Origin of the sequence: Variovorax sp. ZS18.2.2, assembly GCF_024701975.1 — a bacterium.
Lineage (GTDB): Bacteria > Pseudomonadota > Gammaproteobacteria > Burkholderiales > Burkholderiaceae_C > Variovorax.
Genome location: NZ_JANLNM010000002.1, coordinates 456,507 through 512,998, shown reverse-complemented (window position 1 = coordinate 512,998; position 56,492 = coordinate 456,507). Strand labels below are relative to the sequence as shown.

General features: G+C 67.1%; 52 protein-coding genes (2 of these 52 cut by a window edge). 36 read left to right on the top strand and 16 right to left on the bottom strand.

Features of this window, described 5'->3' with window-relative positions; genetic code table 11:
• The 6 genes from NU688_RS12855 to NU688_RS12830 all read right to left on the bottom strand — a co-directional run.
• Positions 1 to 467 carry the 5' portion of an NAD(P)H-quinone oxidoreductase gene (locus tag NU688_RS12855; protein ID WP_257861009.1) on the bottom strand. 532 nt of this gene lie to the left of the window's left edge, so the window shows 467 of its 999 coding nt (coding positions 1-467); it begins with the start codon at positions 465 to 467; the stop codon falls past the left edge of the window.
• 88 nt (positions 468 to 555) lie between these two features.
• Positions 556 to 2,883, bottom strand: a complete 2,328-nt coding sequence (gene pnp / locus NU688_RS12850) for a polyribonucleotide nucleotidyltransferase (protein WP_257861008.1) — start codon at positions 2,881 to 2,883, stop codon at positions 556 to 558.
• Between the two features lie 206 nt (positions 2,884 to 3,089).
• Positions 3,090 to 3,356: a 30S ribosomal protein S15 gene (rpsO, locus tag NU688_RS12845; RefSeq protein ID WP_007837783.1), complete on the bottom strand. Its 267-nt coding sequence runs from the start codon at positions 3,354 to 3,356 to the stop codon at positions 3,090 to 3,092.
• 198 nt (positions 3,357 to 3,554) lie between these two features.
• Positions 3,555 to 4,478, bottom strand: a complete 924-nt coding sequence (locus tag NU688_RS12840; RefSeq protein WP_257861006.1) for a DMT family transporter — start codon at positions 4,476 to 4,478, stop codon at positions 3,555 to 3,557.
• An 83-nt stretch (positions 4,479 to 4,561) separates the two neighbouring features.
• On the bottom strand, positions 4,562 to 5,734 hold the full coding sequence (locus tag NU688_RS12835) for a pyridoxal phosphate-dependent aminotransferase (protein WP_257861005.1): 1,173 nt from the start codon (positions 5,732 to 5,734) through the stop codon (positions 4,562 to 4,564).
• Positions 5,735 to 5,758: 24 nt separating this feature from the next.
• On the bottom strand, positions 5,759 to 6,916 hold the full coding sequence (locus tag NU688_RS12830; RefSeq protein WP_257861004.1) for a branched-chain amino acid ABC transporter substrate-binding protein: 1,158 nt from the start codon (positions 6,914 to 6,916) through the stop codon (positions 5,759 to 5,761).
• Here NU688_RS12830 and NU688_RS12825 point away from each other — a divergent pair.
• Positions 6,915 to 7,109 (top strand): hypothetical protein, encoded by a 195-nt coding sequence (locus NU688_RS12825; RefSeq protein ID WP_257861003.1) that lies wholly within the window; start codon positions 6,915 to 6,917, stop codon positions 7,107 to 7,109. The two genes, NU688_RS12830 and NU688_RS12825, sit on opposite strands and share 2 nt — an antisense overlap.
• Positions 7,110 to 7,175: 66 nt before the next feature.
• Positions 7,176 to 7,547 carry an Hsp20/alpha crystallin family protein gene (locus tag NU688_RS12820; RefSeq protein WP_257861002.1) on the top strand — a complete coding sequence of 124 codons (372 nt, stop codon included), beginning with the start codon at positions 7,176 to 7,178 and terminating at the stop codon, positions 7,545 to 7,547.
• A gap of 91 nt (positions 7,548 to 7,638) precedes the next feature.
• Here the strand turns inward: NU688_RS12820 and tsaD are convergent, their stop codons facing one another.
• A complete protein-coding gene (tsaD, locus tag NU688_RS12815) occupies positions 7,639 to 8,694 on the bottom strand; it encodes a tRNA (adenosine(37)-N6)-threonylcarbamoyltransferase complex transferase subunit TsaD (protein WP_257861001.1) in 1,056 nt (351 codons plus the stop codon).
• Between the two features lie 93 nt (positions 8,695 to 8,787).
• Here tsaD and NU688_RS12810 point away from each other — a divergent pair, with 93 nt between their 5' ends.
• The 4 genes from NU688_RS12810 to NU688_RS12795 all read left to right on the top strand — a co-directional run bounded on the left by NU688_RS12810 (position 8,788) and on the right by NU688_RS12795 (position 13,416).
• Entirely contained in the window at positions 8,788 to 10,074 is a 1,287-nt protein-coding gene (locus NU688_RS12810) for a nitrate regulatory protein (RefSeq protein ID WP_257861000.1), read from the top strand.
• A gap of 339 nt (positions 10,075 to 10,413) precedes the next feature.
• Positions 10,414 to 11,658: a CmpA/NrtA family ABC transporter substrate-binding protein gene (locus NU688_RS12805; protein ID WP_257860999.1), complete on the top strand. Its 1,245-nt coding sequence runs from the start codon at positions 10,414 to 10,416 to the stop codon at positions 11,656 to 11,658.
• 13 nt (positions 11,659 to 11,671) lie between these two features.
• Complete coding sequence (gene ntrB / locus NU688_RS12800; protein ID WP_257860998.1) at positions 11,672 to 12,610, top strand: nitrate ABC transporter permease; 939 nt, start codon at positions 11,672 to 11,674, stop codon at positions 12,608 to 12,610.
• A complete protein-coding gene (locus tag NU688_RS12795; RefSeq protein ID WP_257860996.1) occupies positions 12,607 to 13,416 on the top strand; it encodes an ABC transporter ATP-binding protein in 810 nt (269 codons plus the stop codon). The genes ntrB and NU688_RS12795 overlap by 4 nt, the downstream gene beginning before the upstream one ends.
• 25 nt (positions 13,417 to 13,441) lie before the next feature.
• On the opposite strand, the gene NU688_RS12790 is transcribed toward NU688_RS12795, so the two are convergent.
• Complete coding sequence (locus tag NU688_RS12790; RefSeq protein WP_257860995.1) at positions 13,442 to 14,722, bottom strand: ANTAR domain-containing protein; 1,281 nt, start codon at positions 14,720 to 14,722, stop codon at positions 13,442 to 13,444.
• 257 nt (positions 14,723 to 14,979) lie between these two features.
• Between NU688_RS12790 and NU688_RS12785 the strand changes: the two genes are divergently transcribed.
• Positions 14,980 to 16,242, top strand: coding sequence for a nitrate/nitrite transporter (locus tag NU688_RS12785; RefSeq protein WP_257860994.1), 1,263 nt, complete (start codon positions 14,980 to 14,982; stop codon positions 16,240 to 16,242).
• A 17-nt stretch (positions 16,243 to 16,259) separates the two neighbouring features.
• On the opposite strand, the gene NU688_RS12780 is transcribed toward NU688_RS12785, so the two are convergent.
• A complete protein-coding gene (locus tag NU688_RS12780; protein ID WP_257860993.1) occupies positions 16,260 to 17,966 on the bottom strand; it encodes a bifunctional protein-serine/threonine kinase/phosphatase in 1,707 nt (568 codons plus the stop codon).
• Between the two features lie 67 nt (positions 17,967 to 18,033).
• Here NU688_RS12780 and nirB point away from each other — a divergent pair, with 67 nt between their 5' ends.
• From nirB to cobA, 6 genes are all read left to right on the top strand, one after another.
• Positions 18,034 to 20,469, top strand: a complete 2,436-nt coding sequence (gene nirB, locus NU688_RS12775; RefSeq protein WP_257860992.1) for a nitrite reductase large subunit NirB — start codon at positions 18,034 to 18,036, stop codon at positions 20,467 to 20,469.
• 26 nt (positions 20,470 to 20,495) lie between these two features.
• Positions 20,496 to 21,275, top strand: a complete 780-nt coding sequence (locus NU688_RS12770) for a type IV pili methyl-accepting chemotaxis transducer N-terminal domain-containing protein (protein ID WP_257860991.1) — start codon at positions 20,496 to 20,498, stop codon at positions 21,273 to 21,275.
• 180 nt (positions 21,276 to 21,455) lie between these two features.
• On the top strand, positions 21,456 to 21,860 hold the full coding sequence (gene nirD, locus NU688_RS12765) for a nitrite reductase small subunit NirD (protein ID WP_257860990.1): 405 nt from the start codon (positions 21,456 to 21,458) through the stop codon (positions 21,858 to 21,860).
• Positions 21,861 to 21,871: 11 nt separating this feature from the next.
• Positions 21,872 to 24,676: a nitrate reductase gene (locus NU688_RS12760; protein ID WP_257861205.1), complete on the top strand. Its 2,805-nt coding sequence runs from the start codon at positions 21,872 to 21,874 to the stop codon at positions 24,674 to 24,676.
• A 177-nt stretch (positions 24,677 to 24,853) separates the two neighbouring features.
• Complete coding sequence (gene ybiB, locus NU688_RS12755; RefSeq protein WP_257860989.1) at positions 24,854 to 25,759, top strand: DNA-binding protein YbiB; 906 nt, start codon at positions 24,854 to 24,856, stop codon at positions 25,757 to 25,759.
• On the top strand, positions 25,756 to 26,556 hold the full coding sequence (gene cobA, locus NU688_RS12750; RefSeq protein WP_257860988.1) for a uroporphyrinogen-III C-methyltransferase: 801 nt from the start codon (positions 25,756 to 25,758) through the stop codon (positions 26,554 to 26,556). Before ybiB ends, cobA begins: the two co-directional genes overlap by 4 nt.
• A gap of 3 nt (positions 26,557 to 26,559) precedes the next feature.
• On the opposite strand, the gene NU688_RS12745 is transcribed toward cobA, so the two are convergent.
• On the bottom strand, positions 26,560 to 27,624 hold the full coding sequence (locus NU688_RS12745) for a hypothetical protein (RefSeq protein ID WP_257860987.1): 1,065 nt from the start codon (positions 27,622 to 27,624) through the stop codon (positions 26,560 to 26,562).
• A 240-nt stretch (positions 27,625 to 27,864) separates the two neighbouring features.
• On the opposite strand from NU688_RS12745, the gene pilQ reads away from it, so the two are divergent.
• From pilQ to NU688_RS12690, 11 genes are all read left to right on the top strand, one after another.
• Positions 27,865 to 29,973, top strand: coding sequence for a type IV pilus secretin family protein (pilQ, locus tag NU688_RS12740; protein WP_257860986.1), 2,109 nt, complete (start codon positions 27,865 to 27,867; stop codon positions 29,971 to 29,973).
• Between the two features lie 96 nt (positions 29,974 to 30,069).
• Positions 30,070 to 31,095: an ABC transporter ATP-binding protein gene (locus NU688_RS12735; protein WP_257860984.1), complete on the top strand. Its 1,026-nt coding sequence runs from the start codon at positions 30,070 to 30,072 to the stop codon at positions 31,093 to 31,095.
• Between the two features lie 49 nt (positions 31,096 to 31,144).
• A complete protein-coding gene (locus NU688_RS12730; protein WP_257860982.1) occupies positions 31,145 to 32,413 on the top strand; it encodes a PotD/PotF family extracellular solute-binding protein in 1,269 nt (422 codons plus the stop codon).
• 115 nt (positions 32,414 to 32,528) lie between these two features.
• Entirely contained in the window at positions 32,529 to 33,401 is an 873-nt protein-coding gene (locus NU688_RS12725) for an ABC transporter permease (RefSeq protein WP_257860981.1), read from the top strand.
• Between the two features lie 2 nt (positions 33,402 to 33,403).
• The gene (locus NU688_RS12720; protein WP_257860980.1) at positions 33,404 to 34,294 is read left to right on the top strand and encodes an ABC transporter permease; all 891 of its coding nucleotides are present in this window, start codon (positions 33,404 to 33,406) and stop codon (positions 34,292 to 34,294) included.
• Between the two features lie 62 nt (positions 34,295 to 34,356).
• Positions 34,357 to 35,481: a sterol desaturase family protein gene (locus NU688_RS12715; RefSeq protein WP_257860979.1), complete on the top strand. Its 1,125-nt coding sequence runs from the start codon at positions 34,357 to 34,359 to the stop codon at positions 35,479 to 35,481.
• On the top strand, positions 35,478 to 36,269 hold the full coding sequence (locus tag NU688_RS12710) for a YaeF family permuted papain-like enzyme (protein ID WP_257860978.1): 792 nt from the start codon (positions 35,478 to 35,480) through the stop codon (positions 36,267 to 36,269). Before NU688_RS12715 ends, NU688_RS12710 begins: the two co-directional genes overlap by 4 nt.
• A 5-nt stretch (positions 36,270 to 36,274) precedes the next feature.
• Positions 36,275 to 37,510, top strand: coding sequence for an NAD(P)/FAD-dependent oxidoreductase (locus NU688_RS12705; protein ID WP_257860977.1), 1,236 nt, complete (start codon positions 36,275 to 36,277; stop codon positions 37,508 to 37,510).
• A gap of 236 nt (positions 37,511 to 37,746) precedes the next feature.
• Positions 37,747 to 37,959: a 30S ribosomal protein S21 gene (gene rpsU / locus NU688_RS12700; RefSeq protein ID WP_007833691.1), complete on the top strand. Its 213-nt coding sequence runs from the start codon at positions 37,747 to 37,749 to the stop codon at positions 37,957 to 37,959.
• A gap of 108 nt (positions 37,960 to 38,067) precedes the next feature.
• Positions 38,068 to 38,517, top strand: a complete 450-nt coding sequence (locus NU688_RS12695; RefSeq protein WP_257860964.1) for a GatB/YqeY domain-containing protein — start codon at positions 38,068 to 38,070, stop codon at positions 38,515 to 38,517.
• Positions 38,517 to 38,990: an NUDIX domain-containing protein gene (locus NU688_RS12690; protein WP_257860963.1), complete on the top strand. Its 474-nt coding sequence runs from the start codon at positions 38,517 to 38,519 to the stop codon at positions 38,988 to 38,990. Before NU688_RS12695 ends, NU688_RS12690 begins: the two co-directional genes overlap by 1 nt.
• A 23-nt stretch (positions 38,991 to 39,013) precedes the next feature.
• Here NU688_RS12690 and NU688_RS12685 read toward each other — a convergent pair whose 3' ends face one another.
• Positions 39,014 to 39,775, bottom strand: coding sequence for a sulfite exporter TauE/SafE family protein (locus tag NU688_RS12685; RefSeq protein WP_257860962.1), 762 nt, complete (start codon positions 39,773 to 39,775; stop codon positions 39,014 to 39,016).
• A 101-nt stretch (positions 39,776 to 39,876) separates the two neighbouring features.
• Here NU688_RS12685 and NU688_RS12680 point away from each other — a divergent pair, with 101 nt between their 5' ends.
• Both NU688_RS12680 and NU688_RS12675 read left to right on the top strand, forming a co-directional pair.
• A complete protein-coding gene (locus NU688_RS12680) occupies positions 39,877 to 40,764 on the top strand; it encodes a LysR family transcriptional regulator (protein WP_257860961.1) in 888 nt (295 codons plus the stop codon).
• A gap of 87 nt (positions 40,765 to 40,851) precedes the next feature.
• Entirely contained in the window at positions 40,852 to 41,682 is an 831-nt protein-coding gene (locus tag NU688_RS12675; protein ID WP_257860960.1) for a DMP19 family protein, read from the top strand.
• Between the two features lie 64 nt (positions 41,683 to 41,746).
• On the opposite strand, the gene NU688_RS12670 is transcribed toward NU688_RS12675, so the two are convergent.
• The 5 genes from NU688_RS12670 to NU688_RS12650 form a co-directional block, all read right to left on the bottom strand.
• Positions 41,747 to 42,745, bottom strand: coding sequence for an SDR family oxidoreductase (locus NU688_RS12670; RefSeq protein ID WP_257860959.1), 999 nt, complete (start codon positions 42,743 to 42,745; stop codon positions 41,747 to 41,749).
• Entirely contained in the window at positions 42,742 to 43,644 is a 903-nt protein-coding gene (locus NU688_RS12665; RefSeq protein WP_257860958.1) for a bile acid:sodium symporter family protein, read from the bottom strand. Before NU688_RS12665 ends, NU688_RS12670 begins: the two co-directional genes overlap by 4 nt.
• 17 nt (positions 43,645 to 43,661) lie before the next feature.
• Positions 43,662 to 44,990: an NAD(P)/FAD-dependent oxidoreductase gene (locus tag NU688_RS12660; RefSeq protein ID WP_257860957.1), complete on the bottom strand. Its 1,329-nt coding sequence runs from the start codon at positions 44,988 to 44,990 to the stop codon at positions 43,662 to 43,664.
• The gene (locus NU688_RS12655; RefSeq protein WP_257860956.1) at positions 44,990 to 45,811 is read right to left on the bottom strand and encodes an SDR family oxidoreductase; all 822 of its coding nucleotides are present in this window, start codon (positions 45,809 to 45,811) and stop codon (positions 44,990 to 44,992) included. Before NU688_RS12655 ends, NU688_RS12660 begins: the two co-directional genes overlap by 1 nt.
• A 99-nt stretch (positions 45,812 to 45,910) precedes the next feature.
• The gene (locus NU688_RS12650; protein WP_257860955.1) at positions 45,911 to 46,297 is read right to left on the bottom strand and encodes a DUF4280 domain-containing protein; all 387 of its coding nucleotides are present in this window, start codon (positions 46,295 to 46,297) and stop codon (positions 45,911 to 45,913) included.
• A 222-nt stretch (positions 46,298 to 46,519) separates the two neighbouring features.
• On the opposite strand from NU688_RS12650, the gene NU688_RS12645 reads away from it, so the two are divergent.
• The 10 genes from NU688_RS12645 to NU688_RS12600 all read left to right on the top strand — a co-directional run.
• Positions 46,520 to 47,089, top strand: coding sequence for a DUF4255 domain-containing protein (locus NU688_RS12645; RefSeq protein WP_257860954.1), 570 nt, complete (start codon positions 46,520 to 46,522; stop codon positions 47,087 to 47,089).
• A 5-nt stretch (positions 47,090 to 47,094) separates the two neighbouring features.
• Positions 47,095 to 48,102 carry a hypothetical protein gene (locus tag NU688_RS12640; RefSeq protein WP_257860953.1) on the top strand — a complete coding sequence of 336 codons (1,008 nt, stop codon included), beginning with the start codon at positions 47,095 to 47,097 and terminating at the stop codon, positions 48,100 to 48,102.
• A 38-nt stretch (positions 48,103 to 48,140) separates the two neighbouring features.
• A complete protein-coding gene (locus tag NU688_RS12635; RefSeq protein ID WP_257860952.1) occupies positions 48,141 to 49,508 on the top strand; it encodes a phage tail sheath C-terminal domain-containing protein in 1,368 nt (455 codons plus the stop codon).
• Positions 49,509 to 49,546: 38 nt separating this feature from the next.
• Positions 49,547 to 49,981, top strand: coding sequence for a phage tail protein (locus tag NU688_RS12630; protein ID WP_093431235.1), 435 nt, complete (start codon positions 49,547 to 49,549; stop codon positions 49,979 to 49,981).
• A 22-nt stretch (positions 49,982 to 50,003) separates the two neighbouring features.
• Positions 50,004 to 50,444, top strand: a complete 441-nt coding sequence (locus tag NU688_RS12625; RefSeq protein WP_257860951.1) for a phage tail protein — start codon at positions 50,004 to 50,006, stop codon at positions 50,442 to 50,444.
• A 14-nt stretch (positions 50,445 to 50,458) separates the two neighbouring features.
• Positions 50,459 to 50,620 carry a DUF5908 family protein gene (locus NU688_RS12620; protein ID WP_172672138.1) on the top strand — a complete coding sequence of 54 codons (162 nt, stop codon included), beginning with the start codon at positions 50,459 to 50,461 and terminating at the stop codon, positions 50,618 to 50,620.
• Between the two features lie 206 nt (positions 50,621 to 50,826).
• Complete coding sequence (locus tag NU688_RS12615; protein ID WP_257860950.1) at positions 50,827 to 51,495, top strand: hypothetical protein; 669 nt, start codon at positions 50,827 to 50,829, stop codon at positions 51,493 to 51,495.
• Between the two features lie 19 nt (positions 51,496 to 51,514).
• Positions 51,515 to 53,245 (top strand): type VI secretion system tip protein VgrG, encoded by a 1,731-nt coding sequence (vgrG, locus tag NU688_RS12610; protein ID WP_257860949.1) that lies wholly within the window; start codon positions 51,515 to 51,517, stop codon positions 53,243 to 53,245.
• A gap of 11 nt (positions 53,246 to 53,256) precedes the next feature.
• Positions 53,257 to 53,697 (top strand): GPW/gp25 family protein, encoded by a 441-nt coding sequence (locus NU688_RS12605; RefSeq protein ID WP_257860948.1) that lies wholly within the window; start codon positions 53,257 to 53,259, stop codon positions 53,695 to 53,697.
• Between the two features lies 1 nt (position 53,698).
• Positions 53,699 to 56,492, top strand: the 5' portion of a protein-coding gene (locus NU688_RS12600; RefSeq protein WP_257860947.1) for a baseplate J/gp47 family protein. The gene runs 347 nt beyond the window's last position; only the first 2,794 of its 3,141 coding nucleotides appear in the window; its start codon is at positions 53,699 to 53,701; its stop codon lies beyond the right edge, outside the window.

The window sequence follows — 56,492 nt, the reverse complement described above, 5'->3', positions numbered from 1 at the left end:
CCAATGCCGCTCGAGCCGCCCTGGATCAGCAGCGTCTCGCCCTTCTGCAGGCGTCCGCGCTCGAACACATTGCTCCAGACGGTGAAGAAGGTCTCGGGCAGCGAAGCCGCATCGATATCGCTCCAGCCCTTGGGCACCGGCAGGCATTGCGCCACGGGCGCCACGCACAGCTCGGCATAGCCGCCACCCGCAATCAGCGCGCAGACACGATCACCGACCTTGAAGCCCGCTTCGGCCAACGCCGCGGCGTCGCCCGACACGATCTCGCCGGCCACCTCGAGGCCCGGCAGGTCGGACGCGCCCGGCGGCACCGGATAGTGACCCATCCGCTGCAGCACATCGGGCCGGTTGACGCCACTGGCCGCGACGCGAATCAGCAGCTCGCCCGCACCCGCCACCGGATCGGGACGATCGGCCACGCGCAGCACCTCAGGGGCGCCGTACGAAGTGATTTCAATGGCTTTCATGGTCTTTCGGCCTCCAACGCCCGCAGGTGGGGCGCAGCTAGCTGTTCAAAAGATAGCAACGGCAGCGCAAACTGCCGCTGCGCCCTTCTTACTCCTGAGGCTCGCGCGGCGCTTGCGACTGTTGCTCGCCGGCCGGAGCCTGCTGCTGGTCGTTGCGCGGTTGCTGTTGCTGGTCGTTGAAGCGCGGTGCGCGCTCGCCACGATCACCACCACGGTCGCCGCCGCGATCGCCACGGTCCGAACGCTCGCGGCGGTCGCCGCCACGGTCGCCGCGATCGCCACGGTCTTCGCGCGGCGGGCGCTCGCTGTATTCCATGCCGGCCGGACGCTCGGTCAGGGCCTTCATGGACAGCTTGACGCGGCCCTTTTCGTCCGTTTCGAGAACCTTGACCTTCACGATCTGGCCTTCGCTCAGATAGTCGGTCACCTTCTCGACGCGCTCGTGGGCGATCTGGCTGATGTGCAGCAGGCCGTCCTTGCCGGGCAGCAGGTTGATGAGCGCGCCGAAGTCCAGGATCTTGGTGACCGGGCCTTCGTAGACCTTGCCGATTTCGACTTCGGCCGTGATCTGCTCGATGCGACGCTTGGCGAACTCGGCCTTTTCCGGATCGGTCGAGGCGATGGTGATGGTGCCGTCTTCGTCGATGTTGATCGTCGTGCCGGTTTCTTCCTGCAGGCCACGGATGACCGAACCGCCCTTGCCGATCACGTCGCGGATCTTCTCGGGGTTGATCTTCAGCGTGGTCAGGCGCGGTGCGAAGCTGGAGACTTCGGCCTTGGCCTCGCCCATGGCTTCCTGCATCTTGCCCAGGATGTGCATGCGCGCTTCCTTGGCTTGCGCCAGTGCGACTTGCATGATTTCCTTGGTGATGCCCTGGATCTTGATGTCCATCTGCAGCGCGGTGATGCCATTGGTCGTGCCGGCCACCTTGAAGTCCATGTCACCCAGGTGATCTTCGTCGCCCAGGATGTCGGTCAGCACCGCGAAGCGGTTGTCTTCCTTGATCAGGCCCATGGCGATACCGGCCACGTGCGCCTTCATCGGCACGCCCGCGTCCATCATCGAGAGGCAGCCGCCGCAGACCGAAGCCATCGACGAAGAGCCGTTCGACTCGGTGATTTCCGAGACCACGCGCACGGTGTACGGGAATTCTTCCTTGGTCGGCAGCACGGCGACGAGTGCGCGCTTGGCCAGGCGGCCGTGGCCGATTTCGCGGCGCTTGGTCGAGCCCATGCGGCCCACTTCGCCGGTGGCAAAGGGAGGCATGTTGTAGTGGAACAGGAAGCGGTCTTCGTACTCGCCGGCCAGCGCGTCGATGCGCTGTGCGTCGCGTTCGGTGCCGAGCGTGGTGATGACCAACGCCTGGGTTTCACCGCGCGTGAACAGGGCCGAGCCGTGGGTGCGCGGCAGCACCGAATTGCGGATCTCGATGGGGCGCACGGTGCGCGTGTCGCGGCCGTCGATGCGGGGTTCGCCCGACAGGATCTGGCTGCGCACGATCTTCGATTCGATCGAGAACAGCAGGTCGTTGACCTTGCCGGCATCGAAAGGCTCGCCGCTTTCCTTCAGCGCGCTCATCACGCTGGCGTTGGCTTCGCGCAGGGCTTGCGTACGGGCTTGCTTGCTGCGGATCTGGTACACAGCGCGCAGCTTTTCTTCGGCCAGGCCCTTGACCTTGGCGACGAAGGCTTCGTCTTCAGCGGGCGCCTGCCAGTCCCACACCGGCTTGCCGGCGTCGCGCACGAGGTCATGGATCGCGTTGATCGCGATGCCGGCCTGTTCGTGGCCGAACACCACGCCGCCGAGCATGATTTCTTCGCTCAGTTGCTGGGCTTCGGACTCGACCATCAGCACGGCGGCTTGCGTGCCGGCGACGACGAGGTCCATCTGCGAGTCCTTCCGAGCCGCCTGGCCCGGATTCAGCACGTACTGGCCGTTGATGTAGCCCACGCGGGCGGCGCCGATCGGGCCGCTGAACGGGATGCCGGAGATCGACAGAGCGGCGCTCACGCCGATCATGGCGGCGATGTCGGCGTCGACTTCGGGGTTGAGCGACACGGTGTGGATGACCACGTGCACTTCGTTCAGGAAGCCTTCGGGGAACAGCGGGCGGATCGGACGGTCGATCAGGCGGCTGGTCAGCGTTTCGTGTTCGCTGGGCTTGGCTTCGCGCTTGAAGAAGCTGCCGGGGATCTTGCCCGCGGCGTAGGTCTTCTCGATGTAGTCGACGGTCAGCGGGAAGAAGTCCTGGCCCGGCTTGGCGGACTTGGAGGCGACCACGGTCGCGAGGATCACGGTGCCGTCGATGTCGACCAGCACGGCGCCATTGGCCTGACGCGCGACTTCGCCCGTTTCCATGACGACAGTCTTGTCGCCCCATTGGAAGGACTTGGTGACTTTGTTGAAGAGGCTCATGTTTGCTCCTGTTTTAGTAGCGAACCACACAGGGTTCGCAGAGGGCGGAGGCTGTCTCAGAACACGATGCCATTCCAGCGAAGCTCGGGGAGAACTTCATTGGAATGACACAGCTTCGCTCTGTTTTGGCACTCCGAAAGTGGATCGCGAAGTAAAAAACGCCTGAGCTAGCGGACTAACCCAGGCGTTTTTTCATGCGATTCGGTTTACTTGCGCAGACCCAGCTTGGCGATCAGCGCGGTGTAACGGTCGGCATCCTTGGACTTGAGGTAGTCCAGGAGCTTGCGGCGGCGGCTCACCATGCGCAGCAGACCGCGACGACCGTGGTGGTCCTTGGCGTGGGTCTTGAAGTGGGGGGTGAGCTCGTTGATACGGGCGGTCAGCAGTGCGACTTGCACTTCTGGGCTGCCAGTGTCGTTGGCGGCGCGGGCGTTGTCTTTGACGACTTCGGCCTTGATGGAGGCTGCGATCATGTTGAATTTCCTTGTTCCGGGATGTTTGACTTGCGGTGAGCGCTGGAACTGCCCTCACCGTGCGCCTTGCGGCATGCAAAGCCTCGGGATTATAGCCTGCACGAGGCTCGCCCCCAGGCTACGCGCACTTCGTGTCGCTTCTCCCACCCCCTACCGGGGGCAACACCTGCGGCCCGGCAAAGCCGGTTCCGCGGTGTTTCACGAAGGGGCCCCCACTTCGTCGGGCCGCATGGCAGGCCGCCCAGCCAAGGACGCCAGCCCCACGGCACCCAGCACGCAAGCAGCCCCGCCGATCTGCGCCAGACTGATACTTTCCCCCAGCCAGAGCGCCGCCAGTATCAATGCCGAAACCGGCAACAGCGCCGTGAAGAGCGCCGCTTCCGCCCCCTTCAGCCGAGCCGATCCGGCAAACCAGAGGACGAAACCCAGCACCGTCGGCACCAGCGCGTAGTAGGCGACGCCAGCCAGGGCATCACCGGGCAATGGGTGCTCCCAAGCCCGCTCGAACAGCGCAGGCACCATCGACAGCAGAAGCCCGAAGGCCGTCATCACCGTCGACAGCGCCAGCGGACGCACCGGCACCCGCAGGCGTTTGTTGAGCAGGATGAACATCGCCTCGCAGACGACCGCGCCCAGCACCAGCAGGTTGCCAGCCATCGCCGCAGGAGATTTGGAGTCCCCTGTGGAGCCCTCCCCCGGCCAGCTGATCGCCAGCACCCCCGCCGTCGCCAGCACGATGCTGCCGATCAGGTAGCGTCCCGGTCGCTCGCGCAGCGCCAGCACCGCCACCAGCGCCGCAACGGCCGGCAGCGTCCCGGCCACCACGCCCGCACTGGCAGCCGGCGCCCAGCGCACGCCCAGGATCAGCAGCACCGTGTAGCCGACGCTGCCCAGCCCGGCCTGGCACAAGAGCAGCGCGAGGTCACGCCGATCAGGACGAGGCCACGGCGTGCGCGTCACCCGCAACAGCAAAAGAAACCCCGGCAGCGCCATCGCAAACCGCAGCGCCGTCGCGGTGAACGGGGGCAGGCCGCCCGCGATCACCTTGCTGGCGACCACCGTGCTGCCCACGGTGACCATCGCCAGCGCGCACAGCACCATTCCCTTGATTCGTTCCGACATGCATGACCTTTCGCTCTCGAAGAAAGGCCGAGCTTCGCGGGCCGCAAGCCGCGCGTATTGAACGAAATTGCAGACGGGCCGGATCAGCCCTTGCGCTGCGGCTGTTTCGCCAGCCAGTTGCGCAGGCGATCCACGCCCTGCACCAGCCGCTGCGGGTCTTTCGACGCAAAGCACCAGCGCAGCCAGCCCTGGGCCTCCGGCGCAAAGGCATTGCCCGGTGCAAGCCCCAGACCCGCTTCGACCACCAGCCGCTTGGCCACGTCGAGCGAATCGCCGAAACCTTCGAGCCGGAAGAACGCGTACATGCCGCCCTTGGCCGGCGCCACCTGCACGCCGGGCACTGCGGCCAGCAGCGGCACCAGCGTGTCGCGGCACAGCTTCAGGTGCGCGACCACGCGCGGCGTGATCTCCGCCGTGTGCTCGATCGCTGCGACAGCTGCGCGCTGCGTGAACACGCTCGCGCAGGAGGTGTTGAACTCGATCAGCTTGCCGATGCCCTCGACCATCGCGGGCGGCAGCACCAGCCAGCCGAGGCGCCATCCGGTCATCAGGAAGCTCTTCGAAAAACTGTGCGTCACGACGAGCCGGTCATCGGGCTTCGAGATGTCGAGAAAGCTCGGCGCGCAGCCGTTCGGCGAAGGCTCGAAGTACAGCCGCTCGTACACCTCGTCGGCCAGGATCCAGGTCCCGGTCTGGCGGCAATGGTCGAGCACGGCCTGTTGCTCGTCGCGCGTCATCGTCCAGCCCGTGGGATTGTTCGGCGCGTTGACGATCAGGAGCTTCGTCTTCGGCGTGACCGCCGCACGCAGCGCAGGCAAGTCGAGCGTCCACTGCCCTTCGACCGGCACCAGCGGCACCGAGCGCATATGCGCGCCCATGATCGCGGGCTGCGCCGTGAGGTTGGGCCACACCGGTGTCACCGCGACCACGTCGTCGCCGGCATCGACCAGCGCCTGCACCGCCAGCATCAGCGCGCTCACGCCGCCCGAGGTGACCGCGATGCGCGAGGCATCGACCGCCGGATGCAGTGCGCTGGTGTAGCGCGCAATGGCTTCTCGCAGCTCGGGCAGTCCGAGGTTGTGCGCATAAAAAGTCTCGCCGCGCTGCAGCGATTCGATGGCCGCCTGGCGGATCACCTCGGGCGTGACCTCGTCGCTTTCGCCGAACCAGAAGGCCAGCACGTCGTCGCGGCCGAGGCCGGCATTGGCGACCTCGCGGATCTTGGAGGCTTCGAGGTTGTGGATGGCTTCACGCATCGGCTTTCGTCCTGTTCGTCGTTGTCATTGGGGGCGTTTCATCTTGCACGAAGTCGGCAGTTCGGCGCGCTCCGGGGCGATCGTCTTGATCACGCGAAAGCCGTAGCCCGAACCCTCGACATCGAACTGCACACCGGGCTTGCCCTGCCTGTCCATCACGCCGACCACGAGCTGCTGCTGGAACTGGTGGTCCGCCGCGCGCATGCGGCCACGCTGGCCGTACAGGCTCACGTCGGCCTGCTCCAGCGCGCGCGCCAACGCCACCGCATCGACGCTGCCCGCACGCTCGACGGCCTGCGCGAGCGACTCGACGAGCAGTTGCATCCGCATGTGCACGTAGTCGTCCGCGGGTTTCGGAAAGCGCGCACGGAACGCGCGATAGAACGCCTCCGACTGCGCGGTCTGCACGTTCGGCAGCCAGTCCGCCACCGCCACCACGCGGCCGATGCCCGCATCGCCGATGGCGGCAGGCGCGCCGAGCGCGTTGCCGTAGAAGGTATAGAAGCTGCCGTTGAAACCCGCCTCGCGCGCCGCCTTCACGAGCAGCGTGAGGTCGTTGCCCCAGTTGCCGGTGAACACCGCCTGCGCGCCGCTCGCGAGGATCTTGGTGGCGTAGGGCGCGAAGTCCTTCACCTTGCCCATCGGGTGCAGCTCGTCGCCGACGATCTCCACATCGGGCCGCTGCACGCCGAGCTGCCGGCGCACTTCGCGCAGCACCGACTGGCCGAAGCTGTAGTCCTGCCCAATCAGGTAGGCGCGCTTGAGTGCGGCATCGTCCTTCACCACGTCCATCAGCGCGGCCACGCGCATGTCGGCGTGGGCGTCGAAGCGAAAGTGCCAGAAGCTGCAGCGCTCGTTGGTCAGCACCGGATCGACTGCCGCGTAATTCAGGAAGATCACGCGCCGCGCGGGGTCGCGCTCGTTGTTCTTGTCGATGGCATCGACCAGCGCCGCCGCGGTGGCCGACGAGTTGCCCTGCAGCACGATGCGCGCACCGTCGTCCATGGCCGCGCGCAATGCGGAGAGCGCTTCCTCGTTCTGGCCCTTGCTGTCGTAGCGGTCCAGTTGCAGCGGGCGTGCGCCACCCGGCAGCTTCACGCCGCCGCGGGCATTGACGCGCTCCACCGCCCACAGCAGGTTGCGGAACACCGCCTCGCCCGTGTTCGCGAAGGGCCCGCTCATGCTCTCGATCAAGGCCAGACGGATGGGCGCGGGCGGCGCGACCGGCGCTTGCGCAAGCCCGGCCAAGGGGCTCGCGCATAGCGCCAGCGCCGCGAATTTCAAGGCCTGGCGGCGCCAAATAAAGGGGGGAGTCATCGTCTTGAAACGCGTGCGGCTGCGCCTAGATGAGGTGTCAAGCGGCACTCAGGATTGAATGGCCGCGCAGTGTAAGGGACACACATTCCTTGTCCTCATTGTGTTCATTCAGGAGTTTTCCATCATGTTTTTCGCACCCACGATCCGCACCACCCGCTTCGTTCCCCGCTCGCAAGACCGCGCCTTCGAGCGCTTCGTGAACGAGGCCTTCGCAGCGCCCCGCCGCTCGCCGCTGGTGGAGCAGGACGACACGAGCTGGACCCTCTCGCTCGACGTGCCAGGCCTCTCGCGTGAAGACCTCGCCATCGGCATCGAAGGCGCCGTGGTCCGCATCGACAGCAAGGCCGAAGCCAAGCGCCAGTTCAAGGCCGCCTACGAGCTGCCGCAGGACATCGACGTGGCCGCCAGTACCGCCAAGCTCGAGAACGGCGTGCTGACGCTGAAGCTCGGCAAGCTGGTGCAGGTCAGCAAGGCGTCGGAACTGCAGATCAACTGATCCCGGTCCGCGTAGATCGAAGAAGAAGCCCATCGAGGAATGCGTTTCCCGGTGGGCTTCGGCACGCGTGTCTGCCAGAAGCCGGGAGAGACTAGGCGGCGACGGGCGCGGCCTCGGTCATCAGCGAAGCCATGGGCCAGCGCGGCTTGACGTCGAAGGCATAGCGCTCGGTGGCCTGCGACAGGCCCGATTGCAGCCGCATGGCGGCGGCCATGGCGATCATGGCGCCGTTGTCGGTGCACAGGTGAAGCTCGGGGTAGTGAACCCGCACCTTGCGCTTGGCGCACGCGGCATTCAGTTGCTCCCGCAGGTTCTTGTTCGCACCCACGCCACCGGCCACCACCAGGCGCTTGAGCCCGGTCTGATCGAGCGCGGCGAGCGACTTCTTCAGCAGCACCTCGACGATGGCCGCCTGCGTGGATGCCGCCAGATCGGCCTTGTTCGCCTCGAGCTGGTCGCCCAGCTTCTTGGCCTGCGTGAGCACCGCGGTCTTCAGGCCTGCAAAGGAAAAATCGAGATCGCCGCTGTGCAAGAGCGGCCGCGGCAGCTTGAACGCCGTCGCGCTGCCGCCTTCGGCCAGCTTCGCGAGCCAGGGGCCGCCGGGGTACGGCAGGCCCATGAGCTTGGCGCTCTTGTCGAAGGCCTCGCCGGCCGCATCGTCGATGGTTTCGCCGAGCAGTTCGTAGCGACCCACGCCGTCGACCCGCATCAGCTGGGTGTGGCCACCCGACACCAGCAGCGCAACGAACGGAAATTCCGGCGGATCGGCGCTCAGGAACGGCGACAGCAGATGCCCTTCGAGGTGATGCACGCCCAGCACCGGCTTGCCGAGCGCCACGCCCAGCGCGCAAGCCACGCCAGCGCCCACCAGCAGTGCGCCCGCAAGGCCCGGCCCGCGCGTGTAGGCCACCACGTCGATTTCTTTCAGCGAGCGCCCGGCCTCGGCCATCACGGTTTCAGTGAGCGGTAGCACGCGGCGGATGTGGTCGCGGCTGGCCAGTTCGGGCACCACGCCTCCGTAGGCCTGGTGCATGGCGATCTGGCTGTGCAGCGCGTGCGAAAGCAGCACCGGCAGCGCGTCGCCGTGCGATTCGACCAGCGCCACGCCGGTCTCGTCGCAGGATGATTCGATTCCCAACAAGAGCATGCGGCGAGTGTAGGTGGCGCCTGCAAGCGACGCCCGCAAAGGGGCAAGGCACGGATGTTGCAGCGACGGTGTGCGTCCCTTTCCCCACCCACCATGAAATCCGGCCTGCATTTCCTCATCGCCGCCCGCCAGTGCGAAATCGACGAGCTCGACCAGCTCGCCCGCACCAGCGAGCTGGTCGGCCTGATCGGCCGGCTGGTGCATGCGCTGCAACGGGAGCGCGGCATGTCGAACGTGTTCCTCGCCTCGCGCGGCCGCCGCTTCGCCGACCAGCGCGATCCGCAGATCGCCGAATGCCAGGCGCTCGAGCAGGCGGTGCGCAACGGCTTCGACCAGCTGGAGACCGAGGCCCGCCAGCGCGCCAGCGCCGGCAACAGCGCGCGCCTCTTCAGTCGCATCGCCTGGGTACTGCCGGGGCTGGACGCCCTGCCCGCGCTGCGCGGCCGCATCGGCGCGCTCGAACTGGCGCCGGCGGAGGCCACCGCAGCCTTCGCCAAGCTCGTCGCCGGCCTGCTGGCCGTGGTGTTCGAGGCGGCCGACGGTGCCACCGACCCCGAGATCTCGCGCCTCCTGGTCGCGATGTTCAACTTCATGCAGGGCAAGGAGTTCGCAGGCCAGGAGCGCGCCTTCGGCGCCGCCACGCTGGCGCTGGGCCGCAGCAACGAGGCGCAGCGGGTGCAATGGCTGCACCTGATCGAATCGCAGGAGCGGTGCTTTCACGTCTTCACCGATTTTTCGAGCGACGAGGTGCTGGCGCTGTGGCGCGAGAGCGAGGCCGATGCCACCATGGCCGAGCTCGAAAGGCTGCGCCGTGTCGGAACCACGCTGGCCGCCCCGGCTGCATCACCCGACGCGCAGTACAGCCAGCTGAGCCAGAACTGGTTCGACTGCTGCACCCGCCGCATCGACGCCATGCGCACGGTCGAAGATCGCCTCGCCGCCGACCTGCGCGCCCTCTGCAACCGCAAGACCGCGCAGGCGCGCACCGACCTGGAGGCCTACCAGCAACTGCTCGGCACGCTGGCGCCGCAGTCCGGCGGCGCCCTGTTCTTCGACGACGCCGGCACGCAGGCCGTGGCCCCCGCTTCATACGGCCGCGTACTGGAACGCTCGGTGCTCGACATGGTGCAAGAGCAGTCGCAGCGCCTGCAGGCCATGAGCGACGAGCTCCAGACCGTGCGCGCCTCGCTCAACGAGCGCAAGGTGGTCGAGCGCGCCAAGGGCCTCCTGATGGCGCACCGGCGCCTGAGCGAGGACGAGGCCCACAAGATGCTGCGCCAGACCGCCATGAACCAGAAGCGCCGGCTGGTCGACGTGGCCGAGTCGATGCTCGCCATGGCCGACTACCTGCCGATGCCCGATGCACGCGCGCCGCGCTGAAAGTGTTTCAAGTTGGTGCAGCGCACAAAAACGTGCTTTCGATGGCCCGTGAAACCCGGCGGCACTTCTCCCTGCACACACCATGCGCTCTAGCTACTTTTTCGATAGCACCGCACACCCCGCAACCACTGGCACACAGTTTGCGTAAGTGAGTACATAAGACCTTCGTGGTCTTCAGGCAGGCGGCACCCAACGGCGGGTGTCACCCACCGAACCGGACAAAGGCGTCCCCATCCCGCAAGGGCTCGTTCGCGAGCAGCCCCTGCGTGGTCGGGACGCCTTTTTTGTTTTTCGCTTCTGCATTTTTGATTGTTCGTTCTTCAACCGGAGCCCGTCCCCATGACCGACCTGCTGAAAACCCGCCTCAGCCGCCGCCGCGTACTGCAAGCCGCCGCCATCGGCGCCGTGGGCATCGACCCAGCGCTGCGCGCCGCCGTCTGGGCCCAGGGCTCCGACAAGCCCGAAAAAGAAGAAGTGAAGATCGGCTTCATCCCGCTGACCGACTGCGCGAGCGTGGTGATGGCCTCGGTGCTCGGCATCGACAAGAAATACGGCGTGAAGATCGTCCCCAGCAAGGAAGCCAGCTGGGCGGGCGTCCGCGACAAGCTCTCCAACGGCGACCTGGACATGGCGCACGTGCTCTACGGCCTGGTCTACGGCATGCACCTGGGCCTGAGCGGCCCGAAGAAGGACATGGCCGTGCTCATGACCCTCAACAACAACGGCCAGGCCATCACGCTCTCGAAGAAGCTGGCCGACAAGGGCGCGGTCGATGCCGCGTCGCTCGCCAAGCTCATCGCCACCGAGAAGCGCGAATACACCTTCGCGCAGACCTTCCCCACCGGCACGCACGCCATGTGGCTCTACTACTGGCTCGCCTCGGCCGGCATCGATCCCTTCAAGGACGTGAAGAACATCACCGTGCCGCCCCCGCAGATGGTGGCCAACATGCGCGTGGGCAACATGGACGGCTACTGCGTGGGCGAGCCCTGGGGCCAGCGCGCGATCATGGACGGCATCGGCATCACCGCCATCACCACCCAGGACATCTGGAAAGACCATCCCGAGAAGGTGCTCGGCTGCACTGCCGAGTTCACGAAGAAGTACCCCAACACGGCGCGCGCCGTGACCGCTGCGATCCTCGAAGCGAGCAAGTGGATCGACACGGGCCTGCAGAACAAGAACAAGATGGCCGAGACCATCGCCGACAAGAGCTACGTCAACACCAGCGTGGACGCGATCAACCAGCGCATCCTGGGTCGCTACACCAATGGCCTGGGCAAGAGCTGGGACGACCCGAACCACATGAAGTTCTACAACGGCGGTGCGGTGAACTTCCCGTACCTCTCGGACGGCATGTGGTTCCTCACGCAGCACAAGCGCTGGGGCCTGCTGAAGGAGCATCCGGATTACCTGAAGGTGGCCACCGAGATCAACCGCATCGACATCTACAAGCAGGCCGCCGCCGCCACGCAGACGCCCGTGCCCAAGGAAGTGCTGCGCACCAGCAAGCTCTTCGACGGCTCCGTCTGGGACGGCAAGGACCCGAAGAAGTACGCCGAGTCTTTCAAGCTGCATGTCTGAGGAGAAACGCACCATGGTCAGCGCTGTATTTCATTCGCCGCTCGACGCATCTCTCCCTCTCCCGCGTGCGGGAGAGGGCCGGGGTGAAGGGGTGGCCCGCACCGAAGCCGTCCCTCAACCTGCACCGATCCCCAAGGTGGAGAAGGAGCAAAAACAACGCACACCCATCGACCTGCGCGCCTTCTGGATGCGCGTACTCCCACCGCTCGCGGGCTTCGGCCTGCTGCTCTTGATCTGGGAGCTGGTCGCCATGAAGAGCACCACCGGCTTTCCCACACCGCTCGCGACCTGGCAGCAGGCGCTCACCGTGTTCAGCGACCCGTTCTACAGCAAGGGGCCGAACGACCAGGGCGTGGGCTGGAACGTGCTCTCGTCGCTGCAGCGCGTTGCGCTGGGCTTCGGGCTCGCGGCGCTGGTGGGCATTCCGGCGGGCTTCGCGATCGGGCGCTTCGAGTTCCTCGCGCGCATGTTCAATCCGCTGATCAGCCTGATGCGCCCGGTGTCGCCGCTCGCGTGGCTGCCCATCGGCCTCCTGGTGTTCAAGGGTGCGAACCCGGCCGCGATCTGGACCATCTTCATCTGCTCGATCTGGCCGATGGTCATCAACACCGCCGTGGGCGTGCAGCGCGTGCCGAGCGACTACATGAACGTGGCGAAGGTGCTCAATCTTTCCGAATGGAAGATCCTCACCAAGATCCTGTTCCCCGCCGTGCTGCCCTACATGCTCACCGGCGTGCGGCTCGCGGTCGGCACCGCGTGGCTGGTGATCGTCGCGGCCGAAATGCTGACCGGCGGCGTCGGCATCGGCTTCTGGGTGTGGGACGAGTGGAACAACCTCAACGTCGCCAACATCATCATCGCGATCTTCGTGATCGGCATCGTGGGGCTGGTGCTGGAGTTCGCGCTCATCAAGCTGGCTACTGCATTCACGTTCGAAGAGGTGAAGTCATGAACGACGACAGCAAGTACATCGAAATCCGCGACGTCGAGCAGCGCTTCAAGACGGCCAAGGGCAGCTTCCTCGCGCTGCGCGACATCAACCTGAACGTCGCCAAGGGCGAGTTCATCACGCTGATTGGACATTCAGGCTGCGGCAAGTCGACGCTCTTGAACCTGATCGCCGGGCTGACGACGCCGACGCAAGGCGTGCTGCTGTGCGCGAACCGCGAGATCAAGGGACCGGGCCCCGAACGCGCCGTCGTGTTCCAGAACCACTCGCTGCTGCCCTGGCTCACCTGCTTCGAGAATGTGTACCTCGCGGTCGAGCGCGTGTTCTCGGCCACCGAGGGCAAGGCGCAACTGCGCCAGCGCACCGATGCGGCGCTCGCGCTGGTGGGCCTCACGGCCGCCGCGCAGAAGCGCCCCGGCGAAATCTCCGGCGGCATGAAGCAGCGTGTGGGCATCGCACGCGCGCTGTCGATGGAACCCAAGGTGCTGCTGATGGACGAGCCCTTCGGCGCGCTCGACGCCCTCACCCGCGCCAAGCTGCAGGACGAACTGCTCGCCATCGTGCAGAAGACGCAGAGCACTGTCGTCATGGTCACGCACGACGTCGACGAGGCCGTGCTGCTGAGCGACCGCATCGTGATGCTCACCAACGGTCCGGCCGCCACCATCGGCGACGTGCTGGCGGTGGACATCGCGCGCCCGCGCAACCGCGTCGAACTGGCCGAAGACCCGGCCTATGTGCATGCGCGCAAGGCGGTGATCGATTTCCTCTACACGCGCCAGGCGCATGTGGAGAAGGTTGCGGCCTGATCCAGCAGGTGCCGCACGACCGGCGTCAGGACATGATGACCTGCAGGCTGTGTTCGTACCAACCGGTGAGGCGCTCGAAGGTGTCTACGAGCGCTTCGCTGGAACGAACCAGCGTGGCGCGGCCCTCTGCGCTGTCCAATGCCTGCACGCCACCGACCAAGCGCAGCCATTCGTCCCGCGCAGTCACCAACCCGGCGCGAATCTCGGGTGAACTGAGCGGCGCGCGCTCCAGCTCCAGCAGCGCGGCCTCGAACTCGTTCATGGTCGGCAACAGCCGGTCGCGCGATGCGCTTGCCGCAAGCGTCGAGGCCAGCAACGCATCTTTTGCCAGGCGCTGCGCCCGCATGCGCTGCCGCCCGCAGATGTTGACGATGCGCAGCGCGCGCCGTGCGCCCGAGGCCTCCAACGCCTCCGTCATCGCTTCGGCCGCGAGCAGCAAGGCCTCGCCGCGTGCATCGATCTCGGCGAGCCCCTGCGGCGTGGGCTTCACGGGCAGCGCCGTGCTCAACCCGTTCCATGCCGCCTGCACCTCGGCAAGCGCACGCACGCCGGCAGTGCCCAGGTCGAGGGCCGACAGGTGATCCAGGTTCTGCTGCACCCGCTCGGTCGATTGCGTGCGCAAGACCCGCGCACGTTGCACGTCGATGCCGGCGAGCAATTGCGCCGCCACCCGCACCAGCCGCTGCGACAGCATGCGCAACTGACCCGCGCGGTTGATCGCCTCGGCCCACTGCGCGGCCTCGATGACCGAGCGCGACACCTCGCCCAGCCGCAGGTTGGCATGCATCGCCGCGCCGCGCAGCAGGCCGAAGGCCTCGTCCTCGCCGATGCCACGCGCGGACATCAGCAAGCCCTTGGCGCGATCGACCCATTTGCGCTCGTCCATGCGTGTGCGCAGGTTGTCGAGCTCGGCGCGCAGCGCGGCTTCGCGCATCCACCGGGCCTGCGCACGAGCCAGCGATGCCGGCAACGACAACGCGTCGAGCGGCCCCCATGCGTGCAAGCCGAGTGCGACCAACGCCTCGTGCTGCTCGGCGTCCAGCGGCACACCGACCAAGGACACCGCACACGGTGGCACGCCGTTCCAATCCCGCAGCGCATCGCGCACTGCCTGCAGATGTGCCACCTCGGGCAACCAGATCAGCACCTGTTGCGGTGCAAGCGCGCCAGCCTGCTGCACCAGCGTGCGGCAGGTGGCGCGCCCGAGCACCGTGGCGCCCGCATCCGCGAGGCCCTGCCGCAGTGGCTCCGGCAGGGGCGCGGAGGCATCGAATTCATTGGGCAGGACGAGAAGAAGGGAAATCATGGTGGGGTGTCGGAAGGCGGGGCAAGCATAGGCCACGCCCGCGAAATCTCGCGGGCACGCCTCTTGCAGCAAAGGGGATGCGGTGTAACGAAGCACCGCTTTGGTGAGGCTGCAGGTTCCTGCATCCGGTCCGGCATGTTCATCGCCGGGCACCACCCCTACGTCGACAGCGTCCGCTGCCGACACACCACCCCAACCCCGTCCGTCGACACGACCCTTCCAAGGTCGCGCCGCGGCTTTTTGCACCTTTGAACACCATGTCCGGTTTCAGGAATTTCTTGCAGTCAGGCCACAGTCCCACGCTGTTCGCGGCGTTCCTGTACTTCTCGTTCTCCTGCTGCATCTGGGTGCTCAACGGCGCCATGGCGCCCTTTATCGGCGAGACCTTCGACCTCTCGCCCGCGCAGAAGGGCCTGATGCTGTCGGTGCCGATCATCGCGGGCGCGCTGATGCGCTTTCCGCTCGGCATCCTCTCGCAGTACATCGGCCGCAAGAAGGCCACGCTGGTCGAGATGGCGCTGATCGCGGTGGCGATGCTGTTCGGCTTCTTTTTCGTGAAAAGCTTCAACGACCTGCTCGCTATGGGCGTGCTGCTGGGCATTGCCGGCGCGAGCTTCGGCGTGGCGCTGTCGCTGGGCTCGGGCTGGTTCCCGCCGCAGCACAAGGGCCTGGCGATGGGCCTCGTGGGCGCGGGCAACGTGGGCACGGCGGTGTCGGTGCTGGTGGCGCCGCCGCTCGCGCAGTGGCTGGGCTGGCAGGCGGTGTACGGCGTGGCGGCGGTCGCGATCCTGATTCCGATGGTGGTGATGGTGATCTTCGCCAAGGAGCCGCCCGACGTGGACAGCCATGCCAGCTTCCGCGAACACATCGCCTGCCTGTTCGAGAAAGACGGCTGGGTCTTCAGCCTGATCTACGGCGTGACCTTCGGCGGCTTCATCGGCCTCATCACCTTCCTGCCCTCCTACTACTACGACCAGTTCGGCGTGAGCAAGGTGCAGGCGGGTCAGCTCACGATGCTGGCGGCCTTCATGGGCGCGGCGGTGCGCATCGTCGGCGGGTGGCTGTCCGACCGCTGGGGCGGCGTGAACACACTGACCGTGGTGCTGCTGGTGGTGGCCGTGGGCCTCGTGCTCGTCGGCTTTTCCGCAGGCTCGCTGGCGCTCACCACGCTGCTGCTGATCGTCTGCTTCGCCGCGCTGGGCGCGGGCAACGGCGCGCTGTTCCAGCTGGTGCCGCTGCGCTGGCCGCTGAGCACCGCGGTGGCCGGCTCGATGATCGGCGAGATCGGCGCCCTCGGCGGCGGCCTCGTGCCCAACGCCATGGGCCTGTCGAAGCAGTACCTGGGCAGCTACACCTGGGGCTTCGTCTTCTTCGGTGCGCTCTCGCTGGCGATGCTGGGCGTGATGCGCGTCATGCAGATCCGCTGGACGCGCACCTGGGCCGAAAAGGGTGGCCGCGCACGCACATCACCCGCCCAGGCCGCCAAGTACGCCGCCCCGCGAAAGGCCGCCCGGCCATGAGCTTCTTCCGTTCGTCCTCAGCGTGGCAAGAACAGCAGCCACACCACGAGCAGTGCGTTGAACAGCAACGACACGCCGAGGGCGATCTTGTAGAGCATGAGCGGGTCGCGGCGCGCGAGCGGCGTGGCCATGGGCGCACCGACGGGGCGCGAGGCGCCGCGCTCCAGCGCGAGCAGCATTTCCTCGGCGGTCTCGAAACGCTCCCTCGGATCGCGGGCGACGGCCTTGCGCACCAGATGATCGAGCCACACCGGCACATCGGGCCGCAGCCGCGAGAGCGCGACCGGATCGCGCCGGTAGCGCGCCACCTGGTAGGGCTCGATCTCGCCGTAGGGCAGGTGCCCGCCGAGCCACTGGTACAGCGTGGCGCCGAGCGCGAACAGGTCGCTGGCCGCGTCGGCCACACCGCCCTCCTCCCACTGCTCGGGATTGATGTAGCTCGGCGTGCCCGCATGCAGTTCGCGCTGCGCCGCACCCTCGCGGCCGGACAACGCCACGCCCAGATCGAGGATGCGCCAGCGCCCGTCGTCGCCCAGGTGCAGGTTGCCGGGCTTGATGTCCCGGTGCACCACGCCGTGGCGGTGCAGCCGACCGAGCGCCTTGCTCACCTCGATGGCTGCGGCGACCACCTCGGCCACGGTGCCGCGCGCACCGGACTTGCGCATCTGCTCCAGCGTGCGGCCGCCGTGCCAGTCGAACACGATGTAGAGCGCGCTCGCGCTCTCCGCGCGCTCGTGCACGCGAACGAAGCCACCGCCCTCGCCGACGCGCTGGCCCAGCCAGGCTTCGTGCGCCAGCATCGCGCGCTCCTGCGGGTCGCTGGCGCGCGAGGGATGCAGCGTCTTGAGCGCCACCAGTGCGCGGGTTTCCGGATGGCGCGCCTGGTACAGCAGATGCACGCCGGTGTCGGCCACCAGCGCGGTGACGACGTAGCCGTCGAGCACGTCGCCCACCTTGAGCAACGGCGGCGGCGCGAGCCGGCGGCCGTCGCCGAGTTCGTCGTCGAGCTGTCGCGCGTCGAGACCGACCACGCGGATCACCAGCGCGGTCGCGTTGTCGCGCGTGCCGGCATCGAGCGCCGCGTTCACCAGCGCCTCGCTGGCGGCCTCGGCGTCGCCCTGCAGCGCGAGCGCGGCCACCTGCTGCGGTTTGAGCACGCCGTGCACACCGTCGGACGTCAGCACGAAGCAGTCGCCCACGCGCACATCGCCCTGCGCATAGTCGACGCGCACCTGGTCGTCCAGGCCGATGGCGCGCGTGAGCCGGCTGCGCATGTCGGGGTGTTCGAAGGCATGGTCCTGCGTGAGCGGCACGGCCGCGTCGCTGTCGGCGCGCACGCGCCAGGCGCGCGTGTCGCCCACATGCGCCAGCGTGTAGCTTTGGCCATGCAGCACCAGCGCGGTCAGCGTGGTGAGCGCGGTCGAGTCGCCCGCGCGGCGGCGGTTGTGATCGGCCAGCCAGGCGTTCTGCGCGCCGATCAGGCGGTCGAGCGCGGCGGTCGGCTCCCAGGTGTCGGGCGTGGCGAAGTAGTCGGCCAAAAGGCCCATCACCGTGGTCTGCGCCGCCTCCAGGCCGCGACCGCCGGTGGACACGCCATCGGCAATCGCCGCGATGAGCCCGCGCGCCTCGTCGCCGCGCGGCGCATGCACGGCGCCGGCGAAGTCTTCGTTCACCTCGCGGGGTCCGCGCAGGCTGCTGTAGCCGATGTCCACTTCAAAGCTCATGGCGCGATTCTCCATGGGCACCGAGCTTCTTTGTTGTCCGCTTGATTTCGAGGAAAGGTCCAGCCCCATGAAGAAAAAAATGAAACTCGTGATGGTCGGCAATGGCATGGCCGGCGTGCGCACGCTCGAAGAGCTGCTGAAGATCGCGCCCGACCTGTACGACATCACCGTCTTCGGCGCCGAGCCGCACCCCAACTACAACCGCATCCTGCTGTCGCCGGTGCTCGCGGGCGAACAGACGGTCGACGAGATCGTGCTCAACAGCTGGGAGTGGTACAGCGACAACCACATCACGCTGCACGCCGGCAAGAAGGTGGTCGAGGTCGACCGCGTCAAGCGCATCGTGCGTGCCGAGGATGGCACCGAGGCGCCTTACGACCGCCTGCTGATGTGCACCGGCTCCAACCCCTTCATGCTGCCCGTGCCCGGCAAGGACCTGAAAGGCGTGATCGCCTACCGCGACATCGCCGACACCGACTACATGATCGAGACCGCGCGCACGCACAAGAACGCGGTGGTCATCGGCGGCGGCCTGCTCGGCCTCGAAGCGGCCAACGGCCTGATGCTGCGCGGCATGAGCGTGACCGTGGTGCACGTGATGCCCTGGCTCATGGAGCGCCAGCTGGACGACGTGGCGGGCAAGCTGCTGCAGAAGTCGCTCGAAGATCGTGGGCTCTCGTTCCGCATCGGCGCGCAGACACAAGACCTGGTGGGCGGTGAAGACGGCCGCGTCAAAGCCATCCGCTTCAAGGACGGCACCGAGGTCGCGGCCGACCTCGTGGTCATGGCCGTGGGCATTCGCCCCAACGTCGAGCTGGCCGAGAAGATGCGCCTGCACTGCAACCGCGGCATCGTCGTCACCGACACCCTGCAGACCGTGACCGATGCACGCATCTACTCGGTCGGCGAATGCGCGGCGCACCGCGGCATCGCCTACGGCCTCGTGGCGCCGCTGTTCGAGCAGGCCAAGGTCGCGGCCAACCATCTGGCGCAGTTCGGCATCGGCCGCTACCTGGGCTCGCTCACCTCCACCAAGCTGAAGGTGACGGGCATCGATCTCTTCAGCGCCGGCGAGTTCATGGGCGGCGAAGGCACCGAGGAGATCGTGATGAGCGACCCCTTCGGCGGCGTCTACAAGAAGCTGGTGCTCAAGGACGACAAGCTCGTGGGCGCCTGCCTCTACGGCGACACCGTGGACGGCAGCTGGTACTTCAAGCTGCTGCGCGACGGCCGCAGCGTGCACGACATCCGCGACAGGCTGATGTTCGGCGAATCGAACATCGGCGACACCGGCCACGAGGGCCACAGCAAGGCCGCGAGCATGCCCGACGATGCCGAGGTGTGCGGCTGCAACGGCGTGAGCAAGGGCACCATCTGCAAGGCGATCAAGGACAAGGGCCTCTTCACGCTCGACGAGGTGAAGAAGCACACCAAGGCCAGCGCGAGTTGCGGCTCGTGCACCGGGCTGGTCGAGCAGATTTTGATGTTCACCGCGGGCGGTGACTACTCGGCCACGCCGAAGAAGAAGGCGATCTGCGGCTGCACCGACGTGAGCCACCAGGATGCGCGCGACGCGATCCGCAAGGAACACTGGCTCACGCACGACGACGTGTACCGCGGCATGGGCTGGCGCACCCCCAACGGCTGCGCCACCTGCCGCCCGGCCATCAACTACTACTTGATCAGCACCTGGCCGAAAGAGGCGAAGGACGATCCGCAAAGCCGCTTCATCAACGAGCGCAGCCACGCGAACATCCAGAAAGACGGCACCTACTCCGTCATTCCGCGGATGTGGGGCGGCCACACCACGCCCGACGAGCTGCGCCGCATTGCGGACGCGGCCGACAAGTACAAGATCCCGACCGTCAAGGTCACGGGCGGCCAGCGCATCGACCTCCTGGGCGTGAAGAAGGAAGACCTGGAAGGCGTATGGAAGGACATCGGCATGCCCTCGGGCTTTGCGTACGCCAAGTCGCTGCGCACGGTGAAGACCTGCGTGGGCAGCGAGTGGTGCCGCTTCGGCACGCAGGACAGCACGCAGATGGGCAAGGACCTGGAGCGCGCGCTCTGGGCCATGTACTCGCCGCACAAGGTCAAGCTCGCGGTCTCGGGGTGCCCCCGCAACTGCGCCGAGGCCGGCATCAAGGACGTGGGCGTGATCGGCGTCGACTCCGGCTGGGAGCTCTACGTGGGCGGCAACGGCGGCATCAAGACCGAGGTGGCGCAGTTCCTCGTGAAGGTAAAGACGGCTGCCGAGGTGATGGAGTATTCGGGCGCCTTCTTGGAGCTCTATCGCGAGGAAGGCTGGTACCTGGAGCGCACGGTGCACTACATCGGGCGCGTGGGCCTCGACTACGTGAAGAAAAAGATCCTCGACGACGCGGAAGGCCGCAAGGCGCTGTGGGAGCGGCTGCAGTTCGCGCTCGACGGCGAGCCCGATCCGTGGTTCGAGTCGGCGCAGGCCTCGGTGGACGTGCGTCAGTTCACGCCGCTGTCGGTCTGATCGGAAATAAAAGGGAGAAAAAGATTTTGAAAAGAAGACTCTTCGTCGCGTCCTCCGCACTTGCCGCCCTGGGCGTGCATGCGCAGGTGGCCGACCTCAACGACGCGATCAACAAGGCCGGCCGCCAGCGCATGCTGTCGCAGCGCGCGAGCAAGGCCTACCTCGCGCTGCTGCAGAAAGTGGAAACACGCAATGCGCAGCAAGTGCTCGACAGGTCGATCGTGCTGTTCGAAAAGCAGCTGAGCGAGCTCAAGGCCTTTGCGCCGAGCCCCGCGATCCGCGGCACTTACGACGCGCTCGACGGAGCCTGGAACGAATTCAAGCGCGAGCTGACCGGCGTCGTGCCCAGCAAGGAAGAAGCCGCCAAGGTCGTGAAGCTCGACGCCACCGTGCTCGCGCTTGCGAACCAGGGCACCACGCAGTATGAGACGGCGTCGGGCAGGCCCGTGGGCCGGCTGGTCAACATCGCGGGACGCCAGCGCATGCTGTCGCAGCGCATGGCCAAGTTCTACCTGGCCGGCGCGATGCAGATCGACGCCACCGGCAGTGCGGCCGAGATCGCGAAGTCGCGCACCGAATTCCTCGCGGCACTCGAAGTGCTGCGCAGCGCACCCGAAGCCACCACGCAGATCCGCCAGGAGCTGGTGCTGGCCGATGCGCAGTGGATGTTCTTCAACCGCGGCCTGCAGCGTCTCGAAGGCGCCGGCGCCTCGCCCGCCCTGATGTCCGACGTGTTCGTGACCAGCGAGAACCTGCTCGCGATCATGGACCGCGTGACGGGCCTGTATTCCGACCTGAAGACCTGAGAGGCTGAGAGGCAATCCGACATGACCGCTCATCCCCCGCAAATGCCCCCACTCTGCGTTGCAAATGCTCGCCATAGCCCGAGCTATGGCTGTGCTTTGCGCCTTGATTGGGGGCATTTGCGGGAGCTGCTCGGTCACGCCGAATTGCCTCTCAGCCTCTGAACCATCTGGAGAGCCACCATGAGCGAATGGAAAGCCATCTGCCACATCGACGACATCCCCCTGCTTGGCGCCCGCCGCGTGTCGCGGCCCGCGGGCGTGGACGTCGCCGTGTTCCGCAATGCCGAGGACCAGGTCTTCGCGCTACTCGACCGCTGCCCGCACAAGGGCGGTCCGCTGAGCCAGGGCATCGTGTTCGGCACCAGCGTGGCGTGCCCTCTGCACAACTGGACCATCGGGCTGGACGACGGCTGCGCGAAGGCGCCCGACGAAGGCTGCACCCCGAAGTTCGCGGTGAAGGTGGAGGGCGGCGTGGTGCATCTCGACGCGGGCGAACTGGCAACGCACGCCATCGACCTGGAGCGCCCGGTCGCCGGACCGAAGCCCTTCCCCACGATGGCCCTCCTGTCCACGGAAGAAAGCTGAGTCGCTTCATGGTGCAAGAGACCCGCTCCACCTGCCCCTATTGCGGCGTCGGCTGCGGCGTGATCATCGAATCCGACGGCGCCCAGATCACCGGCGTGCGCGGCGACCCCGACCACCCGGCCAACTTCGGGCGCCTCTGCACCAAGGGCTCGACGCTGCACCTCACGGCCAGCGCGCCAGTCACGCGGCAGGCGCGGCTCCTGCAGCCCATGCAACGCATCGTGCGGGAAGAAGCGCCCATGGCCGTGTCGTGGGACACGGCGCTCGACAACGCCGTAGGCAAGTTCGCGCAAGTGATCCAGGACCACGGCCCCGATGCGGTCGGCTTCTACATCTCGGGCCAGTTGCTGACCGAGGACTACTACGTCTTCAACAAGCTCGCCAAGGGCCTCGTCGGCACCAACAACGTCGACACCAACTCGCGCCTGTGCATGAGCAGCGCGGTCGCCGGCTACAAGCAGACGCTGGGCGCCGACGCGCCACCGGCCTGCTACGACGACCTGAAGCATGCCGACTGCCTCTTCATCGTGGGCAGCAACACAGCGTGGGCGCACCCGATTCTTTTCCGCCGCATCGAGGACGCGAAGGCGGCGAACCCGGCGCTGAAGATCGTGGTGGCCGATCCGCGCCGCACCGACACGGTCGAGATCGCCGACCTGTTCCTGCCGATCCAGCCCGGCACCGATGTGATGCTGTTCAACGGCATGCTGCACCTGATGCTGTGGGAGGGCTGGACCGATGCGAAGTACATCGCGGCCCACACCAGCGGCCTCGACGCGCTGAAGGCCACGGTGCGCGAATGCACGCCCGACAAGGTGGCGCAGGTCTGCGGCATTTCGACGGACGACCTGATGGCGGCCGCGCGGCTCTTCGCCACCTCGCCTGCGACGCTGAGCCTCTATTGCCAGGGCCTGAACCAGTCTTCGAGCGGCACGGCGAAGAATGCTGCGCTGATCAACCTGCACCTGGCCACCGGCCAGATCGGCAAGCCCGGCGCCGGCCCGTTCTCGCTCACCGGCCAGCCCAATGCGATGGGCGGGCGCGAAGTGGGCGGCCTCGCCAACCTGCTGAGCGCGCACCGCGACCTGGCCAACCCCGCGCACCGCGCCGAGGTGGCTGCACTCTGGGGCGTGCCTTCAGTGCCGGAGAAACCGGGCAAGACCGCAGTCGAGATGTTCCAGGCCGCCGCCGATGGCGAGATCCGCGCACTGTGGATCGCCTGCACCAACCCTGCCCAGTCGATGCCCGACCAGGCCATGGTGCGCCGCGCGCTGGAGCGCGCCGAGTTCGTGGTGGTGCAGGAGGCCTTCTCCACCACCGCCACCTGCGCCTTCGCCGACCTGCTGCTGCCCGCCACCACCTGGGGAGAGAAGGACGGCAGCGTGACCAACAGCGAGCGCCGCATCTCGCGCGTGCGCCCCGCCATCGCCGCGCCGGGCGAGACGCGGCACGACTGGTCGATTGCCACTGACTTCGCGCGCCGGCTCGAGCAACGGCTCGGTCGTGCGGGCACGCTCTTTCCGTACGACAGCGCCGAATCGGTCTGGAACGAGCACCGCGAAACCACGCGGGGGCGCGACCTCGACATCACCGGCCTGAGCTACGCGATGCTCGACGACCTCGGCCCGCAGCAATGGCCGCTGAAGGAAGGCGAAAGCACCGGCCGCGTGCGCCTGTACGAAGACGGCGTGTTCCCCACGCCCGATGGCCGCGCCCGCTTCGCCGACACGCCCTACAAACCCGTGGCCGAAGCCCGCGAAGCGCGCTACCCCTTCTCGCTCAACACCGGGCGCCTGCGCGACCAGTGGCACGGCATGAGCCGCACCGGCACCGCCCCCCGCCTGTTCGGCCATGTGGCCGAGCCCATGGTGCAGATGAACCCGCAGGACATGGCGCGGCGCCAGATCGGCGAAGGCGACCTGGTGCACCTGACGTCGAAGCGCGGCTCGATCATGTTGCCCGCCCGCGCCAGCGCCGAGATCGGCATGAGCCAGGCCTTCGTCGCGATGCACTGGGGCGAGGAGTACCTGAGCGGTTGCTCGTCGGCCGGCGCGCGGTTGGCCGGTATCAACGCGCTCACCACGCCCGCCTACTGCCCCACCTCGAAGCAGCCCGAGCTCAAACACACGGCGGTGAAGATCCTCAAGGCCGAACTGCCGTGGTCGCTGCTCGCGATGGGTTGGCTGCCGCCCGACGAGGTGCTGGCGGCGCACCGCGCGCTGCAGCCGCTGATGGCGATGTTTCCGTTCGCCACCTGCGTGCCGTTCTCGGGCAGCACCAGGGACGCGCAGGGCGCGGAACGCAGCGGCCTCCTGTTCCGTGCGGCCGCGCACGATGCGCCGGCCGATGCACTGCTTGAGCAGATCGAAGCACTGCTCGGCCTGCAAAGCGCCGACACCCTGCGCTACGCCGACCGCCGGCGCGGCCAGCGTCGCGCGGCTCGGCTGGTGCGCCGCGCCGACCAGAGCGCCGGCCTCGAAGCCTTCCTGCTCGCAGGCGACACCAGCGCCGAGGCCTGGATCGCCACGCTGCTGCGGGAGGAACTGCCCGCGCAGAGCTACGGCCGCCTGCTGCTTTCGCCCGGCGCCCGTGCGCCGCTGGCGGTGCAGTCGCGCGGAAAGCCTGTCTGCACCTGCTTCAACGTGACCGATCTGGCGATCCAGACCGAACTGGGTCGCTGCGGCGGCACGCCCGACGAGCGGCTGGCGGCGCTGCAGGGGGCGCTGAAATGCGGCACGAACTGCGGGTCGTGCATTCCGGAGCTCAAACGCATGGTGCGGATGGTGCCGTCCGAAGCCGTGGCGGAGACCCCATGAGCTGCGTGTCTTGCTCCCTCCCCTCCCGGGGGAGGGCCGGGGTGGGGGCAAGCGGCGTACCTATGGAGCGCTCTGCCCGCCCCCATCCCAACCTTCCCCCAGAGGGGGAAGGGGCAAAACCAGTGCATAAGCCGACTCACATTCCGGCATAAGCGTTGCAGGACAATCCGCCTACCCATGGGAATCAGCCAATACATCAAGGAAATCGGCCGCGGCGCGCGAGGCGCCAAGCCGCTCACGCGCGAACAGGCCACCGACCTGTTCGGCCAGGTGCTGGACGGCACCGTCACCGACCTCGAAATCGGCGGCTTCTGCCTGGCGATGCGCATCAAGGGCGAGACGCCCGAGGAGATGGCCGGTTTCCTCGATGCCACGCATGCGCGGCTGCACCACATTCCCGCCGGGGACCGTGCGCTGGTCGTGCTGCCCAGCTACAACGGCGCGCGCAAGCTCCCGGTGCTCACCCCGCTCCTCGCGATGCTGCTGGCCCGCGAAGGCCTGCCGGTGCTGGTGCATGGCAGCGCCACCGAAACGGCACGCGTGCTCGCCTCGAACGTGCTCGCCGCGCTCGACGTGCCGCCCATGACCACCATCGGCCCGATCGCCAACGGCACCGTGGGCTTCGCCGCGACCGAGCTGCTGAACCCCGCGCTCAAGCGCCTGCTCGACGTGCGCCGCGTCGTCGGCCTGCGCAACCCCGGCCACAGCGTGGTCAAGCTGATGCAGCCCACGGTCGGCCCCTCGGTGGTGGTGGCCAGCTACACGCACCCCGAATACGCACGCGTCATGGCCGAGACCTTCGAACTGATGGGCACCACCGCGCTGCTCTCGCGCGGCCTCGAGGGCGAGGTGGTCTCCGACCCGCGCCGCACCGCGCAGATCGACGGCTTCGTGCGCGGCGCGCGCACCGAACTGCAGGCGCAGGCCAGCGGCACCGCGACCGAGGTGCCCGGGCTGCCCAAGGAAATCGACGTCGCCACCACGGTCGACTACACGCGACGCGTATTGAACGGCGAGCTTCCCGTGCCCGAAGCCATCGCCGCACAGGTAGGGCACATCAAGCAACTGGCATCCCACGCATGACTACTTCCTCGAACCTCATCACCGGCCGCTGCACGCTGGTGGGCGCCGGCCCCGGCGACCCGGAACTGCTGACCATCAAGGCCGTGAAGGCGATCCAGGCGGCCACCGTGCTGCTGGTCGACGACCTCGTGAGCGACGAGATCCTGGCCTATGCCCGCCCCGGCGCGCGCATCGTGCACGTGGGCAAGCGCGGCGGCTGCAAGAGCACGCCGCAGGCCTTCATCGAGCGGCTCATGATCACCGCGGTGCGCGAAGGCGAAACCGTGGTGCGCCTGAAGGGCGGCGACCCGTTCATCTTCGGCCGCGGCGGCGAAGAGGTGGAGCACCTGCGCGAAGCCGGTATCGAATGCGCGGTGGTCAACGGCATCACGGCCGGCCTCGCCGCCGTGACCTCGCTGGGCGTGCCGCTCACCCATCGCGACCACGCACAGGGCGTGGTGTTCGTCACCGGCCACGCCAAGACCGGCGCCGGTGCGCAGGAAGACCCGACCGACTGGCGCGCGCTCGCCGCCATGGCGCACAACGCGCGCCTCACGCTGGTGATCTACATGGGCGTGGCGGGTGCCCGGCACATCGAGCGCGAACTGCTGCACGGTTTGCCCGGCGACACGCCGGTCGCCGTGGTCCAGCATGCGAGCCTGCCGCACCAGCGCCACATCGCGACCACGCTCGAAGGGCTGCAGGCACGCATCGCCGAAGCCGGGCTCGCGAGCCCCGCGGTGATCGTGGTGGGCGACGTGCTGCGCGGACTGGCCGCGGCAGCGCTGCCGGTGAGCGCGGACCGCTTCGGCACCTAGCCCTCAGAAACTCCCGACAAGCCCGGACCGCGCACGCAGGGCCGCAGCGTCCGGCGCTGGGCTCCCGCGCAGCAGCACCGGCGTCCGGCTCCCGAGGCTCGCGACAAGTGCAATCCAGGCGATGGCCAGCTCGCCGTTGGCCGCGGCCAGGCGTTGCTGGTCGAGCATCAGGCCCTGGAAGTCTTCCAGCATCTGGACTTCCGACATCTCCCCGCGACTCATCCGCAGCTTCGAACGCTCGAATTCGTCTTTCGCCTCGTGCGTGCGCCGGGTCGCGTCGGCCGCCACGTCGTTCGATGCCTGCAGCCTGCGCAAGGCCTCGGCGACCTCCGCGCGGCCTTGCGCCACCGCCTGAAGAAAGAGCGGAGAGCCCGGCAGGTCCGCATCGGCTGACGGATCGCTCTCGCCGGCCTCTTCGGCGGCATCGATGGTGCCGCCGAGCAAGGCACGCGGCTCGATGCCGTACAGCGAGGCCGCGAGCTGGATGTCGTCGCGGTTCGCGAGCAGCACCGTGGGCACGGCCTGCGGCAGCGAGGCCGCGAAACGGGGCAACCTGCGCTGCGCGACCTCGTCGGCGATCGCCTCGTTCAACGCTTCTTCCGACACGCCGCAGTGCGCCACGAGAAAAGCGAAGTGCGCTTCGCGCTGTGCGTCGATCTTCTTCATCGCCGCCGCTGCGCCAGCTTCGCGGCGCTTCAGCTCCCTGGCGAAGTCGTCGTGCAACGCCGGGCTGGCCGCAATGAGCTGCGACTGCCGACGCACCGCGGTGAGCACGCTCTCGACGTAGGTCATGCGCAACGTCTGGACAACCAGCGCGACATAAGCCGCCGAGACGCCGATCTCCGCGGCGGGCGTATCGAGATCGCTGCTGGCAGCCGCGCCGTGGCCCGCGTCGGCGATCAACGTGTTCAGCGTCTCGCTCTCGAAAGCCGACCACCAGGGACGCGCACCGGCGCGCAATGCGGGCGCCGCCACGGGCATCGCCTCCCGTTGCGCCATGGCGTAGCTCGCGCTCACGCCGGAACCGGCGCAGGCGATGCCCAGTGCACCGACCAGCATTGCAACCATCGACCGACTCGCCATCATTCGCACGCTCCACGGGAATCCGAAAACCGCGATGGTTCCTCGCAAATTCGGAGAAATCGGAGAGGCGACGAAGAGATGTCGTCGCAGTCCATTGCATCCGTGCAACACAAGTTGCGATCCGTCGCGGTTCGGCAAGATTCCTCCCAGATTGAGCGAAACCATCCATCCGTCACAGGCAAGGCGCGCGTGTCGTTCGCGCCTCGCCTCACACGGAGAGAACCCATGAAGACTTGCCCGCGCTCGCCGAGCGCTTTGCGGACGCGAACGCGACGATGGATCGGTGCTGCGGTTCTTCTTTCGCTGGCCGCGATCGCCGCGCACGCGCAGAACGCCATCGAAGCCGTCACGAGCACCGCGAGGGGCGGCACGGAGCTGGTGCGCATCGATTTCACGCAGCCACTCGCCGCGCTGCCCACCGGCTTCGTCGTGCAGGAGCCGGCACGCATCGCGCTGGACTTCCCGGGCGTGACCAACGCGGTCGGCCGCTCGGCCATCGAATTCAACACCGGCAACCTGCGCACCGCCAACGTCGTGCAGGCCGGCGAACGCTCACGCGTGGTGCTGAACCTGCAGCGCGCAGCGACCTACCAGGCCGAAATCCAGGGCCGCTCGCTGCTGGTCTCGCTGCAGTCCGGCACGGGCCAGCCGCCGAAGACGCCGGCCAACGCCGAGTTCGCCGAAGGCAGGGAGCGCCAGGTGACACCGCTGCAGGACATCGATTTCCGCCGCGGCGGCGACGGCGCCGGCCGCGTGCTCATCGCCATGGGCAGCAGCCAGCTCGGCGTGGACGTGCGGCGCCAAGGCGCGACGCTGGTGGCCGAATTCATGCGGGCGTCGCTGCCGGAGGGACTGCGCCGGCGGCTGGACGTGACCGACTTCGGCACCGCGGTCGACACGGTGAGCGCGCAGCAGCTGGGCGACCGGGTGCGCCTGTCGATCACCGCGCATGGCGACTGGGAACAGAGCGCCTACCAGGCCGATGACCAGTTCGTCATCGAGGTGCGCGCGCGCAAGACCGATCCGGGCAAGCTGACGCAGGGCACCGGCTACACCGGCGAGAAGCTCACGCTCAATTTCCAGAACGTCGATGTGCGCGCGCTGCTGCAGGTGATCGCGGACTTCACCGGCTTCAATGTGGTGACTTCCGACTCGGTCTCGGGCGCCCTGACGCTGCGGCTCAAGGAAGTGCCGTGGGACCAGGCGCTCGAAGTCATCCTGCAGGCGAAGAACCTGGGGCTGCGCAAGAACGGCAGCATCCTCTGGATCGCGCCGAAGGACGAGATCAACGCCAAGGAAAAGATCGAGCTGGAAGCGCAGGCGACCGTGGAGAACCTGGTGGCGCTGCGCACGCAGTCGTTCCAGCTCAACTACGCCAAGGCGGCCACGGTGGTTCAGAGCCTGACGGGGACGGGTGCAAGCTCGGGTGGAAGCGGCGGCACCTCGACCACCCGCCTCCTGAGCACGCGCGGCAGCGCGATCGCCGAGGTGCGCACGAACCAGCTCTTCGTCACCGACACGCCCGCGCGCCTGGCCGAAGTGAGCGAACTCATCCGCAAGCTCGACGTGCCGGTGCGGCAGGTGCTGATCGAGGCGCGCATCGTCGAGGCCTCGGACACCTTCGGCAAGTCACTCGGCGTGAAGCTGGGCGGCGGGGCCACCGGCAAGAACGCCTCCTTCGGCACCAGCCCCACGGGCACAGACAACGCCTTCACCTCGTTCACCAGCAGCAACTTCGTGAACCTGCCGGCCGGCGATGCGGGCGGCACGGGCAACAGCGCGGGAGCCTTCTCGCTGTCGCTGTTCAACTCGAGCTTCACGCGCATGCTGAACCTGGAAATCTCGGCGCTGGAGGCCGAAGGCAAGGGCCGGCTGGTGTCGAGCCCGCGAGTGGTGACGGCAGACCAGACCAAGGCGCTGATCGAACAGGGCGAAGAGATCCCGTACCAGCAGGCCACTTCCAGCGGCGCGACGTCCATCTCGTTCCGCAAGGCCGTGCTCAAGCTCGAAGTGACGCCGCAGATCACGCCGGAGGGCAACATCATCCTCACACTCGATGTGAGCAAGGACGCACGCGGCGTCAACACCTCGGCCGGCCCGGCCATCAACACCAAGCATGTGCAGACCGAGGTGCTGATCGACAACGGCGGCACGGTGGTGATCGGCGGCATCTTCGAGCTGACCGAGACCAACGACGAATCGCGCGTGCCGGTGCTCGGCGAGGTGCCCTACCTGGGTGCGCTGTTCCGGTCGCGCGAGCGGGTGGTGAACAAGGTGGAGATGCTGGTGTTCATCACGCCGAAGATGATCGGACGCACCAACGCAGCGCCCTGACGCGGTGCCCTGAAGGCTGCCCCGTTCCGGGGCGCATGTGGCATGGAGCGTGCTTAGACCGTGCATGCCCGTCTCCAGCCCGTTTTCCGCCCGGCAATGAACGCCGTCGCTCCGCTTCCGCCCGCCGCAGTCGAGATCGTTGCGCTCAGCAAGCGCTACGCCCCCGGCACACCGGCCGCCGTCGACGCCATTGATCTGCGCATCGCCAGCGGCAGTTATTGCTGCCTGCTGGGCCCCTCGGGCTGCGGCAAGAGCACCACGCTGCGCATGATCGCGGGCCACGAGTCGGTCACCAGCGGCGACATCCTTCTGGACAACCGCAACATCACCAACCTGCCCGCGGCCATGCGCGGCACGGCGATGATGTTCCAGAGCTTCGCGCTGTTCCCGCACCTGTCGGCCACGGACAACGTGGCCTTCAGCCTCAAGATGAAAGGCGTCGGCAAGGCCGAGCGCCAGAAGCGTGCGCGCGATCTGCTGGCGCGCGTGGCAATGGGCCACCTGGCCGAGCGCAAGCCCGGCGAACTCTCCGGCGGCCAGCAGCAGCGCGTGGCGCTGGCGCGCGCGCTCATCACCGAACCGCGCGTGCTGCTGCTGGACGAGCCGCTCTCGGCGCTCGACCCGTTCCTGCGCATCCAGATGCGCGCCGAGCTGCGACGCTGGCAGAAGGAGCTGGGCCTGACCTTCGTGCACGTGACGCACTCACAGGAAGAAGCCATGGCGCTGGCCGACACGATGGTGGTGATGAACCACGGCGTGATCGAACAGGTCGGCTCGCCGCACGAGATCTACAACCACCCCGTCAACGAGTTCGTGGCGCGCTTCATGGGCGGCCACAACGTGATCGACACACCCGCCGGGCCGATCGCGGTGCGCAACGACCACATGCGGATCGCCGCGGGCTCGCGCGCCGATGGCCTTGCCGCAGCAGTCACCGACGTCGAGTACCAGGGCACCTACGTGCTGCTCGGCCTGGCGCTGGAAGCCGCCGCGCCGGAGCGCCGGAACGTGTCGGTGCTGCTGGGCGAAGCCGCCTTTCTCGCGAGCCCCTATGCGCAGGGCGAGACGGTTCGTCTGTCGTGGGCCGAGGCCGACGCGCGCGCGCTCACCGCGGCCCCCTGATCCTTTCCTTTTCCTTTCGTCCGCCACTTTTTTCTACGGAGACACTGCCATGACCGATCCCATCGACTCGTCCACCGGCGTCAAGCGCCGCGCCCTGCTGCAAGGCACCGCCGGCATCCTGGCCACGGGCATCGCGCCCTTCGTGCACGCACAGGAAAAGATCGTGCTGCGCTACCTGGGCACCGCGGTGAACCAGGACAAGGCCATCGCCGAGAAGTTCAAGGCCGACACCGGCATCGAGATCCAGTACGTGGCCGTGACCACCGACGACGTGACCAAGCGCGCCGTGACCGCGCCCAACAGCTTCGACCTGATCGACACCGAGTTCTTCTCGCTCAAGAAGATCGTGCCCACCGGCAACCTGAAGGGCATCGACACCAAGCGCGTGAAGAACGCTGCCAAGATCACCTCGCTGTTCACCAAGGGCGAAGTGGACGGCAAGAAGGTCGGCGACCAGGGCACGGCACCCATCAAGGTGATTTACCTCGAAGGCGAGAAGAGCAAGGTTTTTGCGAAGTCGCCGACGCAGTTCATGTCGCTGATTCCGACCACCTACAACGCCGACACGCTGGGCATCCGCCCCGACCTCATCAAGCGCCCGATCGGTTCGTGGGCCGAACTGCTGAACCCCGAATTCAAGGGCAAGGCCGCGATCCTGAACATTCCGTCTATCGGCATCATGGACGCCGCGATGGTGGTGGAGGCCAAGGGCATCCACAAGTACGCCGACAAGGGCAACATGACCAAGGCCGAGATCGACCTGACGATCAAGACCCTGATCGAGGCCAAGAAGGCCGGTCAGTTCCGCGCGCTGTGGAAGGACTTCAACGAGTCCGTCAACCTCATGGCCTCGGGCGAAGTGGTGATCCAGTCGATGTGGTCGCCTGCCGTCACTGCGGTGCGCGGCAAGGGCATAGCCTGCACGTTCCAGCCGCTCAAGGAAGGCTATCGCGCCTGGGCCTCGGGCTTCGGCCTGCCGGCCACGCTCTCGGGCAAGAAGCTCGATGGTGCGTATGAATTCATCAACTGGTTCCTCGACGGCTGGGCCGGCGCGTACCTCAATCGCCAGGGCTACTACAGCGCCGTGCTCGACACCGCCAAGACGAAGATGGAAGCCTACGAGTGGGCCTACTGGATGGAAGGCAAGCCCGCCGCGCAGGACATCAAGAGCCCGCAGGGCGACGTGATCGCCAAGGCCGGCGCGGTGCGCGACGGCGGCAGCTACGAGCAGCGCATGGGCGGCATCGCGTGCTGGAACGCTGTGATGGACGAGAACGAGTACATGGTGAGGAAGTGGAACGAGTTCGTCGCCGCGTGAGGGGGCTGGGCCCGTTCGCGAAACACCGCGGAACCGGCTTTACCGGGCCGCAGGTGTTGCCCCCGGTAGGGGGTTGGCGTAGCGACACGAAGTGCGCGAAGACTGGGGGCGAGCTTTGACTGTCAAGGCGTGGTGGCAGGCGGCGCCGTTCGCGCTGGTGTTTCTTCTGTTCTTTTTGATTCCGCTGGCGCTGGTCGCGATGGTCAGCCTGTGGAATTTCAACGAGTACGAGTTGATCCCGGCGGTCACGCTGCGCAACTACCTGAGCCTGTTCGAAGGCTGCTCGCACCTCACCGACAACGGCGACCTGTGCGTCACGCTCAACACGTACCTGAGCACCTTCAAGTTCTGCCTGCTGGTGTGGGGCATCACGCTGCTCATCGGTTTTTCGGTCGCGTACTTTCTCGCGTTCCATGTGCGCTCCTCGACCGTGCAGACGGTGCTGTTCGTGCTGTGCACCGTGCCCTTCTGGACATCGAACGTGATCCGCATGATCTCGTGGGTGCCGCTGCTGGGGCGCAACGGACTGGTCAACCAGGCGCTGATGGGCGCGGGCCTCGTGAACCAGCCGGTCGAGTGGCTGCTGTTCTCCGATTTCTCGGTGGTGCTGGCCTTCGTGCACCTCTACACGATGTTCATGATCGTGCCGATCTTCAACAGCATGATGCGCATCGACCGCTCGCTGCTCGAAGCGGCCAGCGACGCGGGCGCCTCGGGCTGGCAGACGCTCTGGAACGTGGTGGTGCCGCTGTCGCGCACCGGCATCCTGATCGGCTCGATCTTCGTCATCACCATCGTGATGGGCGACTTCGTGACCATCGGCGTGATGGGCGGACAGCAGATCGCCTCGATCGGCAAGATCATCCAGGTGCAGACCTCGTACCTGCAGTTTCCGCTGGCCGCGGCCAACGCGATGATCCTGCTGGCGGTGGTGCTGATGATCATCTGGGGGCTCACGCGGCTCGTTGATATTCGCAAGGAACTCTGACCATGCAGACGCCCATCAGCGCGCAGCGCGCCCCCGGCTTCTGGCCCCTGGCGTTCGTGTTTGCCTTGTTCGTGCTGTTCCTCTACGGCCCGATGATCACGATCTTCGTGTTGAGCTTCCAGGGCCCCGAGGGCGGCCTGACCTTTCCGCTGCGCGGCGTCTCGCTGCACTGGTTCTACAAGCTGGCCGAGGGCTTGGGCACCGTCGACATCGGCGCGGCCTTCAGGCGTTCGCTGGCGCTGGGCGCGGTGGTGATGGCCTTCACCGTGGTGCTGTCGGTGCTGGCCGGGCTCGCGTTCCGCAAGAAGCTCAAGGGCGGCAACGCGCTGTTCTTCGTCACGGTGGCGAGCCTGATCATGCCGTCGATCATCATTTCGCTCGGCATCGGCCTGCAGTTCCGGCTGCTCGATACCGGCATCAAGGGCGTGCTCACGGCCATGGACGCGACCACGCTGCTCGAAGGCTATGGCACAGCGCTCGGCCTTTTCAGCTCCGCCCTCGGCGCGCACCTGACGTGGACCCTGCCCTTCGGCCTGCTGATCATGTTCGCCGTGTTCAACCGCTTCAACCCGGCGTATGAAGAAGCCGCGCGCGACCTCGGCGCCACGCCGTGGCAGACCTTCCGCTTCGTGGTGCTGCCGCTGATCGGCCCCTCGATCGTGGGCATCGGCATGTTCGGTTTCACGCTCTCGTGGGACGAGATTGCCCGCACCTCGCAAGCCATCGGCGACGTCAACACGCTGCCGCTCGAGCTGCAGGGGCTGACCTCGACGGTCACCACGCCGTCGATCTATGCGCTGGGAACGGTGACCACCGTCGTCTCGCTGCTGGTCATGGCGGTGGCGCTGGGCGCGGCTTCGCTGCTGCGGCGGCGCGCCATTCGGCCTATGTGAGTGTTTTCCTACAGCCGCCTAAAATCGCGCTCCAACAAAGCGCAAGCGAGAGAGAGGCGGACATGCTCGACAAACTGAACGATTTCACGGGGAGCCACGGCGAGCTGCAGCGCGGCCGAGGCCTCGTCACCGGAACCATCGCCCTGAGCCTGGGCATCCTGTGCTTCCTCGGCGTGCTGGCCTTCCACTTTCCGCAGTACCTCACCACGCCCGAGCTGCGCAAGAGCTACAACGTCGACGTGATGCGCTACATCCTGCTCACGGCGCTGGTCATCTCGGGCGGGCTCTCGCTGGTCAACATCATCTTCAACCGCTCGCGCTGGCTCTCGTCGGCCGCGTTCCTGCTGGTGGCAGCCTCCGCGCTGCTCGGCGGACACAAGGTGCCGGTGCACGACTTCGCGGACAACACGCCGTACATCGGGCTGGACTGGTTCATCCTCGACCTGCTGGGCTCGTCGCTGATCTTCATCTTCATCGAGAAGCTGTTCGCGCTGCGGAAAGACCAGCCCGTGTTCCGCGCCGAGTGGCAGACCGACTTTCATCACTTCGTGGTGAACCACATGATCGTGGGCTTCGTGCTGCTGGCCACCAACCTCATGGTGCACAAGCTCTTCGGCTGGGCGGCCAACGACGGCATCCGCGGCTGGGTGGGGAACCTGCCGTTCTGGGCGGGCATCCTGCTGATCATTCTGGTGGCCGACCTTGTGCAGTACTGGACGCACCGCGCGTACCACGAGGTGCCCGTGCTCTGGCGCCTGCACGCGGTGCACCACAGCGTCAAAAGCATGGACTGGATGGCGGGTTCGCGCCAGCACATCCTGGAGTTGCTGATCACGCGCACGCTGGTGCTCGCGCCGATCTACGTGCTGGGCTTCAGCAAGGAAGTGATCGACGCCTACATCGTGGTGGTCGGCTTCCAGGCGGTGTTCAATCATTGCAACGTGAGCGTGCGGCTCGGCCCGCTGCGCTACATCATCGTCACGCCCAACTTCCACCACTGGCACCACAGCCAGGACATCGAGGCGCTCGACAAGAACTATTCGGCGCACTACGCCTTTCTCGACTACATCTTCGGCACCGCGGTGAAGAGCACCAAGCTCTGGCCCGAAAAATACGGCGTGCTGGGCGACTACGTGCCCAACGGCTTCTTCAAGCAGTTGAAGTTCCCGTTCGTCTGGAAAGGATGATGCGGGCCACTCTTCGCGCCGCCGCGCTCGTGGCCGTGGCGGGTGCCGCGCTGCTGCTTTCGGCCTGCGCCACCCGGGTCGACATGCCCTCCAAGGACAACGGGCTGCGCCTGCGGGTGCAAAGCTCGGTCATCGCGCCGGGCAACGGCGGCGAGCTCATCACAGCCAGCGCGCTGGAGCCCGGCGACATCCTGCTGAGCTCGATTGCCACGGTCAATTCCTTCGGTATCCGGCTGGGCACCTTCTCGCCGGTGAGCCATGCGCTGCTGTATCTGGGCGACGGGCTGATCGCCGAGGCCGTGGGCACCGGCGTGCGCGCACGGCCGCTGGCCGACGTGGTGGCCGAAGAACAGATGGTGGTGGCCTTTCGCGTGCCGGGCCTCGACGACGCGGGCGTCGCGAAGCTGCGCACCTGGGCCAACTCGCAGGTCGGCACACGCTACAACACCACCGGCGTGCTGCTGAACGCGCCCTTCGTGCTGAACCGGCGCCTCTGCGAGCTGCCGCTGATCCCGTCCTCGGTGAGCAACTTCTGCATCAGCGGCATGGCCATGGTGCAGCTGGGCGCGAGCCGCGACGACCAGTTCTTCTGCTCGCAGTTCGTGCTCGAGGCCTACCGGCAGGCGGGCGTGCCGATCACCGCGGCCGATCCGCGCTGGGTGAGCCCGGCCGACCTGCTGCACATGCGCGAGGGCGACGTGCCCTCCATCGCCGCGACGCAGCCGCTGCGCTACATCGGGCACCTGAAGTACAACGCGCCGCCGATCCTGGCGGCGGATGGGCCCTGACCGCTTTGACGACTGCTGCTTTCCAGTTCGATGTCGTCGTGGTCGGCGCCGGTGCGGCCGGGCTGTTCTGCGCCGGGGTGGCGGGCCAGCGCGGGCTCAAGGTGCTGCTGGTCGACCACAGCGAAAAAGTCGGCGAGAAGATCCGCATCTCGGGCGGCGGGCGGGCCAATTTCACCAACCGCGACCTCGACGTGCGCGCCCCGCAGCGCCACTTCATCGGCGACAACCCGAATTTCTGCCGCTCGGCGCTGTCGCGCTATGCGCCGCAGCAGTTCATCGAGCTGGTGCAGAAGCACGGGATCGCCTTTCACGAGAAGCACAAGGGACAGTTGTTTTGCGACGGCTCCTCGCAGCAGATCGTGGACATGCTGCTGGCCGAATGCACAGCCGGCATGGTCACCCGGTGGCAGCCGTGCAAGCTGGGGGCCATTGCTTTTTCTCCGGTAACTGCTGATGCAGCGGGCGCTGGCAGCTATCGAATTGATAGCGATCGCGGCGTGATCGAGACACCCAAGCTGGTGATCGCGACCGGCGGCCTGTCGATTCCCCAGATCGGCGCCAGCGACTTCGGCTACCGCCTTGCAGAGCAGTTCGGCCTGCGCGTGGTCACGCCCCGCCCGGCCCTCGTGCCGCTGACTTTCGGCGGTGAAGGCTGGGCGCCGTATGCCGAACTGGCAGGGCTGGCGCTGCCGGTGCGGATCGAAACCGGGGCCAAGAAGGAAAAGATGGCTTTCCTCGAAGACCTGCTGTTCACCCACCGCGGCCTTTCGGGCCCGGCGGTGCTGCAGATTTCGAGCTACTGGAAGCCAGGCGCCCCGCTCACCATCGATTTCGCACCCGGCACGGACGTGGCCGAGGCGCTGGGCGAGGCCAAGCTCCGCTCGAAGAAACGCATCGCCAATGAACTGGCTGCGCTCGTGCCCTCCCGGCTGGCGGACGCATGGGTCGGGCAGGACCCAGCCCTGCAGCGCCCCGTCAACGAAGCGGCCGACAAGGCGCTCGCGGCGCTGTCCGAGCGCATCGCCCGCTGGCAGATCACCCCGAGCGGTACTGAGGGCTACAAGAAGGCCGAAGTCACCGCCGGGGGCGTCGACACCCGCGATTTGTCGTCCCAAACGATGGAATCGAAGCAACCGGGCCTGTATTTCATCGGCGAAGTGGTCGATGTGACGGGTTGGTTGGGCGGATACAACTTCCAATGGGCCTGGGCGAGCGCTCATGCGTGCGCCACAACCCTCTGAAGCGAGAAGGTAAAGGGTCTTTTCCAGAACACCGCGGAACCGGCTTTGCCGGGCCGCCAGTGTTGCCCCCGGCGAGGGGGAAGGAGGAGCGACACGAAGTGCGCGCAGCCTTGGGGAGTGCTATACTCGCGGGCTAACTTTTGGCCTTCCCTCAACGGCCACCAAAGATTTCAGTTGAGGAACCCCGGCTTTGGGCCTCGATCTCCCCGAGCCAACTTCAGTTCAACGATTCATCAATGACCACCATCCGCGTTAAAGAAAACGAGCCCTTCGACGTCGCTCTGCGTCGCTTCAAGCGCACCATCGAAAAGCTCGGCCTGCTGACCGACCTGCGCGCCCGCGAGTTCTACGAAAAGCCGACCGCCGAGCGCAAGCGCAAGAAGGCAGCCGCCGTCAAGCGCCACTACAAGCGCGTGCGCAGCATGCAGCTGCCCAAGAAGCTGTACTAAGCAACACCTGCGGGCAGCCGGCCCTCGACGAAAGTCACCGCCAGCGCCCCGTTGCCTCAGCCGCGCCAGGGAAACCTGCCGCGGCTTTTGTTTTTCCGAAAGGCTGACATGACACTCAAAGAACAGATCACCGAAGACATGAAGACGGCGATGCGCGCCAAGGACTCCGAGCGCCTGGGCACCATCCGCCTCCTGCTCGCCGCCCTGAAGCAAAAGGAAGTCGACGAGCGCGTGGAGCTCGACGACGCCATGGTCGTGGCCATCGTCGACAAGATGGTCAAGCAGCGCAAGGACTCGATCGCCGCGTTCACCACCGGCGGCCGCACCGACCTCGCCGACAAGGAAGCCGCCGAGATCAAGGTGATCGAGGGCTACCTGCCCCAGCGCATGAGCGCCGAGGAAACCACCGCCGCAGTCAAAGCCATCGTGGCCGAGCTGGGCGCCAGCGGCCCCGGCGACATGGGCAAGGTGATGGGCGTGGTCAAGACCCGCCTGGCCGGCAAGGCCGACATGGGCCAGGTGAGCGCAGCGGTCAAGGCCGCCTTGACGGGCGCCTGATGAGCGACAGCAGCAACCCCTCCGCCACGATCCCCAAGGCCTGCGCCTGCCTGGTCGACGCAAGGGGTCGGCTGCTGGTCTTCCGCCACCCCGAAGACGGCAACATGCAGTTGCCCAAGGGCACCATCGAGCCCGGTGAATCGCCCGAGGTGGCGGTGCGGCGCGAGCTGCTCGAGGAGTCGGGCATCGACTTCACGGGCGAGCTGCAGCCGCTCGGCACGCTGGATCGCGAATGCGAGGCCGGCGTCGAGGGCAACACGCACCGCCATCCGCAGCTGTGGCACCTGTTCCTGATGCGCGCCGACGCGCCGCTGCCCGAGACCTTCGAGCACATGGCCACCGGCAGCCCCGAAGAAGAGGGCCTGGTGTTTTCCTTCCGCTGGCTTGATGCCGACGACGCGCTCGACGACTTCGCGCTGCCCTACCGCCAGACCATCGAGCGCGTGCGCGCCGCCCTGCTGCCCGTCGCCTGATTGATTGGTCGGCCGGTCGCCGGTCAGGCTACGGCGCGAACCGTCATGTACCCGCCCAGCAGCGCCAGCCCGATCAGGAAGCAGCGCTTGAACACCGCCACCGGCAGCTTCTGCCGCAGCCACGTCCCGATGACCATGCCGCCGATGGCCGGCACCAGCATCGCGACCGAACTGCCCACCGCCGCCATCGGATAGCCCCCGTTCCCCGCCAGCCCGATGCCCAGCACGATGGTCGAGGTGGTGAACGAAATCCCCATCGCCTGGATCAGCGAATCGCGCTGGAAGCCCAGCGCCTGCAGGTAAGGCACGGCCGGCAACGTGAACACGCCGGTCACCGCCGTCACCAGCCCCGTGGCTGCGCCCACCAGCGGCCCCAACCACCATTCATGCGCTTCGGGCGCATGCAGCTGCCGCCCCGTGAGCCCCCAGAGCGCATAGGCCACCAGCGCCACGCCGAGCGCCACCGACGCCCACGCGCCCCCCGGCGCACCGAGCCACAGCGCCCCGCCCAGCGTGCCCACCACGATCCCCGCCTGCATGCCGCCGATGCGCCGCAGCACCGATCCGAAGCTTGCGCGCGGCCCGGTCTGCCAGATGTTGGTGACGAGCGAGGGCACGATCAGCAGCGCGGCCGCCCGCACCGGCGCCATCCACAGCGCGAGCAGCGCCATCGACACCGTCGGCAGCCCGAGCCCGATCACGCCCTTGATCACCCCGGCCAGAAGAAATACGGCGGCAGCCGCGGCCCAATGGCCCGCCGTCAGTTCGTTGGAAAAAATCGTCATTGCCGCCGAGTCTGCAGACCGGACGCGCCACTGAAAATGCGGCATTCGCGCACCCAGCCTCAGGCACAGGCTGAGGCCGGCGTGCTACCTTGCGGCCCACCATGCGATTCGATCTCACCGACCTGCGCCTGTTCATCCACGTCGTCGAGGCCGGCAGCCTCACGGCCGGCGCGGAGCGCTCGCACATGACGCTCGCCTCGGCCAGCCAGCGCGTGCGCGGCATGGAAGACGCGCTCGGCAGCCCCCTGCTCACCCGCCACGCGCAGGGCGTGCGCCCCACCGAGGCCGGCCGCACGCTGCTGCACCATGCGCGCGTCGTGCTGCAGCAGATGGAGCGGCTGCGCGGCGAACTCGGCGAATACGGCCAGGGTTTGAAGGGCCACGTGCGCTTCATGTGCGGCACCTCGGCGCTGACCGAGCACCTGCCCGAGGTGCTGAGTCGCTTTCTCGCGGAGCACCCGCGCATCTCGGTCGACCTCGAGGAGCGCCCGAGCCCCGACACCGTCGATGCGCTGCGCGCGGGCTTGTGCGACATCGGCATCGTCTCGGATGCCATCGACAGCGAAGGCCTCGAATGCCATCCCTTCCGTCGCGACGACCTCGTGCTCGTGATGCCGCGCGGCCATGCGCTGGCCGGGCGCCGGCGCGTGAAGCTGGCCGAGGTGGTCGACAACGAATTCGTGGGGCTGCCCGCGGACACCGCGCTGCAGCAGCTGCTGACCGGCCACGTCCGAGCCCTCGGCAAGCACCTCGCCTACCGCGTGCGCGTGCGCAACTTCGAGGCGGTGTGCCGCATGGTCGAGTACGGCATCGGCGTGGGCATCGTGCCGCAGACCGCGGCCGAGCGCTGCGCCCGCTCGATGAAGATCGCGCGCGCCTCGCTTGCCGATGCCTGGGCCGAACGCACGCTGATGGCCTGCGTGCGTTCGTCGGAAGACCTGCCGATCAACGCACGGCGCATGCTGGAGCACCTGATCGCGAAGGATTGATCGAAATGCCGCAGACCATCGAGACAGGAAGAGCGAAACGTCTCTTACTGCTTGCCCACCTATTTTCATGACCCCCGGGAGAGTCATATGTCTGCAGCAATACTCAGTGCCAGCGATGTTGTTGTTCTCTCTGCCGAGAGCGTGCAGAGCAAGGATGACGACGACGTTGTCCAGTTCAATGTTTCCTTCGTCAACGAACTACTTCGCCAATTGCTGAGAATGTCCGAGATTTCTCACGACGCGCTCACAAGCTACTACGTTGACTACTACCTCGCGCAAGTGGAGAACGGCGGATTCGCTCAATTTGTCTACAACACGAACTGGAATGCGCGAATCGTCATGCTTGTGAAGGAAGGCCTAGCCGCAATGCGTGCAAAGCGGCACCTGGCGCTCTTCGAGAAGGGCGAGTGGCTCGTCTCGAACGAGCCATCCAAGCTCAGAAGATTTCTCTCTGGCGAGTTCTTCGGCGTCAACCCTGAACGCGATCGGTTCGATGCAATCACAAATCAGTTCTACGCCTTGAACAAGAGGGAAAACCTCACGAAGCTGAACGCGGCATGGCTCAAGTCTCGTCCTGGCTCATGCGTCGTCCCGATGGAAAACATAAGGCAAGAGATTCAACGAAGGGCGTCGGCCATTGCGGATCGGCCCGCAAGGCAGGCAGAAGCGCTTGCCAAAGCCCCGCGCATCACGAAGCTCATCCATGCACTGTGCGAAGAAGCCGGACACAAGCTGGATCGCATCACGATGGGCGACCCGCGCCACGAGCATGAGGGGCGACGGTGCATGGCCTGGCACTTCCTTACCGACAAGGGGCAGCACTACATGGTGGAGAGTGGCGGCAAGGCGATCATGTTCGAAGACGAGCGACACGAGCGAGTGACGGAAATACCCGCGAAACCCGCCGGAGCAATCTGACCTCTATCGAACGGAGCCTCCGCTGAAGGCAAGTGAATTTCGGTCCGTCGAGCCGATCAGGCAGTCAATGCGAAGCGCCGCTGCCCCTAGGGCATGACACCGGCCGCCCCTGCCGCGCCCGCGCCGCCACGAAGGCATCGAAGGCCTCGCTGCTGGTCTTCTGCGGCACGTAGCCGAAACGCTCCTTCAGCGCGGTGTTGAGCAGCACCGGCCGGTAGCGCAGGAAGTCCAGCTGCTCCGGGCCGTAGCGGCTGACACCCAATGCAGATCCCACCGCGAGCGCCGCCTTGAGCACCCCGGCCGGCCAGTCGGCCGCTTGCTTGCCGAGGCGCGACGCGATTTCGTGGATGGTGAGCGCGCCATCGCCCGCGAGGTTGTAGCAACCGGCCGGCGCGTCACCGAGCGCATGCGCGATGGCGCCCGTCACGTCCTCGTCCCACACGAACACGAACGGGCTCGCGCTGCCGCGAATGGCGATCAACCGCTTCTTCTCGAACAGCGCGGTGATCTGGTTGTCGACCCGCTCGCCGAGGATGGTGCCGATGCGCAGCACCGTCTGCGCGAGCGCGGGGTGCGCCGCGCGACAGTCCGCGAGCATCTCTTCCACCTGCCGCTTGTGGTCGGCGTACGCGAACACCGGGTTGCCGCGCAGCGGCTGCGATTCGGTGATCCACGCCGGGTTGTCCGCGTGATACCCGTAGGCCGCGCCGCTGGACGACACCACGATGTGCCGCACGCCCTGCGCCACGCAGGCCTCGAGCACGTTGCGCGTACCACCCACATCGACCGAATGCTCGAAGGCACGGTTCGAATCCTTGCCCGGCGTGACGATGGAGGCCAGGTGCACGACGGTGTCGATGGCGTATTCGGCAAGCGTGTCGCCGATGCCCGCATCGCGCACATCCTGCTGGCGATAGACCACGCCCGGCAGTTGTCGCTCGGCAGGCACCTCGCGGACATCGAGCGCCACCAGGACCTCGAGCGACGCCTCCACCAGCGCAGCCAGCACGCCACGCCCCAGGAACCCATCACCTCCCGTCACGAGCACACGGCGCGCACTCATGGCGTCGCGGGCTTGCGCCCCCACCAGCTCGCCAGCGCAAGGCCCGCGATGATGTCCCAAAAACCCCACACGCCGGCCACCACCGCCATGCCGCCGAGCCCGCCGAAGAAGCTGAAGATCAGCACCAGCCCGAGCCCTGCGTTGCGGATGCCCACCTCGATCGACACCGCGCGCCGGTCGTAGTCGCCCAGCCCCGAGAGCCGCGCGCACAGATACCCCGTGCCGAATGCGAGCGCATCGTGGATCACCACCGCCAGCAGCACCAGCCCCACGTAGTCGAGAAAAAAGCGCCAGTTGCCCGCGATGGCGCCGACGATGAAAGCGATCAGCGCGAGAAAACTCAAGATGCGCGCCGGCTTCTTGATGCGCGCCGTGAGCCGCGGCAGCTGGTGCGCGCAGGCCACGCCCAGCACGAACGGAATGCCGATGATCATCACGATGTGACCCAGCATGTCGAGCGGGTCGAGCGCAATCGTCTTGAGCAGCGCCGAGGCCGTCGGATGCAGCCCGCCCCAGAACGCGAAGTTGAGCGGCATGACGACGATGGAAAGCGCATTCGAGATCGCCGTCATCGACACCGACAGCGCCACGTTGCCGCCCGCGCGGTGCGTGAGGATCTGCGAGATGTTCCCCGGCGGGCAACAGGCCACCAGGATCATGCCCAGCGCAATGCTCGGCCCCGGCTTCAGGATGAGCGTGAGCGCAAAGGTCACGGCCGGCAGCACGATGAACTGCGCACCGATGCCCACCGCCATCGCGCCCGGCATGCGCGCCACGCGCTTGAAGTCGTCGATGCGCGTGTCCAGCGCAATGCCGAACATCAAAAAGCCCAGCACCACGTTGAGCAGCACCAGCGAGGCCGGGTTGAAGTGCAGGCGGATTTCGTCGACGGGCAGCATGGATGTGAAAGCCTCGTTCAGGGTGAGTCGGCCAGCGCCGCCGAGGCGCTGCGTACCGCCGCGCGGTAGGTGTCCTTGTGCACGTAGTACGCCATGCGTTCGAGCTGCAGGTATTTGTAGCCGCCCGACAGGTCGGGTGGCGGCCCCTGCACCGCCGCGCGCAACGCCGCGGCCTTGGGCGATCCGGCCGCTTTTGCGCGGAAGTAGCGCGCCAGCAATTCGGCCTGCTCGTAGCGCCCCTGCCAGCCGATGCCGCTCGCCTCGATCATCCCGAGCACGCCGATGCTCTCGAAGCGCGGCGAGAAGATGTTGAGGTACAGGCGCGGCGCCATGCCCTGCCAGTTGAGCAGCGCACGGTCGATGAACGGGTAGTGCAGCGCATAGCCGGTGGCGGCCAGGATAAGGTCGTAGTCGCGCGCGCTGCCGTCCTTGAAGTGCACCGTGCGCCCATCGAGCCGCGCGATGTCGCCGCGCACGCCGATGTCGCCATGCCCCACGTGGTGCAGCACCAGCGAATTCACGATGGGGTGCGACTCGTACATCCTGTAGTCGGGCTTCGGAAACCCGAAGCGCACCGGGTCGCCAGTAAACCACTTGAGCACCGTCGCATCGACCCGCTGCTTGAGCCACGGCGGCAGCGGCCGCTTGCCGCCCAGCGTGTCGGCCGGCTTGCCGAACACGTACTTCGGCACGAAGTAGTAGCCGCGCCGCACCGAAATGTCGACGCTCTTCGCGTAGTGCACCGCATCGACCGCAATGTCGCAGCCCGAGTTGCCCGCGCCGACGATCAGCACGCGCTTGTCCTTGAAGAGTTCGGCGTGCTTGTAGTCGCTGGTGTGCAGCAGCTCGCCATCGAAGCGGCCTTCGAACTGCGGGCGCTTGGGTTCGGCGAGCGTGCCGTTAGCGATGACCACGCCCCTGAATTCGGCCGTCTCGACGCGGCCGTCTCCCGCATCGACGCTCACCCGCCAGCGTGTGTCCGGCGCATCGCTCACCGGCTCCACGCGCAGCACGCGTGTGTCGAAGCGAAAGTGTTCCCGCAGCCCGAAGCGGTCGGCGAAGTCGCTGAAGTAGCGGCGCAGCTCGCGGTGGCTCGGATAGTCGGCCACCGTGTCGGCCATCGGGAACTCGGCGAACTCGGTCGTGCGCTTGCTGGAGATCAGGTGCGCCGAGTGATAGACCGTGGAGCGCGGGTTGTCGATGTCCCACAGCCCGCCCACGTCGCTGTGCGCCTCGAAGCCCTGAAAGGAAACACCGTGCTTCTGCAGGTTGCGCGCCCCGGCGAGGCCGGAAGGGCCGGCGCCGATGAGGGCGATCTTCTCGTGGGTGGGTGCGTCGTCTGCCATCAGGTGGGTGGATGTTTGTCGGAAAGACCGGGAATGGCGGTGGCACCGGTTTCGCCCACGCGCGGCTTGCGCGGTTGTCCGCGCAGCACTTGGTCGTGCAGTTTCTCGGGCAAGAGGTTCAGCAGCTTCGAGAGCCAGCCGATGCGCCGCGGCAGCACGATCTGTTCGCGCCCTGCACTCACGCCGGCAAGCAGTTGGTGCGCGGCCGCATCAGCTTCGAGCAGGCCCGGCATCGCGAAACGATTTCCCGCAGTGAGCGCCGTGCGGATGTAGCCCGGGCTGATCGTGTGCACGGTGAGACCCGTCTCGCGCAACTCGGCACGCAGGCTTTCGAGATAGCGGATCAGCCCCGCCTTGCTCGCGCAGTAAGCGCCATTGCCCGGCATGCCGCGCCAGCCCGCGATGCTGGCCACGCCGACCAATGCGCCACGTTGCTGCGCACGCATCGGCTTCACGAAAGGCTGGAAGGTGGTGGCCGCGCCGAGCAGGTTGATCTCCAGCATGCGGCGCAGCACCGCGAGGTCATCGGCCTCGGCCGTGTCGAAGCCGCCCGCCACGCCCGCATTGGCGATCACGAGGTCGGGCACGCCGGCCCTGGCCATCCAGTCGATGGCCATGGATTGCATCGCAGCGCTGTTCGATACGTCGGGCGTGTAGACCGCGCATCGCCCAGGAGCCAGCGCGGTGAGTGCATCGAGCCTCGCCACATCGAGCCCGACCAGCGCCACTTGCGCGCCACCCTCGATCAGCTCGTGCGCCAGTGCCTGGCCCAGGCCACCACAGGCTCCGGTGAGGACGACGTTGTGAAACGGAAGAGTCATGGGCAATGGATGAAGCAGCGAGTGGCAAAAACGCAGCCACTTTAGCCGCGCACCCCCACCGCACTCCCCGGCGTTTTCCCTTGCGCGGCGCGAGACGCTTCAGCTGACGTCCACCACCACCTGCCCCGGCGTCACGACGCTGATCACGCCGCCCCACACGCACTGCAGCGTGCAGCCATCGTGCAATGCAGGCATTCCACCGAACTGCACCATCGCGGCCCCGGGCATCCACGGCGCGGGCGTCACCGGCACGCAGGGCATCGGCGTCAACACACCAGCCGCAGCCGCCGTGGCCGATGCCACCGATGGATTGGCGGGACTGCGGCACATGCCGAAAGGCGTGATGTTCAGAAAGGGCACGCTGTCCTGCACGTTGCCCGGCGGCCCCGCGGGCATCGCGGCCGTCTTCGGCGTCGCGTTGAACGCCGAAGGCGCAAGCCCCATCGAGCACGAGACCTGGGCACCGCTGCACACCTGCTTGGGCATTCGCACGCTCCTTCGTCCTCGGACGATTTGCACCGGTTCCAGCTTAGCGACACCCCCGTGGAGTTCAAGCGCCAACCGGCCGATTCGCGCTCGGCTACACGGCCGATGGAGGTTCGTCGTACCTCCTGAGGTCTACGGCCGTTGGCTCGATTGCGCGCACCCAACCCCGGGAATATGGTTGCGCTCCCCGATACCGAGGGGATGCTTTTCGAAGGGTGCAAGGTGATCGACACAGCGCTTGATTTCATCGCCGACGAGGTCAATGCCCACCTGCGCAAGCGCACCGGCAGCGAACTCGGTGCCGTGGACATCGGCCCGCTGGTCGACGACCGCGGCAACTGGGTCGGCGTGGTCGACACCACGCGCCTCACGCTGTTCCAGATCGACGAAGAGCGCGTGCTGCGGGAGCAAATGCCCGAGCGTGCCATCGTCGCCGGCCGCGAAGTGATGTTGCCGCCTCCGCTCAAGCTCAACCTCGTGCTGCTGTTCTCGGGGCGCTTCCAGCAGTACGCACAGGCGCTGCGCACGCTCTCGCACATCATGGGTTTCTTCCAGGCAAGGCCGCTGTTCACGCCGGCGGACAGTCCTGCATTGCCGGTGGGGCTGGAGCGTGTTGCGCTCGATCTGCTGAGCTATGGACCCGAGCAGTTGAACCAGATGTGGACCTGCCTCGGTGCGAAGCATTTGCCGTCGGTCGTGTATCGCCTCCGGCTGGTGGCGCTGCAGGACATGGAGCCGATCGGCACGGGCATGCCCGTGACGTCGATTCAAACGACCTTGCACGGACGCTGAAGTCCATGGCCCGCATCGACTTCCACCCTCTCTGGACCGTCGAGGTGCAGCACGCCTTCTTCGGCGGCGCATGCGATGCCATCGAATTCCTCGTGCCGCCGTCCACGCAGCGCGCACTCGCAGGCGCACATGCCATCGCAAGACAACGCGAAGGCCACCTGCACATCCTCTACGAAGCCAACGAAAACGCGCTGCCGCTCTCGCCGCTCGCGGGCCGCAGTTTTCTCTTCGGCCTGCAACCGCGCGAGCCGTCGTTCGAACTCATCACCGTGCCCCAGGGCCTGCCATCCGGTGACACCGCACTCTGGCGCAATTCTCCCGATGCCGACGCACTCACCGGTCCCGCGGCAGTGCGAATGAGCGGCGAGCAGTTGCGCATCGAACCGCGCTCGTTGCAACGCCCGCTGACCGTGCGGCTCTTCGATGCCTCCGACACCCAGTGCGCGCAGGTCGTGCTCAACATCGGCGACGAAGCCTGGACTCCGTTGGGCCTGTTCACCCGCGGCACCTGGCGCATCGAGGAAGACGACGGCAACACGCCGCCCCAGAGCTGGCGCCTGCAGGTCGAGCCCGAACTCATCGGCGCTTGGGGACTGCTGGAACTGACGGTGGATGCCGGCCACATCGCCGACGGCCACGCCTTCACGCTCTCCTTCGCCGCGCGCAGCGACACGCTGCGCTACTACGTCGTGGCCAACCGCTTCGGCGAGGCCGAGTTCAACCAGGTCCAGGTGCTCGACAACGGCTTCGCCGCCGAGTCGCGCCCCGCGATCCAGTTCAACCGCGTATTGCCCGCCGCCTTTGGTGCCGGTCACCTGGCGCCCGGTTTGCTCGACCCCTCGGGCAGCGCGCGCATTGCCCTGTTCGAGGCCCAGGCCAGCGTCGCACGCCGCGTGCGCGGGCCGTCGGGGCTGGAACTGCACCGCAACGGCGACCTGCTGATCGGCAACCTGCCCCAGCCCGGCGCCGACCGCCCCGACGCGCAATTCGTCGTTCATCTCTCGCAATCCTGAACCACTTCCGCAGCACACACAGCAAAGGAGCCTTCGCCATGCCGACCTACCGCACGCCCGACGTCTACATCGAAGAAATCTCGGTCTTTCCACCTTCGGTGGCCGAGGTCGAGACCGCGATCCCGGCCTTCATCGGCTACACCGGGCAAGCCCGCAAGGTGAGCGCTGGCGACCTGGCCAACCGGCCGACCAAGATCTACAACTTCGCCGAGTACGAGCAGTACTTCGGCGGACCCGACACGCCCGACATCGGCGTGGCACTGGTGGCCGATGGTCCCGGCTTCATCGCCACGGTGACCCCGCCCGACCTCACGTACCTCATGTACTACGCGGTCAAGATGTTCTTCGACAACGGTGGCGGCAAGTGCTACATCGTGTCGGTGGGCGGCTATGCCGATGCCATCGAGCTTGCGGACTTCACCGACGGCCTGGATGCCGTCGCGCTGGAGGACGAGCCCACGCTGCTCGTGTGCCCCGAGGCCATTCAACTCGGCGGCACGGGCTACGACACGATGTCGCAGAACATGCTGATCCAGTGCGGCACGCTGAAGGACCGCTTCGCGATCCTCGACCTGTTCGGGGGCGACGCGCCGCAGGACAACGCGGCGCTGACCGCCAACCGCGCGCGCATCGGCAACAACAACCTGAAGTACGGCGCGCTGTACTACCCGTTCCTGCGCTCCAGCTTCAACCATGCGGTGATGGGGCTGGGCACCAACGTCAACGTCACGATCGGCGGCGGTGCCGCGGCGACGCTCGACACCCTGCAGACCACCGCCACCGCCGCCTTCAACGCCGCCAAGGCCGCGCTGCTCGACCACTACATCGTGCTGCCGCCCAGTGGCGCAGTGGCCGGCGTGTATGCCGCCACGGACACGGCCCGCGGTGTCTGGAAGGCCCCCGCCAACGTCGGCCTGGCCGATGTGGTGGAGCCGACCGTGCGCCTGGACAACGCGCGCCAGGACGAGCTCAACGTCGACGCCACCACCGGCAAGTCGATCAACGCGATCCGCGCATTCGCCGGCAAGGGCACGCTGGTGTGGGGTGCGCGCACGCTGGCCGGCAACGACAACGAATGGCGCTACGTGCCGGTGCGGCGCTTCTTCAACATGGTCGAGGAGTCGGTCAAGAAGAGCACCTACTGGGCCGTGTTCGAAACCAACGACGCCAACACCTGGGTCAAGGTGCGCGGAATGATCGAGAACTACCTGACGCAGAAATGGCGCGAGGGCGCGCTCGCGGGCGCCACCATCAAGGACGCTTTTTTTGTGCGCTGCAGCCTGGGCACCACGATGAACGCGCAGGACATCCTGGAAGGCCGCATGAACGTCGAGATCGGCATGGCCGCGGTGCGGCCCGCCGAATTCATCGTCCTCAAGTTCTCGCACAAGCTGCAGACCAGTTGATCGCGATCGATTGAACGAACCCTCAAGGAGCCGACGCCATGCCGCAGCAATACCCTCTTCCCGTCTTCCACTTCACCGTCCAGTGGGGTGGCACCCGCCTGGGCTTCTCCGAAGTGAGCGGGCTCACGCAGGAGAACCAGGCCATCGAATACCGCGACGGCTCGTTCCCCGAGTACTCGTCGATCAAGATGCCGGGCCTTCGCAAGTTCAGCAACGTGACGCTCAAGCGCGGGATCATCAAGGCCGACAACGACTTCTTCAAGTGGCTCTCGACCGTCAAGCTCAACCAGGTGGAGCGGCGCGACGTGGTGATCTCGCTGCTCAATGAAGAGCATGCGCCGGTGATGACCTGGAAGATCCACAACGCCTTCCCGGTGAAGGTGGAAGGGCCGGGCCTGAAAGCCGCGGGCAACGAGGTCGCGATCGAGTCGATCGAGATCGCGCACGAAGGGCTCGAGCTGCAGAACGACTGACGCACGCACGCACGTCCCCGTCATGTTCACGCCTCCTCTCGGCTTCCACTTCAAGGTGGAAGTGCTTGGCATCACGCCCGCTGCGGACGACCTTCGGTTCATCGAGGTCGGCGGTCTCGCACTCGAGATCGCCACCGAGGACATGCCCGAAGGTGGCGAGAACCGCTACGTGCAGCGCTACCCCGGCGTGGCGAAGTACGGCGACCTGGTGCTCAAGCGCGGTCTGCTGAAAGACAGCGAGGTGTGGAACTGGGCGCGCCAGTGCATCGAGGAGCTGGACATCACGCCGCACGACGTGGATGTGACGCTCCTGAACCCGGAGCACGAGCCGCTCATGACGTGGCATGTGGTGGGCGCCTTTCCGACGAAATGGTCGATTGCCGATCTCAATGCATCGGCCAACACCTTCGTCGTCGAGACGCTGACGCTGACCTACAAGTATTTCCGGCTCGACAAGAGCTGAAAGAGGAGCACGCCATGCCCATCGTCGTCGATGAAGTGGTGATCACGGTCGAGGTCGGCAATGCGGCCGGCGGCGGGACCGCGACACCGCCTGCGCCGGCGGACGACCGGCAGGCGTTGGTGGCGGAGTGTGTCGAGCGGGTGCTCGAGATTCTTCGCGATCGGGAGGAGCCTTGAAATGACGCCCCGATTTCTTGTTCATCGCAGCAGGGAGCATTCAGGGCGCGATCACGCCGACGGGGTACCTTGCTCCGCGAATGTCCCCCGGCCTGCGGCCTCCTCCTTGATTTCGCTGCGCAAGGCACCCCATCGGCGTGCTCGTTATCCAGAGCAGTCGTTGATCGGCCAGCACCACGCACATGCCCCGAGATGGAGCCACTGACATGCCCTCCGGACATCTCGAGAAACTGCTGGTCCAGGCGTTCACCACGCCGGACTGCGCCACCGGCAGCCAGATCGACACCTTCGAGTCGTACGTGAACCCGAACGAGATCACGCTCGCCTACGAGATGGAGTACGACGCCGCGCAAGGCTCGGGCACCACCGGCAGCCGCATGGACTTCAAGAAGGTCAAGCCGGGCGACATGTCCCTGAACTTCTTTCTGGACGGCACCGGCGCCAACGGCGTGAAGATCGATGTGCAGCAGCAGGTCGAGAAGTTCCAGACCGTCACCGGCTACAACGGCGACATCCACCGGCCCAACTACCTGCTGGTGGCGTGGGGCACGATCCAGGTGAAGCGCTGTGTGCTCAAGAGCGCATCGATTGCGTACAAGCTCTTCAAGGCCGACGGCACGCCGCTGCGCGCAACCATCGCCGCCACCTTTGTCGATGCGGTGGAAGACCAGACGCGCGTCGCGCTCTCGCAGGATTCGTCGCCCGACCTTACCCATGTGCGCGTGCTGCGCGCCGGCGACACGCTGGCGGCCCTGTGCGCGCAGATCTACGGCGACCCCGCGCTCTACCTGAAGGTGGCGCGCGCCAACAACCTCGACGGCGTGCGGCATCTTCCGGCCGGCACGCGCGTGCGCTTTCCGCCGCTGCGCAAGTAGGCGGAGGACGAACACCACCATGCCCAACGCCGTCGCCGCCCCTCCTCCCGCGCCCGCCAAGCCCGCGGAGCGCACGCTGCCCATCAAGGCCGAGCATCGCGAGTTCACCGTCAAGGTGAACGGCCAACCGGTGCCACGCGAGCACGCGCTGCATTCGGTGAGCGTGGTGGCCACGGCCAACCGCATCGCTTCGGCGCAGCTCGCATATGTCGATGGCGCGGCAGGTTCCGGCGACTTTCCGCTCGGCAAGCTCGACCTGGTGAAGCCGGGCGGCACGATCGAGATCCTGGCCGGCAGCGGGGCCGATCCAACGCTGGTGTTCAAGGGCGTGATCGTCGGCCAGCGGCTGCGCATCCGCGAAGCCTCGTCGTCGATGCTGGTCATCGACTGCCGCCACGCGGCGATGAAGCTCGCGCAGGTGCGCCGCAGCGCGAACTTCTTCGACCAGACCGATGGCGATGTCATCGAGTCGCTGCTGGGCACGGCCGGTGTCGATGTGGAGGTCGATGCCACCACGGTCACGCACAAGCAACTCGTTCAGCACGACTGCACCGACTGGGATTTCATCGTCACCCGGGCTTCGGCCAACGGGCGCATGGTCTTCACGCGCGGCGACAAGCTCGCGGTGAGCGAACCGAAGATCGGCGCTGCGGCGGTTCAGCTGCAGTTCGGTGCGACGCTGCTCGAGTTCGATGGCGGCATCGACGCGCGCATTCAGGCGCAGGCCGTCAAGACCGTGAGCTGGAACGCGGCCGACCAGGCGGTCGAGGAGCAGGAAGGCGAAGCACCCGCCTTCAAATCCACCGGCAACTTCCAGGCCGACGCATTGGCCACCGATGCGGGATCGGACACCGTGCTGCTGCCCCACACCACCCTCGACGCCCCCGAAGGCGTGGCGCTCGCGAGCGCGGTACGGCAGCGCGCGGCGGTCGATCTTGCAAGCGGCCGCGCGATGTGCGTTGGCATCGCGACCATCCAGCCCGGCGACACCGTCAAGCTCGGCGGCGTGGGCGACCGCTTCAGCGGCGATGTGCTCGTGACCGGCGTGCGGCAAGTGTTCGACACGCAGAAGGGCTGGAAGACGCACCTGCAGTTCGGCAGCGCCGAGCCCGACCCTGCGCTGCGGGAGCGCCTGCAGCGCCAGCGCACGGCCGACCTGCTGGCGCCTGCTGCCGGCCTGCAGCTTGGCGTGGTCACCGACAACGAAGACCCGCAGGGCGAGTTCCGCGTGCGGGTGCGGATGCCGCTGGTGAACGGTGGCGACGACGGCGTCTGGGCCCGTGTGGCGGCGGCCGATGCGGGCAGCAACCGGGGTCTCTTCTTCCGCCCCGAGATCGGCGACGAAGTGCTCGTCGGTTTCCTGGACGACGACCCGCGCCACCCCGTGGTGCTGGGCATGCTCCACAGCAGCGCCAAGGCTGCGCCGCTCGCGCCGGGCAACGACAACCACGTCAAGGGTTACACGAGCCGCAGCGGCATCACGCTCGCCTTCGACGACGAGAAGAAATCGCTCACGCTCGCCACGCCCGCAGGCAACACGCTGGTGCTGGACGACCAGAGCGGCGGCATCACGATCAGCGACAGCAACGGCAACAAGATCGTGATGTCGCGCGACGGCATCGCCATCGAAAGCGCCAAGGCCTTCTCGGTGAAGGCGAACACCGAGATGAAGTTCGAGAGCATCGTCAGCACCGACGTGAAAAGCATCGGCGTGGTCAAGGTCGCGGGCTCCGCGCTGCAATTGGGCTGAGGGACAAGGCCATGGACGACACCCCGCTCTTCCTAGGTCGCGGCTTCGGCTTTCCGCCCTCGTTCTCGAACGGCCAGGTGCGCATGGTCGAGGACGAGGTGGACATCCAGGAGAGCCTGAGCATCCTGTTCGGCACGGCGCCGGGCGAACGCGTGCTGAACGCCAAATTCGGGCTGGACATGGCGCCGCTGCTCTTCGAGCCGCTGGGCACCACGCTGCGCACGCTGCTCGAAGACCGCATCACGACCACGCTCCTGATCCACGAGCCGCGCATCCGGGTGCTCGCGCTGGCAGTGGACGATTCGCGCGCGTTCGAGGGGGTGCTGCAGATCCGGCTCGACTACACGGTGCGCAGCACCAACACCCGCTTCAACCTCGTGTTCCCCTACTACCTGGGCGATGCGAACGAGTTGCGTGAACGCGTGGTGCCCACGCTGCCGGCGAGGAGCTGAGATGGCCGCACAAGACCTCCTCGACGCCTTTGCCGCCGCGCCCGGCACGGCGCAGGCCGAGCGCGACGACCCACGCCTCGCGCCCGCGTCCACGCCCATCGACGACCGCAGCACGGCGCAATTGCTGCAATCGCTGCATGCGTTGGCGGGGCTGGTCCAGCATCACGAGCAGTGGCCGGTGTCGGCGACGCCGGGCAATTGGCAGCCCTACCTTCCCTCCGGCGACATCGCCACGCTCGAAGCGCTGGTGCAGAGCACCGATGGCAAGCAGCCGCCGCACCACGGCCTGCTGATCGCGTTCCTCCAGTTGCTGGCCCGGCCGCAGGCGCGGCTGAACGACTTCACCGCGCAGCACCTGAACTACCAGATGCAGCGCGTGCTGGGTTTCGCACCCCGGGGGCCGCAGCCGGACCGGGCGCACCTCGTCTTCGAACTCAAGAAGGGCGCGGCACCGGTGGAGATCGCGGCGCCGCAGCTGTTCTCGGCAGGCAAGGATGCGACCAAGGTCGAGCAGTTGTTTGCACCGGTACATCCCACCGTGGTAGGCCGCGCGCGGGTGGCGCGGCTCGCGAGCATCGTGCGCAATGGGCAACGGCTGTTGTTCGCGCCCGTGGCCAATTCGGCCGATGGGCTCGGCACGCCGCTGTCTCCCGCCGCGCCGCACTGGCCGCCCTTTGGCCGTGCGGGACTGCCCGCCGCGCCGGTGGGCTTCGCCGTCGCCTCGCCGCTGTTGCGGCTGGCCGAGGGCGCGCGCACGGTGCGGCTCAAGCTGCGGCTCTCGGGCCTCCCTGCGGGCGTGAATGCTGCGACGCTCGCCGCCGCTTTCGACGCCCACCTCACGGGCCCGGTCGGCTGGATCGGCCCGCTGCCGATGAGCGGCAGCCTGAGCGGCGACCTGCTCACGCTCGAAGTGGCAGTCGGCCCCGCGCAGCCGGCGGTGGTCGACCACAACCCTGCGATTCATCTGCACGCATTTCCTGCCGCGCTGCCCGTCATCCAGTGCCTGCTGAAGCCGGGCGCCGAACTCGCCTACGGCGCGCTCGACGAGGTGGCCGTGCGCAGCGCGAAGGTGACGGTGAACGCCAAGGACATGCGCGCCCTCACGCTGGAGAACGACGACGCGCCACTCGACCCGAAGAAGGCCTTCCTGCCCTTCGGCGCGCAACCCACGGTCGGCTCTCGCTTTCATGTGGGGTGCGCCGAGGCGCTGGCCAAGCCGGTCACCTCGCTGAAGATCCATCTCGCCTGGCAAGGCGCGCCGGCCGATCTGTACGACTGGTACGAAGGCTATGGGCGGCGCGGCACCATGAGCAATGGCGTGAGCGCCGCCACCAGCTGGCGCGACGCATCGGGCACCGAGCACCAGGCCGCCAACGTGACGCTGATCGCGCGCGCCCCGGCGCCCACCACGCTGAACGTGATCGCCGGCGCGGCGAGCGGCATCCAGGCCTATGCACCGGCGATGCAGATGCAGTCGCTGCTCCAGGGCGGCAGCGCGATGGCGGCGCATGCGGCGGTGTCGATGCAGCTCGCGCAGCCGGTCGCGCGGTCGATGTCGCTCATGTCGGGCCCAATCGCCGGGTTCACCGGCATCGGCGCGATCGCCAACATCACCGGTACCACCGGCATCACGCTCATCCCCGGCCTCTTCGGCAGCCTTTCAAACTCGGCGCTGGCCGCCGCCGCGCCCACCGCACCGCGCGCGGGCTTCGTCACCGTCTCGCTGATCGATGACCTGCTGCGCCGCGACTTCATGCGCGACGCCACGGCCGCTGCGACCGCCGTGCCGCCCAAGGTGTTGAACCCACCCTACACGCCGAAGGTGCAGGAGATCACGCTCGACTACACGGCCGAGAGCGACGAGAGCCGACTGGCCGATCCGTCGCAGGCCGCGTTCACCGACACCGACGTGCAGTTCTTCCAGATCGATGCGCTGGGCCTCGCGCGCGAGCACGCCTGGCTCAACGCGCGCCGGCCGTGGGCGCCGCAGGGCGGCATTGGGCTGCTGCCGGCGCATGCGGCGTCGGCCGAGTTCCTGATCGCGCTCGACGGCGCGCAGGCCGGCGATTCGCAGAGCCTGTTGATCCAGGTCGCCGAAGGCACGGCCGATCCGTTGGCCGAAGCAGCAGGGGTGCAATGGTCGGTGCTCGCTGACAACGCCTGGCGCACGCTGGGCACCGGCGAGCTGGTGCAGGACGACACGCGGGGCCTGCGCGCCAGTGGCCTCGTCGGCTTGGTGCTGCCGCGCGAGACCACCACCGCCAACACCCGCCTGCCCGCCGGCCCGGTGTGGCTGCGTGCCACCACGGCGGGCGCGCCGCAGGCGGCCTGCGACATCGTCGGCGTGCATGCCAATGCGGTCGAGGTGGTGTTCGCCGACCAGGGCAACGACCCTGCGCGCCTCGCACGCGCACTCCCGCCCGGCAGCATCGCGAAGGCGCGCACGCCGCTGGCCGCGGTGAAATCCATCGCCCAGCCCTACGCTTCGTTCGGCGGTGCGCTGCAGGAAGACGACGCCTCGCTCTCGCGCCGCGCCGCCGAGCGGCTGCGCCACCGCAACCGCGCCGTGAACCGCTGGGATTGCGAGCGGCTGGTGCTGCAGGCCTTTCCCTCGGTGCACCGCGCCAAGTGCATTCCGCATGCGAGCGAGAGTTCGTGGCTTGCGGCCGGGCACCTGACGATGGTGGTGGTGCCCGACCTGCGCAACCGGACGACCGGCAACGTGCTGCAGCCGCGCGTCGACCTCGACACGCTCGCGCGCATTCACGAGCACCTTGCCGCACGCTGCGGACCAC

What these genes read in the sequence shown, in the direction of transcription:
- NU688_RS12635 (WP_257860952.1), top strand. Translation starts at nt 48,141, where the DNA reads ATGCCGACCTACCGCACGCCCGACGTCTACATCGAAGAAATCTCGGTC.
- NU688_RS12710 (WP_257860978.1), top strand. Translation starts at nt 35,478, where the DNA reads ATGATGCGGGCCACTCTTCGCGCCGCCGCGCTCGTGGCCGTGGCGGGT.
- NU688_RS12675 (WP_257860960.1), top strand. Translation starts at nt 40,852, where the DNA reads ATGTCTGCAGCAATACTCAGTGCCAGCGATGTTGTTGTTCTCTCTGCC.
- NU688_RS12785 (WP_257860994.1), top strand. Translation starts at nt 14,980, where the DNA reads ATGTCCGGTTTCAGGAATTTCTTGCAGTCAGGCCACAGTCCCACGCTG.
- cobA (WP_257860988.1), top strand. Translation starts at nt 25,756, where the DNA reads ATGACTACTTCCTCGAACCTCATCACCGGCCGCTGCACGCTGGTGGGC.
- NU688_RS12825 (WP_257861003.1), top strand. Translation starts at nt 6,915, where the DNA reads ATGCTCTCGATCAAGGCCAGACGGATGGGCGCGGGCGGCGCGACCGGC.
- tsaD (WP_257861001.1), bottom strand. Translation starts at nt 8,694, where the DNA reads ATGCTCTTGTTGGGAATCGAATCATCCTGCGACGAGACCGGCGTGGCG.
- NU688_RS12650 (WP_257860955.1), bottom strand. Translation starts at nt 46,297, where the DNA reads ATGCCCAAGCAGGTGTGCAGCGGTGCCCAGGTCTCGTGCTCGATGGGG.
- NU688_RS12720 (WP_257860980.1), top strand. Translation starts at nt 33,404, where the DNA reads ATGCAGACGCCCATCAGCGCGCAGCGCGCCCCCGGCTTCTGGCCCCTG.
- NU688_RS12795 (WP_257860996.1), top strand. Translation starts at nt 12,607, where the DNA reads ATGAACGACGACAGCAAGTACATCGAAATCCGCGACGTCGAGCAGCGC.
- NU688_RS12625 (WP_257860951.1), top strand. Translation starts at nt 50,004, where the DNA reads ATGTTCACGCCTCCTCTCGGCTTCCACTTCAAGGTGGAAGTGCTTGGC.
- NU688_RS12730 (WP_257860982.1), top strand. Translation starts at nt 31,145, where the DNA reads ATGACCGATCCCATCGACTCGTCCACCGGCGTCAAGCGCCGCGCCCTG.
- NU688_RS12715 (WP_257860979.1), top strand. Translation starts at nt 34,357, where the DNA reads ATGCTCGACAAACTGAACGATTTCACGGGGAGCCACGGCGAGCTGCAG.
- nirD (WP_257860990.1), top strand. Translation starts at nt 21,456, where the DNA reads ATGAGCGAATGGAAAGCCATCTGCCACATCGACGACATCCCCCTGCTT.
- NU688_RS12805 (WP_257860999.1), top strand. Translation starts at nt 10,414, where the DNA reads ATGACCGACCTGCTGAAAACCCGCCTCAGCCGCCGCCGCGTACTGCAA.
- NU688_RS12840 (WP_257861006.1), bottom strand. Translation starts at nt 4,478, where the DNA reads ATGTCGGAACGAATCAAGGGAATGGTGCTGTGCGCGCTGGCGATGGTC.
- NU688_RS12605 (WP_257860948.1), top strand. Translation starts at nt 53,257, where the DNA reads ATGGACGACACCCCGCTCTTCCTAGGTCGCGGCTTCGGCTTTCCGCCC.
- NU688_RS12620 (WP_172672138.1), top strand. Translation starts at nt 50,459, where the DNA reads ATGCCCATCGTCGTCGATGAAGTGGTGATCACGGTCGAGGTCGGCAAT.
- pnp (WP_257861008.1), bottom strand. Translation starts at nt 2,883, where the DNA reads ATGAGCCTCTTCAACAAAGTCACCAAGTCCTTCCAATGGGGCGACAAG.
- NU688_RS12810 (WP_257861000.1), top strand. Translation starts at nt 8,788, where the DNA reads ATGAAATCCGGCCTGCATTTCCTCATCGCCGCCCGCCAGTGCGAAATC.
- rpsO (WP_007837783.1), bottom strand. Translation starts at nt 3,356, where the DNA reads ATGATCGCAGCCTCCATCAAGGCCGAAGTCGTCAAAGACAACGCCCGC.
- NU688_RS12660 (WP_257860957.1), bottom strand. Translation starts at nt 44,990, where the DNA reads ATGGCAGACGACGCACCCACCCACGAGAAGATCGCCCTCATCGGCGCC.
- ntrB (WP_257860998.1), top strand. Translation starts at nt 11,672, where the DNA reads ATGGTCAGCGCTGTATTTCATTCGCCGCTCGACGCATCTCTCCCTCTC.
- NU688_RS12665 (WP_257860958.1), bottom strand. Translation starts at nt 43,644, where the DNA reads ATGCTGCCCGTCGACGAAATCCGCCTGCACTTCAACCCGGCCTCGCTG.
- NU688_RS12680 (WP_257860961.1), top strand. Translation starts at nt 39,877, where the DNA reads ATGCGATTCGATCTCACCGACCTGCGCCTGTTCATCCACGTCGTCGAG.
- NU688_RS12690 (WP_257860963.1), top strand. Translation starts at nt 38,517, where the DNA reads ATGAGCGACAGCAGCAACCCCTCCGCCACGATCCCCAAGGCCTGCGCC.
- ybiB (WP_257860989.1), top strand. Translation starts at nt 24,854, where the DNA reads ATGGGAATCAGCCAATACATCAAGGAAATCGGCCGCGGCGCGCGAGGC.
- NU688_RS12655 (WP_257860956.1), bottom strand. Translation starts at nt 45,811, where the DNA reads ATGACTCTTCCGTTTCACAACGTCGTCCTCACCGGAGCCTGTGGTGGC.
- NU688_RS12820 (WP_257861002.1), top strand. Translation starts at nt 7,176, where the DNA reads ATGTTTTTCGCACCCACGATCCGCACCACCCGCTTCGTTCCCCGCTCG.
- NU688_RS12835 (WP_257861005.1), bottom strand. Translation starts at nt 5,734, where the DNA reads ATGCGTGAAGCCATCCACAACCTCGAAGCCTCCAAGATCCGCGAGGTC.
- rpsU (WP_007833691.1), top strand. Translation starts at nt 37,747, where the DNA reads ATGACCACCATCCGCGTTAAAGAAAACGAGCCCTTCGACGTCGCTCTG.
- NU688_RS12790 (WP_257860995.1), bottom strand. Translation starts at nt 14,722, where the DNA reads ATGATTTCCCTTCTTCTCGTCCTGCCCAATGAATTCGATGCCTCCGCG.
- NU688_RS12630 (WP_093431235.1), top strand. Translation starts at nt 49,547, where the DNA reads ATGCCGCAGCAATACCCTCTTCCCGTCTTCCACTTCACCGTCCAGTGG.
- NU688_RS12735 (WP_257860984.1), top strand. Translation starts at nt 30,070, where the DNA reads ATGAACGCCGTCGCTCCGCTTCCGCCCGCCGCAGTCGAGATCGTTGCG.
- NU688_RS12615 (WP_257860950.1), top strand. Translation starts at nt 50,827, where the DNA reads ATGCCCTCCGGACATCTCGAGAAACTGCTGGTCCAGGCGTTCACCACG.
- nirB (WP_257860992.1), top strand. Translation starts at nt 18,034, where the DNA reads ATGAAGAAAAAAATGAAACTCGTGATGGTCGGCAATGGCATGGCCGGC.
- vgrG (WP_257860949.1), top strand. Translation starts at nt 51,515, where the DNA reads ATGCCCAACGCCGTCGCCGCCCCTCCTCCCGCGCCCGCCAAGCCCGCG.
- pilQ (WP_257860986.1), top strand. Translation starts at nt 27,865, where the DNA reads ATGAAGACTTGCCCGCGCTCGCCGAGCGCTTTGCGGACGCGAACGCGA.
- NU688_RS12695 (WP_257860964.1), top strand. Translation starts at nt 38,068, where the DNA reads ATGACACTCAAAGAACAGATCACCGAAGACATGAAGACGGCGATGCGC.
- NU688_RS12685 (WP_257860962.1), bottom strand. Translation starts at nt 39,775, where the DNA reads ATGACGATTTTTTCCAACGAACTGACGGCGGGCCATTGGGCCGCGGCT.
- NU688_RS12745 (WP_257860987.1), bottom strand. Translation starts at nt 27,624, where the DNA reads ATGGTTGCAATGCTGGTCGGTGCACTGGGCATCGCCTGCGCCGGTTCC.
- NU688_RS12780 (WP_257860993.1), bottom strand. Translation starts at nt 17,966, where the DNA reads ATGAGCTTTGAAGTGGACATCGGCTACAGCAGCCTGCGCGGACCCCGC.
- NU688_RS12670 (WP_257860959.1), bottom strand. Translation starts at nt 42,745, where the DNA reads ATGAGTGCGCGCCGTGTGCTCGTGACGGGAGGTGATGGGTTCCTGGGG.
- NU688_RS12830 (WP_257861004.1), bottom strand. Translation starts at nt 6,916, where the DNA reads ATGAGCGGGCCCTTCGCGAACACGGGCGAGGCGGTGTTCCGCAACCTG.
- NU688_RS12640 (WP_257860953.1), top strand. Translation starts at nt 47,095, where the DNA reads ATGGCCCGCATCGACTTCCACCCTCTCTGGACCGTCGAGGTGCAGCAC.